The organism is Micromonospora trifolii, assembly GCF_022229005.1.
Classification (GTDB): domain Bacteria; phylum Actinomycetota; class Actinomycetes; order Mycobacteriales; family Micromonosporaceae; genus Micromonospora; species Micromonospora trifolii.
Window position 1 is genome coordinate 55,409 of record NZ_JAKKFD010000038.1, and the last position, 44,835, is coordinate 100,243.

The following is a 44,835-nucleotide window of genomic DNA, read 5'->3' on the forward strand; positions in this document are numbered from 1 at the left end:
CCGGAATGACCTCCGACACGATCGGCCGGGTGGAGACCGACGGCACCCACAGCAGCTTCCCGCTGCCGGTGAGCGGCGGATTCGCTTCGATGATCACCGCTGGTGCGGACCAGGCTCTCTGGTTCACCCTCAACCAGGCGAACGCGATCGGCCGGATCGACCTCGACGGGCGGGTGACGCTCCATCCGCTACCCACCGCGAAGGCAGGCCCGGTCGGCATCACAGTGGGCGTCGACGGCGTCATCTGGTTCGTGGAGATCGCCGCCGGTCAGCTCGGTCGGATCGACCCGGATGGCGAGATCGTCGAGTTCCCGCTGCCGGACCGGGCGGCCCGCCCGCACGCGATCGTGGCCGACCCGGACGGCGGCGCGTGGTTCACCGAGTGGGGTGCCAACCGGATCGGTCACCTCGACCCCACCGGGCGAATCGAGGGCCACGCCCTGTCCACCCCCAACGCGGAACCGCACGGCATCACCCGCACGCCCACCGGGCATCTGGGCGGCCCTGGAAATCGGCGCAGTAGCCCACCTAACCCCACCACCCACCTAGGCCGACCCTCTGACCCACGACGATCATGAAGTTATTGCCGCGACACGCCGTGGCGAGTGACAACAACTTCATGATCAACGGTGCCGGGGGCGGGGGTTAGTGGACTGCGGGGGTTGCGGTGAGGGTTGCGGTGTCGGTGTCCAGGGTGGCGGTTGTTCCTACCGGGACTGTGAGCTGGTCCGGGCCGTGGCCGATGGGGAGGCCGCCCAGGACCGGTACGCCCAGGTCGCCCAGGCGTTCGGTGAGCACGTCGACGATTGTGGTGTCCCAGCCGTCGCCGCAGTCGGTGAACTGCCCGACCGCCACCCCGGCCAGTCCGTCCAGCACGCCGGCGCGGCGCAGGTGGGTGAGCATCCGGTCGACCTTGTACGGGGGTTCCTGCACGTCCTCGATCAACAGCACCGCACCGGTCAGGTCGGGCAGGTCCGGGGTGCCGATCGACGCGGCGATCATGCACAGGTTGCCGCCGAGCAGGGTGCCGGTGGCGCGACCCGGGACGCGTACGCCGAAGGTCTCCTCGGTGGGGACCGCAGTGATCGACACCGGTTCGGTGGTCATCAGCGCCGCGTGCAGGGACTCGGCGGAGCGCAGCGGCGTCCGCTCGTCGCGCCAGGCCGCCCCCGGGCCGTGCACCCCGGCCAGGCGGGCGCCGCGCCACAGTGCGAACTGCAACGCGGTGATGTCCGAGAAGCCAGCCACCACCTTCGGGTCACGGCGGACGGCGGCCATGTCGATGGCGTCAACGATCCGTTGGGCGCCGTAGCCGCCCCGGGTGCAGATCACCCCGCGCACCTCACTGTCGGCGAAGGCGGCGTTCAGGTCGGCGGCGCGCAGGTCGTCGGTGCCGGCGAGGTAGCCGTGGCGGGCGTACGCGTTCGGCGCGAGCCTCGGGCGCAGGCCCCAGCCGGTGAGCAGTTCAATGCCCCGGGCCACCCGCTCCGGCGAGGTCGGCCCGGACGGCGACACCAGCAGCACCGTGTCACCCGGGCGCAGCACGGGCGGGCGTACGGCGGCGGTGTCCTCGCTGATCACAACCGCAGAGCCTAACGACCCGGACCATGGCCAGGCCGCCACCCAGCGGGCGGACCTGTGCCGGGGCGTGGTGCCGTGCGGCGTACCGGCTAGCCTCGACCTGTGGCAACCGCGCTGGTGATCGAGAACGACCCGACGGACGACGCGCGCCGGCTGGGTGAGTGGCTGACCGAGGCTGGGCTGGAGCTGTGGGTGGTGCGCCCGCACGCCGGCGACGAACTCCCCGCCGACCTGGAGGGGTACGCGGCGCTGGTGGTGCTCGGCGGCGACCAACAGGCGTACCCGTTGCCGGACGGTTCGCCCGGCGCACAGTGGTTTCCGGCGGTGGAGGGCCTGCTGCGCAAGGCGGTCCGGTACCGGGTGCCGACCCTGGCGGTCTGCCTGGGCGCGCAGCTGCTCGCCACCGCGCACGCCGGGTTGGTGGAGCGCAGCCCGTCCGGGCCGGAGATCGGCCCCGGCGTGGTCGGCCGGCGGGACGCCGCCGAGAACGACCCGTTGTTCCGGTACGTGCCGTTGATCCCGGACGTGCTCCAGTGGCACTCCGACGAGATCACCGAGCTGCCCCGGGGCGCGACCCTGCTGGCCGCCTCCACCCGCTATCCGCATCAGGCGTTCCGCCTCGGTGACCGGGCGTGGGGGTTGCAGTTCCACATCGAGTGCGACGCCGCGATGATCGCCGACTGGGCCACCGACTCGGCCCAACTCGCCGAGCTGGGCTACGACCCGGAGCTGGTGGTCGCTGCCTGCGCCTCGGTGCTGCCCGACGTCGAGGAGGTCTGGCAGCCGTTCGCCGCCCGGTTCGCCGCGCTGGCCCTCGGCGAGCTGGACGACAGCACGGTGCGGCGCGGCCTGCCGCTGCTCGGGCACTGATGAGCCGGCCGACCAGGGCACCGGGCCGGCTCGCCCGGTACGGCTTCGGCACCGCCGAAGGCGACGGCGGCGCGCGCGCCGCGGACCTGCTCGGCCCCGAAGGGCTGCGGCTGTGGCAGCCGGCCGAGCAGGAGCCGGCCGACGAGGCAGCAGCGGAGCTGCTCGCCGCGCTGTCCCGCGCCGCCGACCCGGACCTGGCGCTGCGCCAACTGCACCGCATCGTGGAGGCCGAGGGCCGCGCCACCGAAGGCGGCGCCGCATCGCCGCTGCTCGCGGACGTGCACGCCGACCCCGGGCTACGGCGACGACTGATCGCTGTGCTCGGCGCGTCGGCGGCGCTCGGCGATCACCTGGTGGCCCACCCCGAGCACTACCGGGCGCTGCGGACCGCCCCGGACGGGCTCGCCCCGATCGCCGAGGGGCGGCTGGAGCCGGCCGACGGCGGCAACGCGGTGGCGGCGCTGCGGACCGCGTACCGCCTGGCGTTGCTGCGGATCGCGGCGGCCGACCTGACCGGCGGTCGCGGCCTGGAGCAGACGATGGCCGCGCTCTCCGCACTGGCCGACGCGACGCTGTCCGCGGCGTACGAGATCGCGGTCGCGGAGCTGGCGGAGGGGACCGAGCGGCCCCGGCTCGCGGTGGTGGCGATGGGCAAGTGCGGCGGCGGCGAGCTGAACTACGTCTCCGACGTGGACGTCATCTTCGTGGCCGCCGAGGACGCCGACCTGTCCGCCGCGACACTGGTGGCGACCCGACTGATCTACATCTGCGGGCTGGTCGCCTGGCCGGTGGACGCCGCGCTTCGCCCCGAGGGCAGCCGCGGCCCGCTGGTGCGGACCCTCGCCAGCCACCTGGCCTACTACCGGCGGTGGGCGCGCACCTGGGAGTTCCAGGCGCTGCTCAAGGCCCGCCCGGCCGCCGGGGACCTGCCGCTGGCCCAGGAGTGGATCGACCAGCTCGCGCCGCTGGTCTGGCGGGCGGCCGAGCGGCCCGAGGCGGTCGAGGACGTTCGCGCCATGCGCCGCCGGATCATCGACCACATCCCGCCGAAGGAACTGGAGCGCGAGATCAAGCGCGGTCCCGGTGGGCTGCGCGACATCGAGTTCGCCGTCCAGTTGCTGCAACTCGTGCACGGTCGCGGCGACGAGACGCTGCGCCCGCCCGGCACCATCCCGGCGCTGCGCGCCCTCGTCGCCGGCGGCTACGTCGGTCGGGCCGACGGCGAGGCACTGTTGCGCGGCTACCGCTTCCTGCGCAGCGTCGAGCACCGGCTGCAACTCCAGGGTCTGCGTCGTACGCACACGGTGCCCGCCGAGCCGGGCGCGCTGCGCTGGCTCGCCGCCGCACTGGGTTTCACCGCCGCGCCGGGGCGCAGCGCCGTGGAGAGCTTCCGGGCCGAGTGGGTCACCCACGCCACCGAGGTACGCCGACTGCACGCCAAACTGCTCTACCGGCCGCTGCTGGAGTCGGTTTCCCGCGTCCCGGCCGACGGGTTGCGACTCACCCCGGAGGCGGCCCGGAACCGCCTGGAGATCCTCGGTTTCGCCGACCCGGCCGGGGCGTTGCGCCACCTCCAGGCGCTCACCGGCGGGGTGAGCCGCACGGCGGCCATCCAACGCACCCTGCTGCCGGTGCTGCTCAGCGAGTTCGCCGACGCGCCGGAACCGGACCGGGGGCTGCTCAACTACCGCAAGGTCTCCGACAAGCTGGGCAGCACGCCCTGGTATCTGCGGCTGCTGCGCGACGGCGGCCCGGTCGCCCGTCGGCTGGCCCGGGTGCTCGCCCTGTCCCGGTACGTCGCCGACCTGCTCGCCCGCGACCCGGAGGCGCTGCGGCTGCTGGCCGAGGAGAACGAACTGGCCCCGCGCCCGCCGGAGGTGCTGCGGGAGGGTTTCCTGGCGGCGGCGGCCCGGCACACCGACCCGGTCGAGGCCACCAGCGCGGTGCGCGCGCTGCGGCGTCGCGAGCTGGTCCGGGTGGCCTGCGCCGACGTGCTCTGCCGGGCCGGCGCGCTCGCGCCCAGCCCCACCCGGGCGGACGGCGCGAACCGTCCCGCCCGCGGGCTGTCCGACATCACCGCTGTCGGTACGGCGCTCGCCGACGTCACCGACGCCACACTGGCCGCCGCGCTGCGGGCCGCTCAGGCCAGCCAGCCGGCACCAGCGGGTCTGCGGTTCGCGGTGATCGGCATGGGCCGGCTCGGCGGGTACGAGTCGAACTACCTCTCCGACGCCGACGTGCTCTTCGTCTACGACCCGCCGCCGGGCACCAGCGAGAGCGCCGCCAGCGCCGCCGCGCACGCCGTCGCCGAGGAACTGCGCCGACTGCTCGGCGTACCCGCCCCCGACCCGCCGCTGGGCGTCGACGCCGACCTGCGACCGGAGGGCCGCCAGGGTCCGCTGGTACGCAGCCTCGCCGCGTACGCGCAGTACTACGCCCGCTGGTCACGGGTGTGGGAGGCGCAGGCTCTGCTGCGCGCCCGGTTCGTCTGCGGCGACGCCGAGCTGGGCGCCGAGTTCGAGGCGATGATCGAGCCGGTGCGCTACCCGGCCGACGGGCTGACCCGCGAGCAGGTCGTCGAGATTCGGCGGATCAAGGCCCGGGTGGAGACCGAACGGCTGCCCCGTGGCGCCGACCCGGCCACCCACACCAAGCTGGGTCGCGGTGGGCTCGCCGACGTGGAGTGGGCGGTGCAACTCGTCCAGCTCCGGCACGCCGGCGCGAATCCGGCGCTGCGCGGCACGCGTACCCTCGACGCCCTCGCGGCGGCCGAGCGGGCCGGCCTGATCGACACCACGGACGCCGCGGAGATGGCCGCCGGTTGGGCCCTGGCCGCGCAGGTCCGCAACGCGTTGATGCTGGTCCGCGGACGGGCCGGAGACCAACTGCCCCGGCACGGCGTGGAGTTGGCCGGGGTGGCCCGGCTGCTCGGCCGCGACGACCCGGGGGAGTTCCTCGACGAGTACCTGCGCACCGGCCGCCGCTCCCGCGCCGCGGCCGAACGGGTCCTCGATGCCTGACGCGTCGCCGGGTCCAACCGGGCTACGCATCGCGGGTGCGGCGACCGGAGCCGCTGTGGTGCTCGCCGTCGCGTTCCTCCTCGCGCCGCCGATGGGCACCGACCTCGCCGCCCAGGTGGCCCGTGCCGGGTTCACCGAGCGATACGGGGCCGCGCCGGTCGACTTCGGCTGGTACGGCGGCGTCAACCAGTACGGCTACAGCCTCTTCACCGCCCGGGTGGGCGCGCTGATCGGCGTGCGTCCGCTGGGCGCGGTCGCCGCCGTGGTCGGCGCCGCCGCGCTGGCTTGGCTGTTCACCCGCAACCGGGCCCGACGGCCGCTGCTGGCCGGCGTCCTCGGCGCTGTGGTGCTGATCGGCAACCTGGCGAGCGGTCGGATCACCTTCGCTGTCGGGTTGGCGTTCGGGCTGCTGGCGCTCTGCGCGGTCAGCGCGGAACGCCCACCGCGCTGGCTCCGGTTGACGCTCGCCGCCGGCTGCGCCGCCCTGGCCACGGCGGCCAGCCCGGTCGCCGGCCTGTTCACCGGGCTGGCCGGCGCGGCGCTGCTGCTGGGCGCCCTGCGAACCGGTGACGGGCCGGGCCGACCGCTACCCGGAGGCTGGCGCGCCGAGCGACCACTGGCCGAGGGGTTCGTCCTGGCCGTGGCGCCCGCCGTCACGCTCGCCCCGATGGCGTTCGTCTTCGGCAATGGCGGCACCCAGCCGTACTCGGCCGAGTCGATGCGCATCAACGTCGCGCTCGCGGTGCTGGTGGCTGTCGTGCTGCCGCGTCGCCGCCGGGTGCTGCGCGTCGGCGCGGTGCTCACCGTGCTGCTCCTGATCGGGGCGTACTACCTGCCCAGCCCGATCGGTTCCAACGCGCTACGACTGCCGATGCTGTTCGCCCTGCCAGTGCTGGCCGGGTACGCCGCGTTGCCGGGGCCGTGGCTGGCCGCGCTGCTCGCCGCGACAGTGTGGTGGCAGTCCCCGGTGATGACGAGCGACGTGACCCGGGCCGGCGCCCCGGAAAGCGCCGAAAGCTTCTACCAACCGCTCGTCGCCGAACTCGACCGGCGGCAGCCGGCCGGGCGGGTCGAGGTGGTGCCACTACGCGACCACTGGGAGTCCGCGTACCTGCCGCCGACAGTGCCACTGGCCCGGGGTTGGGAACGCCAGGTCGACAGCGACCGCAACGCGCTGTTCTACGACGGCAACCTGAGCGCGCAGACGTACGAGCAGTGGCTACGGCACGAGGCCGTGACCTACGTGGTGCTCGCCCCGGACGCACCCGCCGACCGGTGGGGCCGCGACGAGGCCGCGCTGATCCGGGCCGGCCTGCCGTACCTGCGGGAGGTCTGGCGAGACGCCACCTGGCAGATGTACGCAGTGGTCGATCCGACCCCGCTGGTCGGTGCCCCGGGTCAACTCGTCGCCGCCGACCGCGGCGCGGTCCGGCTGACCGCCACACCCGGGGACGTGCCGGTCCGGGTGCACTGGTCGCGCTGGCTCACGTTGAGCGGCCCGGACGGCTGCCTGCGACCGGGCGTGGACGGGTGGACCGAGGTGCGGGTCCGCGCCGCCGGCGACTACTCGATCTCCAGCGGGCTGGCACCGGCGCGCCACTGCTGAACCGTGCCTGCCGTCGGCCTCCCACCGACGGGCTGGCAGCATGTCCGGCGTGCCCTCCCACCTCGCGCGCTGGACCGGCCTGGCCGGCTCGATGCTGCTCGCGCTCTCCGCTTTCCTCGGCGGCGCGTTCCCCAGCGGCCCCCTGCGCAGCACCCCGGTCAGCATCTGGCAGGGACCCAACGGCCCGCTGATCCTCGCCGCCTGGCTGGTCGGCACCGGCCTGATGGCGTACGCCTGGTGGGCGTTGCGCGACGGGGGACCCTCGACGCGGTGGGCCCTGGTCACCGTCGGGCTCTGGCTGCTGCCGTTGCTGATCGCGCCACCCTTCGGCAGTCGGGACGTGTACGCGTACACCTGCCAGGGTGCCAGCTTCGTCGGCGGCATCAGCCCGTACGAGCAGGGCGTCTCCGCGCTGCCCTGCCCCTGGCTGGACACGGTCTCGGTCATCTGGCGCGACACCCCGGCGCCGTACGGGCCGCTGTTCGTGCTGATCGCGGGCGCCGTGGTGAAGGCCACCGGTTCGCTGACCGCCAGCATCGTGCTGTTCCGTGCGCTGTCGCTGGTCGGAGTGGCCCTCACCGCGTGGGCTCTGCCGGCGCTGGCGCGTCGGGCCGGTGTGCCGGCGAAGCGGGCGGTGTGGCTGGCGTTGGGTTCCCCCCTGGTAGCCGCGCACCTGATCGGTGGACCCCACAACGACGTGCTGATGCTCGCCGCGCTGGTCGGTGGGCTGGCCGTGGTGGCGGCGCACCCGGGCCGGCGCGGAATGCTGCTGGTCGGCGGGCTGCTCCTCGGAGTCGCGGTGGCGATCAAGGTGACCGCCGTGGTGGTGGTGCCGTTCGCCGCGCTGGCGGCCACCGCCGGGCCGTACCGGATCCGCACGCTGATCCGCGACGGCGGCTGGGTGGTCGGCGGCACTGTCGCCAGCGTGGTCGGCGTGACAGTCGCCGGTGGGCTGGACTTCGGCTGGGTCGGCGGGCTGTCCCAGGGTGGCGCCGCCATCGCCTGGACATCCCCGTCGACCGCGGTGGGGCAGACGGTCGGGTACGTCGCGGCGCTGTTCGGTGGTCACATCGACGCGCTGCCGGTCACCCGCGGGATCGCCGTGGTCCTCCTGGCCGTGCTGCTCGTCTGGCTCTGGTGGCGCGCTCGCACCCGCGACCCGCTGTACCACGCCGGCCTCGCGCTCGCCCTCACCGTCGCGCTCGCCCCCGTCGTGCACCCCTGGTACTGGACCTGGCCGCTGTTCGTGCTGGCGGCCACCGCCCAGCGCACCAGATGGTTCATAGTGGTCGCCCTGGTCGCGTCCTTCCTGGTGCTGCCCGACGGCACCGGGTTTCCCCGGTACACCAAGACGGTCGGGGCGCCACTGATGACGCTGTTGGTGATCGTGCTGGTCATCCGGTTGGTACGGTCGGCTCGGGCGGCCCGTCAGCCGGTCGCCGCCGATTGAGGGAAGGTGCGCCGGTGACCACTCCCGGCCCGCCCGTCTCGCCGCCGCCCGTCCCGCCGCCCTCCGTGACGTTGGCGGCCTCGCGTGCCCGGTATGTCGGCCTGGTCGGCGCGGTCCTGCTCGCCGTGGCCGGATACCTCGGCGGGGCGCTGCCCGACGCCCCGCTGGGCGTGACACCCGCGTCGATCTGGGAAGCCCCGGACGGCCCGGCGACGCTGACCTGCTGGCTGATCGGCACCGTGCTGCTGGTCGGGGCGTGGTGGTCACTGCGCGAGGGTGCGCCGTCGACCCGTTGGGCGTACGCCACCGCCGGGCTGTGGGCACTGCCGCTGCTGCTCGCGCCGCCGCTGGGCAGCCGGGACGTCTACTCGTACGCCTGCCAGGGTTGGACGTACGCGCACGGCGTCGACCCGTACACAGTGGGGGTGGCGGCGGCGGGCTGCCCCTGGCTGGACACTGTGGCGCCGATCTGGCGGGACACCCCGGCGCCGTACGGGCCGGTGTTCGTCCTGCTCGCGGCGCTCGCCGTCGGCCTCGGCGGTGGGCTCACCGGCACCATCGTGGCGTTGCGCGTGATCGCCGTGGCGGGGCTGCTGCTGGCCGCGCTCTGCCTGCCCGCTCTGGCGCGGGCGGCCGGGGTTCCGGCCCGGCGGGCCGCCTGGTTGGCGCTGGCCGGTCCGCTGGTCGGCGTCCACCTGGTGGCCGGCGCGCACAACGACGCCGTGATGCTGGGCCTGCTGCTGTGTGGCCTGCTGGTCGTGGTCCGTCGACCGGGCCGGCCGGCGGAGCTGCTGCTGGCCGGAGCACTGCTCGGACTGGCGGTCACGGTGAAGGCCACCGCCGTGGTGGTGGTGCCGTTCGCCGTGCTGGCCGGGATGCCCGGCCGCTACACGGTACGGGCGTTGCTGCGCCACTGTGCCTGGCTGGCCGGCGGGCTGCTCGCCGCGCTGCTGGTCACCTCGGCGGTGTCCGGCCTCGGCTTCGGCTGGGTGGGCGGGCTGACCCACAGTGGCGACTCGGAACAGTGGACGTCACCACCCACCGCCGTGGGCTTCGTGGTCGACTACGCCGGCGCGCTGGTCGGCCGGGACCCGCAGGCGGTGCCGTTGGTCCGGGCGGTCGCGCTGCTGCTGCTCGTCGGAGTGCTGGTGGTGCTCTGGTGGCGGGCCTGGCAGACCCTGCGCGGGTCCAACGACGCCCGGCGGGTAGCGCGGGCGGAGGTGGCGGAGGTCGACGGGGCGCGGGTCGACGGGGCGCGGGTGGAGGTGGCGCGGGTGGAGGTGGCGCGTTCCCGGGTGGCGCTGCACGGCGCGGCGTTGGCGCTGGTCGCCACCGTCGTCCTGTCCCCGGTCTTCCACCCCTGGTACGCGACCTGGCCCCTGGCGCTGCTCGCGCTCACCGCCGCCCGTACGACATGGTTCGTGCTGCCCGCCGCAGCGGCAGCGTTCCTCGCCCTGCCCGACGGCACCAACCTGGCCCGCGTCACCAAGGCCCCCGGTGCCCTGGCCATGACCGCCCTGCTCCTGACCGTGATGGTCCGCACCGCCCGCACCGCCCGCACCGCGCGCACCCTGCGCGCTCCCCGCGCCGCCCGCCGCCGTTGATCATGAGGTTGACGAGGGCAATCTGGACGGAACGCCCCGCCAACCTCATGATCGTCATAGTCGCGCGGTCAAGATCGCGCTCGAACGTGGATGTAGTGGTGTGCGACGCGGTCGAGGCCACTACATCCAGGATCGAGCACGATCTTGGGGAGGGAGGGCAGGCGGTGCGGTGCGGTGCAGGGCGGGACGGCGTGGGGCGGGGCAGGATGCGGCGGCGCCGGATGCCGAGGAGCGGGGGCCGGGGGCCGGATGGCCGGCGCCGGGGGGTTAAGCCCGTGCGCCGCAGGTGGGGCAGGGTTGGCCTGAGGGCTGGGGGCTGGAGGTTCGGCGGCTGCGCAACGCAACGGCCAGGAGCAGCGCGGCCGGACCGGCGAGCGCGACGGCGACAGCGGTCACGGCCAGTTCCGCGAAGGTGATGGCGCCGTACGCCGGGCCGAAGCTGTCTGCCAGGCCGGGCACCGCCAGGAAGCCGATGGGGGTGAGCAGTGTGACGAGCGCCCAACCGCCGCGGGTGTCCCCGCCCAGTGCCAGCCCGGTGGCCAGCAGAGCCCCGACGACCAGCAACAGTCCGCCGACGGTGGGCAGGAAGATCTCCAGGGTGGCGCCGTAGTAGGTGCCGACCGCATCCAAGCCCACCAGGAATTCCGTCGCCACCGCCGCCAACAGTGCGGACAGCGCCGGCGCGAGGCGGATCGCCCGGGAAGATCGGTCGGGCAGGGCGAGCCCCAGCAGACCCAGGACCACCTGCGGCAGCAGCACCATCAGCGGCGGTCGGGGTGCGCCGAGCGCCGCGGCCACCGGTGGCAGCGCCACCGTGAGCAGGAGCGCGAAGGTGATGGCCCACCGGGCGACCCGGCTCGGCGCGACAGCGATCACCGCCGCCGCCAGCAGCCATGCCGCCCACGCGACGACACCGAGCGAGACGAACGGGCCGACGTGGGGGACGCCCCACTCCACGGGCGGCGGATGCAGCTCTGCCGTACCCCAGACACCTGCCAGGGCGCTGGCGGTGACCAGGGCCAGCAGCGCCGCGAGGCGTACCCCCGGAATCAGGTCGGTGACGCCCGCGGCCCGCAGCCGCTGGCGGAGGCCGCCGAGCAGCAGGTCCGCGGCGTCGGCCGGCGCCGGCCAGCGTTGGGCAGGGGCGGCCAGGTCGAGGTAGGTACCGACGATTTCGGCGCCGCGGGTACGCCGGTATTCGGTGGGGTACGCGCGCAGCAGCCGGAGGTAGCGGCGTTCCAGATCGTTCATGCCAAGCCTCCGGCCGTGCGTGGGGTGGTCGGGAGGGCGGCGCGAGTCCGCTTGGACAGCCGGGCGGTGGCGGCTTCGACGTTGCGGCGCAGCCGCTCGGTCTCGGTGCTCAAGATGGTCTCGCCGCCGGGGGAGAGGCGGTAGTAGCGGCGCAGTCGGCCGTCCACCACCTCTTCCCGGTCGACCTCGACGAGGCCGGCGTCGACCAGCCGGTCGAGCGCCCCGTAGAGCGTTCCCGGGCGTAGCGACACGCGGTTGTCGGAGAGTGCGGCGACCTCACCGATCAGCCCGTAGCCGTGCATCGGCTGGGCGGCCAGCGCGGTGAGGATCAGGAACGTCGGTTCGCGGAGAGGTGTGTCCACGCGAGCAATATATCGGACGCGAAGGCATGCCGGGGGGCGCGCACAGCGAACCGGGCCGGCTCCGCGGTGAAGCGGAGCCGGCCCGGCCGGTGTTCCAGCGACTGCTCAGCAGTCGTCGTGCATCTGACTGCTCAGCAGTCGTAGTACATGGCGAACTCGTGCGGGGTCGGGCGCAGGCGCACCGGGTCGACCTCGTTGGCGCGCTTCCAGTCGACCCAGGTGGAGATCAGGTCGGGGGTGAAGACGCCGCCGTCGAGCAGGTAGTCGTGGTCGGCCTCCAGCGAGTCGAGCACGGCCGGCAGCGAGCCCGGCACCTGCTTGACGTCGCCCCACTCCTCCGGCGGGAGGTCGTAGAGGTCCTTGTCGATCGGCGTCGGCGGCTCCATCTTGCTCTTGATGCCGTCCAGGCCGGCCATCATCATGGCCGAGAAGGCCAGGTAGACGTTGGCCGACGGGTCCGGAACGCGGAACTCGACGCGCTTGGCCTTGGCGTTGCTGCCGGTCACCGGGATGCGGGTGCAGGCGGAGCGGTTGCGCTGCGAGTAGACCAGGTTGACCGGCGCCTCGTAGCCCGGCACCAGGCGACGGTACGAGTTGACCGTCGGGTTGGTGAAGGCCAGCAGCGACGGCGCGTGGTGCAGCAGGCCACCGATGTACCAGCGGGCCATGTCGGACAGGCCGGCGTAGCCGGTCTCGTCGTAGAACAGCGGCTCACCGTTGAGCCAGAGGCTCTGGTGGGTGTGCATGCCGGAGCCGTTGTCGCCGAAGAGCGGCTTGGGCATGAAGGTAGCGGTCTTGCCGTTGGCCCACGCCTCGTTCTTCACGATGTACTTGAAGAGCTGGAGCTGGTCGCCGGCGTGCAGCAGGGTGGAGAACCGGTAGTTGATCTCGGACTGGCCGGCGGTGCCCACCTCGTGGTGCGAGCGCTCCACGTTGAAGCCGGTGTCGACGAGGCGGCGCACGATCGAGTCACGCAGGTCGGCGTAGTGGTCGACCGGCGGGACGGGGAAGTAGCCGCCCTTGTACGCGGTCTTGTAGCCGAGGTTGCCGCCCGCCTCTTCGCGGCCGGTGTTCCAGGCGCCCTCGATCGAGTCGATGTAGTAGAACGACTGGTGCGCCGAGGTCTCGTGGCGGATCGAGTCGAAGATGTAGAACTCCGCCTCGGCACCGAAGTAGGCGGTGTCGGCGATGCCGCTCGCCGCCAGGTACGCCTCGGCCTTCTTCGCCACGTTGCGCGGGTCGCGGCTGTAGGCCTCGCGGGTGAACGGGTCGTGGATGAAGAAGTTGAGCGCGAGCGTCTTCTGCGCGCGGAACGGGTCGATGAACGCGGTGGCGACATCCGGGAGCAGGAGCATGTCCGACTCGTGGATCGCCTGGAAACCGCGGATCGACGAACCGTCGAACGCGAGGCCGTCGGTGAAGAGGTCGTCGTTGACGGACTCGACCGGCAGGTTGAAGTGCTGCATCACGCCGGGCAGGTCACAGAAACGAACGTCGACGAACTTCACGTCCTCGTTCTTGAGGTATCGCAGCAGTTCCTCGGGATTGGCGAACACACATCCTCCTGGCACGTCCACGGGGTGGCTAGGCTTCTGGCGACGCTAGGGCCAAGCGGTTGCCCGGCCATGTCTTGAGTGTTTCTGCCGTGTTACGTCCCTCGCGGAGCGTCAGCGACGCTCCTGTCCACGCACTCAGCCTGCGCGAACGCCGTACCGGCTGGGCCAGTGTAATGACATCTGATGCCTTTGGCCCGAATCGGCACGCAGTGGTGGCGACACCCGGCAGCGCCTCATCCGGGCGCGGATACCCTTGATCGCTGTGAGCAACCCGCAGGCCCCGGCAGCGCCGGCCACCGACCCCACCTTCGCCCCACCGAGCCTCGGCAAGCGGTTCGGTGCGCTGATCATCGACTGGGTGCTCTGCCTGCTGGTGTCCAACTTCTTCGCCGACCCGGTACGCGACGGCTGGGCGCCGGTGCTGGTGCTGGTCCTGGAGTACGGCATCTTCCTCGGCCTGTTCGCCCAGACGCCGGGCATGTACATCACCAAGATCCGCTGTGTGAACTGGAACGATGGCGGCCGGATCGGCGTGCTCCGGGGGCTGATCCGTGGCCTGCTGCTGGCCCTGGTCGTCCCCGCACTGATCATGGACGAGCACCGGCGCGGCCTGCACGACCGAATCGCCGGCTCGGTCATCGTCGACGCCCCCCGAGGCTGAGGCCGACCCCTCCCTAGGCCGGTCCGGGACCGCCCGAGCCCGCGGTCCGGGACCGCCCGAGCCCGCGGTCCGGGACCGCCCGAGCCGCAAGATCGCACTCGATCCAGGATGTAGTGGCATCCGCCGCGCACGAGGCCACTACATCCAGGATCGAGCACGATCATGGCGGGGTTGGCCCGAGGCGGGCGGCGCGGCGAGGTTGGCCCGAGGCGGGCGGCGCGGCGAGGTGGGCCCGAGGCGGGCGGCGCGTCGGGGGTGGGCACATGAGGGTGTACGCGAAGGAGCCGGACCCGTGTGGGTCCGGCTCCTTTACACGTACACCTGAGGGGGTCAGCGGCCCCGCGACTGGCGGAAGGCGCCTGGCGGCCGCATGTTCTTCGGGATCGCGCCCTTGGGCATCTGCGGCCGGGCGGTGAGCGCCTTGAGTCGCTTGTCCAGCGAGTTGACGTCCTTGCCGGAGAGGGCGCGGGGCAGGCGCAGCAGCGTCGTCCGGAGCTTGCGGATCGGCAGCTCGCCCTCCTCCTGCCCGATCACGTAGTCGTGCAGGGGAGCGGAGCCGATCACCTTGGACAGCCGCCGCTTCTCCTGGCCGAGCAGGCCGCGCACCCGCTGCGGGTTGCCCTCGGCCAGCAGGATCACGCCCGGGCGGCCGATCACCAGGTGGACCATGTCCATCTGGGTGGTCGAGCTGACCGCAGGGGTCACCCGCCAGTCGCCGCGCATGTTCTCCATGATCTGCGCCGCCGCGCCGGGTTGCCCCTCGGCGGCGTTCATCATCGCCTTGTTGGACCGCAGGTTGAGCACGATCAGCACCGCGAGCAGGATGAACAGGATGCCCAGCGGCAGCCAGATCCAGCCCCAGAGGATGACCGCGACCACGGTGAGCGCGAGCGGGAGCAGCACCGCTGCGGCGACCAACGGCGCGAACCACCGGTCCTGCTTGGCGGTGAACTGGAACACCATCCCGATCTGCTTCAGCCGCTGGCCGAACGAGACCTTCTCCTGGGGCTTTGCCATGCCGCAGAGTCTAGTGGTCGCCGCCGGCCCGGTTGATCCGCGTCCGGGTGCCGGGGCAGCTGAGTACCTTACGTCGCCGTACGCGCCCGGAGCGGCCGGGTAAGGAGGCTGCGGGCGGGGAAGATGAGGCGCCATGCCCATGCCCGGTTGGGGCCTTCGCGCGAAGAGTCGTCAGCAGAAGACGACGACGCCACGAAGGAGCCCGACATGTTCGGCAACGACGCAGATTTCCTGCTCACCCTGCACCGTACCCACGCCGCCGAGCTGCGCGCCGACGCGGCCGCGGACCGGCTCGCCCGGTCGCTGTCCCGTCCGGTCAGCCGCGGGTGGTTGGGCCGGCGCAGGCAGGCCGGTCGCACCGGCGACGCCCGCCGGTGACAGCGCCCAGCACGGCCGCCACGTCCAGCGGGCCCAGCCTGGCTGCCACGTCCGGCGTGCCCGGCACGGCCGCCACGTCCGGCGGGCCCGGCGTGGCTGCCACGTCCGCCGCGCCCGTTGGGCTGGCGGCCCGACCCGATCCGACCCCGCCGTCCGGCCGCCGGCCGATCGGCGGGGCCGGCGGGGCGGGCCGCCATGGCATGCTCGAACACGTGACAGTACGCGCCGCCAGCTCCGTCCTCGTCGGACGCCACAGCGAGACCGCAGCGCTGCGGGACGCGCTGGGCCGGGCGCGGGCCGGGGAGCCGACCACGGTGCTGGTCGGCGGCGAGGCGGGCGTCGGTAAGACCCGGCTGCTGGAGGAGTTCGCCGGCTGGGCCACCGACGGCGCGGCGCGGGTGCTCGTCGGCCAGTGCCTGGAGCTGGGCGAGGCGGGCCTGCCGTTCGCGCCGTTCGCCGCCGCGTTGCGCGCTGTGCTCCGCGCCGACGGCCCCGAGGTCTTCGCCGGCTACGAGGCGGAGTTCGCCCCGCTCCTGCCGGAGCTGGGCCGCGCCTCCGCGACGCTGGCCACCCCGCGTGCCGTCCCGCTCAGCGACGCCCCGCGCGGCTACCTGTTCGACCTGGTCGCCGAGCTGTTCCAGCGGCTGGCCGATGCCCGCCCACTGGTCCTGATCATCGAGGACCTGCACTGGGCCGACCGTTCCACCCGCGACCTCATCGGCTTCCTCGTCCGGGCGGCGAGGCCGGGTCGGCTGCTGCTGGTCTGCACCTACCGCACCGACGAGTTGCAGCGCGGGCACCCGTTACGCCCGTTCCTCGCCGAGCTGGATCGGGCGCGGGGCGTGGAGCGGGTCGAGCTGGGTCGCCTGGACCGCGACGGCACCGCCGCGATCCTCGCCGACCTGCTCGGCACCGAGCCGCTCGCCCGTGCCGTCGACGATGTCCACGACCGCACCCAGGGCAACCCCTTCTTCATCGAGGAGTTGGCCGTCGCCGGTGACCCGATCGGCTGCGCGGCGCTCCCCGAGACGCTGCGTGACCTGCTGCTGGCCCGGGTGGACCGGCTCCCCGAGCCGACCCAGCGGGTGTTGCGGATCGCCGCCGCCGGCGGCACCCGTTTCGCCCACGACCTGCTCGCCGAGGTCGCCGGGCTGCCCGAGGCCGAGCTGGAGGACGCGTTGCGCGCCGCCGTCGCCGCCCAGTTGGTGGTGGCCGACCGGGACGGTGACTACGAGTTCCGCCACGCGCTGGTCCGCGAGGCCGTGCACGACGAGTTGCTGCCCGGTGAACATGCCCGGCTGCACGCCCGCTTCGCCGCCGCCATCGAGGCCCAGCCGCACCTGGTGGCCGCCGGCCGGGCCCCGGCCGAGATCGCCCACCACTGGTACGCCGCGCACAACCACCCGAGGGCCCTCGTCGCCGCCCGAGCCGCCGCGTGCGCCGCTGCCGACCGGTACGCGTACGCCGAGCAGCGCCGACTGCTGGAGCGGGCGCTGGAGCTGTGGGAGTTGGTGCCGGACGCCGCCGACCTGCTCGGCATGGATCACCTGGCGTTGCTGGAGCAGACGCTGGCCGCGGCGGTCACGGCCGGCGATTTCAGCCGCGCCATCACGCTGACCCGGGCCGGCCTGGCCGAGGTGGACGCCGACGCCGCACCGCTGCGCGCTGCCCGCCTGCTCAACCAGCGGGGTCGGCTGATGGCCCTGCTCGGCAAGAGTGACGGTCGCCAGGAGCTGAATGAGGCGTACCGGCTGGCCGCCGGCGGCCCCCGTGACGTGGCGCGGGTTCGGCTGCTCGCCGACATCGCCGCGCACCTGGTCAAGATCGACCCCAAGCAGGCGGCCCGGGTGGCTGCCGAGGCTGCCGTGGACGGCGAGGCATTCGGCGAGGACCTGGCGCTGCTGCACACGCGGATCGCCCTGCTCTGCCATGGCCAGCGGGACCTGGAGCGGGGGTTGGCCGAGCTGAGCCAGGCCGAAGCCGTCGTCCGCGAGTCCGGGGACGCCACGGCCCTGGTGCTCGCCCGGGTGTACCAGTCGGACGTGCTCTGCGAGCTGGGCCGCTACGCCGAGTCGGCGCAGGCCGCCGAGGCCGGCGTGGCCGAGGCGCGACGGGTGGGGATCAGCCGCTCCACCGGGGCGTACCTGCTCTCCAACCGGGCCGAGGCGCTCATCGCGCTCGGTCGGTGGGACGAGGCCGAGGCGGTCTGCGCGGAGGCAGCCCGGATCGACCTGTCCGGTGTCACCGGGCTGCACTGGCTCCAGTTGGGCGCCGGGCTGCGGCTGGCCCGCGCCCATCCGGGCGCCGACGAACTGGTCGACCGGGCGCTCACCTTCCTCAACCGGCCGTACCTGTGGCCGAACCACCGCCTGCCCCTGCACGAGTTGGCGATCGAGGCGGCGCTGGCCGCGGACGACAAGGTCGAGGCGGTACGGGCGGCCCGCGTCGCGGTGGCCGACGAGAGCCTGCCGCAGCTTCCCCGGGAGGGGTGGCCGGTGCTTGGCGCCGCCGCGCGTACCGCGGCCCGGGTGGGTGACCGGGAGTTGGCAGCCGCGGTGGCGGCGCTCGCCACCGATTTGCCGGCGCGGCACCCGGCGGCCCGTGCGCACGCCGCCCAGGTCACCGCGCTGCTCGCGGTCGGCGACCAGGCGCTGCCGGCGTGGCGTGCGGCGGTCGACGCGTGGCGGGCCGACGGGCAGCCTTACCCGTTGGGCAGGGCCCTGCTGGCGCTGGCCGAGGCGACCGCCGCGGCCGGGGAACGCGACGAGACGGCGGCGGCGGTCACCGAGGCCACCGAGATCGGCCGGCGGCTGGACGCGACCCCGCTGGTCGAGGCGGCCGCCACCCTGGCGCGGCGGGTCGGCCTGCGTGGTGCCGGACGCGGGGCCGGCGCGGACCTGCTGACCGCTCGGGAGCGGGAGGTGCTGCGCCTGGTGGCCGAGGGGCACAGCAACAGCCGGATCGCCGAGCAGCTGTTCATCTCACCGAAGACGGCAAGCGTGCACGTCTCCCGGATCATCGCGAAGCTGGGTGTGACCAACCGGGTGGAGGCCGCCGCCCTGGCCCACCGCCTCGGCCTGCTCACCGAGGCCGCCGCGCCGCGCTGACGAGAGCACCGGGACGCCGCGCTGACGTGCACCGCCGAGGTCAGCGCGGCAGGTAGATGCGCCAGCCCTCGATGGTGACCAGGTCGAGGCTGCCCGGTGTCGATCGCTGCCGCTCGTCGAGCACCTCCGCCAGCGGCGAGCCGGCCGGCGCGACCCAGGCCGGTGCCGCAGCGCCGTCCACCTCCCGCCGGTACGCGGGGTAGCGGTCGAACCCGGGGCGCAGGGTGTCGTCGACGACGGCGCAGACCACCTGCTCCGCGCTGGCGAAGGTGAGCCGGTTGCAGGTCCAGTAGCCGGCGCGCACGTGCCGTACGCCGAGCTGACGCAGGGTGCTCACCAACTCGGTGTGCCGGGCCTCGGCGGCCCGGGTCGCCGGGACGGTCTGCGCTGCCCGCCAGGTGGCGTGGGCGGCGGTGCCCAGCGTGGCCGCGAGCAACACCACAGCTACCGACCGGGCCAGCGTCGACCCGACGCCGCGCCGGCCGGTCGCCGCCGGACGCAACCCGTGCCGGGCCGCCTCCCACACCGGCCAGAGCAACGCCGGAAGGGAGATGAGCAGGCAGGACAGGTAGCGGGAACTCTCCACCGGGGTGAGCCCGGCGGAACTGCTCACCGTGTACGCGCCGACTGTGGCCACCGCGGCCAGCACGAGCGCCAGCCGGGTCGCCGCCGCCACCCGGGGCGAGACAACATCGGGGCCGACAGCGGCAGATCCAGCCGGGTCCGGTTCGGAGGTGCGCAGGGCCCGCCAGGCGGTGCCGGCGGTGATGGCCAGCAGCAGCGGCAGGGCGAGCGCCCACCACAGTTGCCAGGTGGCGCACTGGCCGGGAGCGCAGAAGCCCATGCCCAGCGGCGGGCCGAGCACCAGGCCGCCGTGCAGCCGGTCCGGCCAGCCCGCTGTGGCGTTCGCACCGCCGGCCGCGAGCACGGCGTGCAGCGGGTTGTGCCCGGTCAGCAGGCTGTGCACCAGCAGTGGAGCCGCCCCCAGCACGGCCGCCGCCCCGAGCAGCGCCCCAGCGGCACCCCACAGCTCCCGGCGGCAGAACCCGACGAGAACCGCGCCGGTAGCCGCGACGTACGGCAGCACGAGCGGGTCGACCCAGATCATCAGCCCGGCCAGGAATCCCCACCCGGCCCAGCGCGCCAACCGCCGGCCGGGTCGCCCGGCGTCGGCCGTCGGCCCGTCGGATCGCCCGGCGTCGGCCCGTCGCCGCCCCGGCCGATCGGTGGCCAGATCCACGGCGAGCAGGGCCAGCGCCGCCCCGGCGGCGTTCATCTCGGGGTAGCCGCCGCCGGCGATCAGCTGGTTCTTGACGATCCGGTCGGAGCCGAGGGCCAGCAGTGCCACCATCAGCAGCCCGAACCACCGGTCCCCGGTCAGCCGCAGCGTCAACCGCCAGGCCAGCAGCAGGAACAGCGCGTACAGGGCCAGCGTGGGCAGGCGCAGCCCGAGCAGCGACGGCCCACCGGCGAGGGCGAACACCGGCGCGGCCAGGTACGCCTCCAGCGTGCCCATGTACTGCTGGCCGTAGAACCAGACCGGGAAGCCCTCGCCCCGGGCGATGTGCAGCGCGGCCAACCCCATGGTGGCCTCGTCGCTGTTGGTCGGCGGGGCGGCGTGCACCAGCAGCCAGAGCCGGTAACCCACCCCGGCGAGCACCGCCAACCCGGTGAGCCAACCGACCAGGCCGGGGCGTGCGCCGGGTCGCGGGCGGGGCGAGTCCGCGCCGCGCGGCTGCTCGCGTACGCCGACGGTCATCACAGGATCATGACACCCGGGCGCCGAACGGCCGCGCGGCGCTGCCGGCGACGTCAGCTGGCGGTGGCGACCGAGGCGGCGGCGCGGGCGTCGATGGCCTGCTTGTAGAGCCGACCGGCCCGGTACGACGAACGCACCAGCGGCCCGCTCATCACCCCGGCGAAGCCGATCTCCTCGGCCTCCTCGCGCAGCTCCACGAACTCCTCCGGCTTGACCCAGCGGGTCACCGGGTGGTGCCGGGGGGAGGGGCGCAGGTACTGGGTGATGGTGATCAGCTCGCAGCCGGCCTCGTGCAGGTCGCGCAGCGCCTGCGACACCTCGGCCCGCTCCTCGCCCATGCCCAGGATGAGGTTGCTCTTGGTGACCAGGCCGTCGGCGCGGGCCTGGCGGATCACGTCCAGCGAGCGGTCGTAGCGGAACGCCGGCCGGATGCGCTTGAAGATGCGCGGCACTGTCTCCACGTTGTGGGCCAGCACCTCGGGGCGGGAGCTGAAGACCTCGGCCAACTGCTCGGGGACGGCGTTGAAGTCCGGGATCAGCAGCTCGACGCCGCAGCCGGGCTGGAGGGCGTGGATCTGTCGCACGGTCTCGGCGTACAGCCAGGCGCCGCCGTCGGGCAGGTCGTCGCGGGCGACACCGGTGATGGTGGCGTACCGCAGCCCCATCGAGACCACCGACTCGGCGACCCGACGCGGCTCGTCGGCGTCGAACTCGGCCGGCTTGCCGGTGTCGATCTGGCAGAAGTCGCAGCGCCGGGTGCACTGGTCACCGCCGATGAGGAAGGTCGCCTCCCGGTCTTCCCAACACTCGTAGATGTTGGGGCAGCCGGCCTCCTGGCAGACGGTGTGCAGCCCTTCGCGCGAGACGAGCCCGCGCAGCTGGGTGTACTCCGGGCCCATCTTGGCCTTGACCTTGATCCATGGCGGTTTGCGCTCGATCGGCGTCTCGGCGTTGCGCGCCTCGATCCGCAGCAGGCGTCGCCCCTCGGGGGCCGCCGTTGCGGTGCGCGCTGCCTGGCCGGTCGTCGGCGCGGAGTGCTCGATCGTCACGAAAATGAGCCTACGCCGGACGGCGGGTGTCTATGTGCGTCAGGCGACCGGCGTCACGCCCCGAACGTTGTGACGCCGGACACCGGCCGGTCGGAAAAGGGCGTCACAGACGGGGGAATCGGGTGCTACGGTCCCCGGCAACAGCGACGACGGAGCCGAGTAGTGCCCCGACCCGCCAGTGCAGAGAGCCGCCGGTGCTGAGAGGCGGTCTGGCGCCGGGGCGCGAAGACCCTCCCGAGCTGCGGGAAGAACGGCCGCGGGTCATCCGCGCCCAGTAGAGCCCGCCCGGCTGGCCCCGGTCATCAGGCGACGAACGAGGCCCCCGCTTCGGCGGGGGTGAAGGTGTGGTGGCACCGCGAGGTTCCCGCTCGCCCACACCTCCCTGGGGCTGATGCGACGCTTTCGCCACCCCAGGGCGGCGACGGCGTGGCGATCGACCGAGGAGCAGCCCGCCATGCAACGAACCCTGTCCCAGCACCTGCCCGCCAGGATCGGCACGACAGTGCGGATCGCCGGCTGGGTGCACCGCCGCCGACTGCTCAAGTCGGTGGCCTTCCTGATCGTGCGCGACGCCACCGGCCTGGCCCAGGTGGTCGTCACCGACCCGGCCGTCCGCGCCGAGCTGGAGAAACTCACCGAGGAGACGGTCGTCGAGGTCACCGCGACGGCCACCGCGAACGGCACGGCGCCCGCCGGGGTCGAGCTGACCGACCCGACGGTACGTCCCCTCGGGTCGCCCGCCGTGCCGCCACCGTTCGACCTGTACCGGCCGGCACTCACCGCGAGCCTGCCCACCCAGCTGGACAACGCGCCCACCGCGCTGCGGCACCCCACCCGGTCGGCCGCGCTGCGGATCTCGGCGGCCGCGGTGGCCGGGTTCCGGGCCGCACTCGACGCCCAGGACTTCGTGGAGGTCCACACGCCGAAGGTGGTCAGCTCCAGCACCGAGAGCGGGGCGAACGTGTTCGCGCTGGACTGGTTCGGCCGACCCGCCTACCTGGCCCAGTCGCCGCAGTTCTACAAGCAGCTGATGGTCGGCGTCTTCGAACGCGTCTACGAGGTGGGGCCGGTCTTCCGGGCCGAACCGCACGACACCGTCCGGCACCTCGCCCAGTACACGTCGCTCGACGCGGAGCTGGGCTTCGTCACCGACCACCGGGACGTGATGCGCGTGCTGCGCGACACAGTGGCCGGGATGCTGGACGCGGTGAGCGGGCGGGCCGGCGACGCCCTGGCGACGCTCGACGTCACACCGCCGCAGGTGCCGGCGCAGATCCCGGCGGTGCACTTCACCGAGGCGCTGACGATCGCCGGCGCGCCCGCCGACGAGCCGGACCTCGCGCCCGCCCACGAACGGGCGCTGGGCGAGTGGGCAGTGCGCGAACACGGGTCGGACTTCCTCTTCGTCACCGGCTACCCGATGGCGAAGCGACCCTTCTACACCCACCCGGACCCGACGCGGCCCGCGTACTCGAACGGGTTTGACCTGCTCTTCCGTGGCCTGGAGCTGGTCACCGGCGGGCAGCGGCTGCACCGGCACGCCGACTACCTGGCGGCGTTGGCGGCCCGGGGTGAGCCGGTCGAGCCGTACGCCGGCTACCTGGACGCGTTCCGGCACGGCATGCCACCGCATGGTGGCTTCGCCATCGGCCTGGAACGGTTCGTGGCCCGGCTGGTCGGCGCGGCGAACGTCCGGGAGGTCACCGCGTTCCCGCGTGACCTGCACCGCCTGACGCCCTAGGAGGTGCGCCCCGCCGGCCCACTCGATCGGGGAGAGGGTCGGCGGGGGCTCAGGCGCGGCCGAGCAGGTCCCAGAGATTGCCGGCGATGTCGCGGAAGACGGCGACCCGGCCGTACGGCTCGGTGCGTGGCGGCCTGACGAACTCGACGTGCATCTCGACCATCCGGCGGTAGGTGGCGTCGAAGTCGTCGACCTGGAGGAAGAACCCGACGCGGCCGTGGGTCTGGTCGCCTACCGCGGACTCCTGCCGCTCACCGTCGGCCTGGGCCAGCAGCAGCCCGGTGCCGCCACCCGGCGGGCGGACCACCACCCAGCGCTTCGGCCGCCCGTCGTTGGTCAGCGACGGGGTGTCCTCGGCCAGCTCGAAGCCGAGGACGTCGGTGAAGAAGGCGATGGCCGGGTCGTACTCGCTGACGACGACGGTAACAAGATCGATCTGCACCGACCGAGGGTAGGCCGACCGTCGGTCACCGCGGCGCGCGGCCGGGTCTCAGATCGTGACGAGGGTGGAGAGTCGGCGCTCGACCACCGGCAGCACGTCGGCGACGCTGATCGGGCGGCCCAGCTCGGCGGTGAGCGAGGTGACGCCCGCGTCCCGGATGCCGCACGGCACGATCCGGTCGAAGTACGTCAGGTCGCAGTCGCAGTTGATCGAGAAGCCGTGCAGGGTGACGCCCCGGGCCACCCGGATGCCGATGGCCGCCACCTTGCGGGCCGGCCCCCGCTCGTCCTCGGGCACCCAGACCCCGCTGCGTCCCTCGACCCGGCCGGCGGTCAGCCCGAACTCGGCGCACACGTCGATGAGCAGCTCTTCGGTCCGACGCACGTAGGCGACCACGTCCACCGGGTCGGGCAGGCGCAGGATCGGGTAGCCGACGAGCTGCCCCGGCCCATGCCAGGTGATCTTGCCGCCGCGGTCCACGTCGACGACCGGAGTGCCGTCCATGGGTCGGTCCCACGGTTCGGTGCGCTTGCCCGCGGTGTAGACGCTCGGGTGCTCCAGCAGCAGCACTGTGTCGCCGCGCTCGCCAGCCACCACCGACTCGTGCAGGCGCCGCTGCTCGTCCCAGGCGGCCTGGTAGTCGAGCAGGCCGGCACGGACGGCCGTCAGGCCGGGGGTCGTCGTCGTCACGGCAACCAGCCTAGTCCCGCTAACGGCGATCATCCCTGGTGAGCCGCCTCACCGGGCGGGCCCGCCGAGACTCGCCCGACCTCAGTCGCTCGGTGCCGGGGCGGCCGAGCGACGGCGGCGCAGATGGCGGACGACGAGAGCGACCGCGAGCAGCGTCGGCACGCCCAGCGTCAGGTGGACCCAGAGCGGGGCGGCGAACGGCGACGGCCGGGGCTCCGACCCACCGAACGCGGCCCCGGTCAGCAGGTCGCCCGGCACCATCAGGTTGGTCGGGGCCCGGCGCAGCCGTCGAAGGCGAGCAGCGCGAGCCGCCGGCCGTCGGGAGGCCAGGCGGCCGGGCCGGCCAGCATCCGCCGGTCGCCCAGGTCGACCTGCCAACGAGGGCCGCCACCCGCCGGGTCGACGACCACCAGTCGTTGGCGCTCGGCGAGTTGGGCCGGCACGTCCGGCCAGCCGGTGACCGCCACCAGGTCGCCACCGGGTGACCAGGCCGCTGCGGTGTGCGCGGCGAAGGTGCCGATGTCGATGACCCGCTCGGTGCCCTGGTACGGGTCGACGACGAGCAGGTCGTCGGGCTTCTCCGGGTCGTTCAGCTGCTGGTCGTGGCCGTGGCGGGTGGCGCGCCGAGCGCGACGAGCCCCAGCGCGAACCCGGCCACGGCGGCACGCCGCAATCGCCCGCCGGTCAATTTCATCGGCCCATTAGACGCGATGGCGGCCGGTCGTGATGCCCCGGCTGGCCGCGTCGCTGTCTACCGATCGGCAGGGGGGATGCGCCAGAGCCAGACGTCGTCGACCCGTTGCGGCTCACCGAACAGGGCGGTGCCGGTACGCAGCAGCGCCCCCTCGTCGACCTCGAACTTCGCGCCGTGCACCTCGTCGGCGAGCACCACAGTCTCGATGCGCCAGTGCCGCAGGTCCGACTGGACCTCCCGGATCGTCCCGTCGGTGACGATGGGGACCAGCCCGGTGCGCCCGGCCTGGTCCATCAACGCGCTCAGCGTGCGCGGCACCGGGCCGATCCGGCCCCGCCCGTCCGGCCCGCCGGGGCCGAGGAAGAAGCCACCCGGGATGGCGAACTCGCCCTGCCGGTGCGACAACGCGTACGCCTGCCAGCGCTGGCCGTCCGGGTAGATGTCCACAGTCAGCGGCACCGGGGTCAGCACCCCGTCGGGTGAGACGTAGTCCCGCCACGTGCCGGAGGTGATGAAGCGCGGGATCGGCTCCCGCTCGTCGGTCAGCAGCGGGGTGGGCAGCAGCGGCACCAGGGCCACCGCGAAACCGAGCAGCCAGGCCAGCTCCGTGGAGCGGTGCCGGGGTGGTGCGGCGCGCAACTGGTCGACGACGTACGCCAGCAACAGCCCGACCACCGGCGCGACAACCAGCGCCAGCCGGGCCGGTAGCGCGGCGTTCACCACCGGCAGTTGTCCGACCAGGTCGAACGGCATGGGCAGATCGGTGCGTCGGCCGTCGACCTTGGCGACGGGCCCGAAGGAGAGCACCGTGAAGATCAGCGCGAGGGCGCCCAGCGCCCAGAGGGTGGCCCGGCGGTGCGGGTCGGCGCGCCGCCAGAGCACGACGAAACAGACCACTGTGAGCACCAGCAGCGGGATGCCGAAAAACGAGTTCTCCTCGGTCGGGTTCGGCGCCAGCGAGGTGCCCAGTCCGGCCTCGCCGGCCAGCGAGCGGCGCGGGAAGGCGGCGAACGCCGCGATGTCCTCGGAGTGGATGACCGGGTCGAAGCCGGTGCCGTGGAACCGTTGCGGCCCGGCGAAGTGCAACCACAGGGGGTACGACAGCAGCACCCCGGCGACCACTGCGGTCACCCCGAGCCCGCGAAGGAAGTTGGGCAGCGCGGCGCGGGCCTCCACCCGGTTGGCCGGGTGCAGCGCCCAGATGGCGACGAACACCCCCAGCGCCAGCGCGGTGAAGAAGAGCCCCTCGGCGGCGATCGAGAAGGCCACCGCGACCAGCACGCCGAGGATCAGCCCGTCGCGCAGCCAGTGCCCGGCGCGGCGCAGCGCGAACAGCCGCCAGATCAGCAGCGGCACCAGCCAACCGGCGGTCCAGTTCAGGTGCGCGTTGGCGTGCGACACCATGCCGGGGGAGTAGGCGATGAACAGGGCGCCGACCCCGGCGGCCAGCCGGCTGCGGACCAGGTGCCGGGAGAGCAGCCAGTACCAGACCAGGGCGGTGGCGAGCAGGTTCAGGGTGAGGATCACCAGGAACGTCGCCGGCGGCCCGATCAGGTACGTGAGCGGAGCGAAGACCACCGCGTACACAGTGATTGTCGTGTTCACCGCGAGGTTCACGCCGTCCGGGACGTTGATCAGGTAGGTGAAGAGCGGGTTGTCCCAGTGGGTGACCGCGTGCCCGCCGAAGGCCAGCAGCCATTCGAACAGCGCCTGGTCGCTGGAGTTGACGGTGATCGTGCGGACGTTCGGGTCCCGCCACAGCCCACTGGTCACCCAGACGGCGAGCGCGAGCGCCACCAGCACGACGATCAGGTCGGCCCGGCGGTCCCGGACGGCGCGCGGCGGTGACGCGGGTGCGGGCCCGGTGGCCAGCGACGGGGAGGACGGCACGCAGCGGACGTTACCAACCGGACCTGGACGGGCCGGTCAGACCTGCAAGGACGGGACCGTTGGGGACGGATTCGGCCCACCACGTCGACGGTTTGACGTACACAGCGTCCGTCGTGAATGTGTGAGTGTGCCCCATGTCATAGCGGCGACACATCGTCGTAACGTCACGGCAACTCGACCGTGACCCAGTTCACAGTCCGCCCCCTCAGGAGGCCGCCGTGCGCCGCTCCTCGTCCACCCTCACCCGGCTGCTCGGTGCGGTCGCCGGGCTCGCCCTCGCCGTAGCGGGCGCGGTCGCCGTCGCCGCACCAGCCCAGGCCGCCACGCTCACCCAGGTGACCGGGTTCGGCTCCAACCCCGGCAACCTCGCCATGTACGCCTACCGGCCGGACGGCCTGCCGGCCAACTCCCCGGCCGTCGTCCTGCTGCACGGCTGCACCCAGAACGCCTCCGGCTACTTCGCCAACTCCGGCTGGCAGAAGTACGCCGACCAGTGGAAGTTCGCCCTGATCGTCGCCCAGCAGCCCTCCGGCAACAACGCCAACTCCTGCTTCAACTTCTTCGAGGCGGGCGACACCACCCGGGGTCAGGGCGAGGCGCTGTCCATCAAGCAGATGGTCGACCACGCCAAGGCGAACTTCGCGGTGAACGGCTCCCGGGTCTACGTCAGCGGACTCTCCGCCGGTGGGGCGATGAGCGCTGTCATGCTGGCCACCTACCCGGACGTCTTCGCTGCCGGATCGATCATCGCGGGCATCCCGTACCGCTGCGCCACCAGCATGGTCAATGCGTTCAGCTGCATGAACCCGGGTGCGGACAAGACCCCGGCCGCCTGGGGCGACCTGGTCCGTGGCGCGTACTCCGGCTACACCGGCCCGCGCCCCCGGGTGGCCATCTGGCACGGCACCTCGGACACCACTGTCACCCCGCTCAACGGCACCGAGTCCCGCGACCAGTGGACCAACGTGCGGGGCGTGTCGCAGACCCCGACCAGCACCTCGTCGCTGCCCGCCAACACCAGCCTCGAGGTGTACGGCAACGACGACGTGCGGCTCTACCGGGTCTCCGGGATGGGCCATGGCACCCCGGTCGACCCGGGCTCGGCGGCCGAGCAGTGCGGCACCGCTGGCGCGTACTTCCTGGACACCATCTGCTCGACGTACCGTGACGCGCTCTTCTTCGGTCTGAACGGCGGCGGAACCAACCCGACCCCGACCCCGACGGCCACCCTCACCCCCACGCCGACCCCGACGGTCACCCCGACCACGCCGCCGACCTGCGTGACGGCCAGCAACTACGCGCATGTGGCGGCCGGTCGGGCGTACCAGTCCGGCGGCTACGCCTACGCCAACGGCTCCAACCAGCGCATGGGCCTGTACAACACCTTCTACACCAGCGCCCTCAAGCAGACCGCCCCCAACCACTGGGTAATCGGCTGCTGAGCGAGGGCTCCACCCCGCACCGACACCCGTGTTGATCAAGAGGTTTGCGTCAGATTCCGGCCTTCGGATGACGCAAACCTCTTGATCAACTGCGTTGGGGCGTCGGCGAGGTCCATGATCCACTCCTGTTCACGGAAGTCGGGGCATCCGGGACGCCGGGATGCCCCGACATCAAGGAAGCCGAGTCGATCATGCCGGCCCGCCACGTGGGCGGGAGCGCGACGCGGGTTAGGGGGTTGTCAGGGCCGCTTTCAGGGCGGCGGGGAGGGTGGGGTGCTGGTAGGGGTAGGCGGCTCTCGCCAGGACTCCGGGGAGGACCCGGGTGCTGGTGAGGGCCTCGTGGGCGAAGCCGCCGAGGACCACCTTGAGCGCCAGCGCGGGGATCGGGATGATCGCCGGGCGGTGCAGCTGCCGGGCCAGCTCGCGGGTGAACTCGACGTTCGTCACCGGGTTCGGCCCCACCACGTTCACCGGGCCGGCGACCTCGTCGTGGTCCAGCAGGAAGCGGGTCGCGTTCAGCCAGTCGGCCATCGAGATCCACGGCAGCCACTGCCGGCCGCTGCCCAGCCGGCCGGCGATGCCCAGCTTGAACGGCAGCAGCTGCGGCTTGAGCAGCCCGCCGTCGCGGTCCAGCGGCAGACCGGTACGCAGCCGGACCACGCGTACCCCGGCGTCCTCGGCGGGCCGGGTCGCGGCCTCCCACACCCGGCAGACGTCGGCCAGGAAGCCCTCGCCGGCCGGCGCGTCCTCCTCGACCGCCCGGTCGCCCGTGTTGCCGTACCAGCCGACCGCCGATGAGTTGAGCAGCACCCGGGGTCGGTCCGCGGCGGGCAGCCCGGCGATGGTGGTCGCCAGCGTGGTGGTGCTGTCCACCCGGCTGGTGCGGATCAACCGGCGGTAGTCGTCGTTCCAGCGTTTGTCGCCGACGCCCGCGCCGGCCAGGTTGACCACGGCGTCGGCCTCGGCGACCACGGCCGGGTCGAGCTGCCCGGCGGCCGGGTCCCACCGACGCTCCTGCGAGTCGCGCGGCGACCGACGGACCAGCCGGGTGATCTGGTGCCCGTCCGCCGCGAGCCGGTCGGCCAGCCGGGTGCCGAGGAAGCCGGACGCGCCGGCCAGAAGGATCCGCATACCCCCATCTTCGTTCACGACGGCGCCGGCGGATGCGCGGCGCGGCCAACGCGCCGGCTGCGGGACGTACCGGCGACGAAAAATTGCGCGGACCGCCGAGAAGCGCGGAAAACGCAGGTCAACGGCTGTTCCGGGTACGAAAAAGGGCTGCCGCGCGCATTCGGGGCCGGTCGCGTTTGCACAGGTCAGAGCGAACGTGAATGCGGTGTTCGCGATTGCTTTCCGGCATCGATCTGGCTGACCATGAGCCATCCGAGAGTGCCCCCGTTTGGCGGGGTCGACTCACCGTGCCCGCCGTCGGGCGACAGCCGAGGAGGAACCATGCCGATCCTGGTGACCGGAGCGACCGGAACCGTCGGAGGCAGCCTGGTCCGGCAACTGGTGGCCGCCGGCCACGACGTACGCGCACTGACCCGCGATCCCGCGTCGCCGGCGGCCGCCGCGCTGCCCAGCGGCGTGGAGGTGCTGGCGGGCGACTTCGCCAGGCCCGACACGCTGGCGCCGGCGCTGCGCGGCGTGACGCGCATGCACCTGGTCGCCATGGATGGGTACGGACCGCTGAGCACCGGGGCGGAGATCCTGGAACTGGCCCGGAAGGCCGGGGTCCGCCGGGTCACCCACCTCGGTCACAACGATCCGAGCCGAGCCGACGACGACCCGCTCGAGGCCCCGCACCGGCCGCTGCACCGGGCGATCGAGAACTCGGGTCTGGAGTGGACACACGTGTTTCCCGGCGAGTTCATGGCGAACACTCGGGACTGGGCCCCCGCCATCCGGGCCGAGGGGGTGGTCCGCGCGCCGTTCGGTGACTGGAACAGCGCCCTGGTCCACGAGGCGGACATCGCCGCGGTCATCCTGGCGGCGCTCACCGACGACGGCCATGCCGGTCAGGTCTACCAGCCGACCGGCCCGGAGCCGGTCCGGCGCCGGGACGCGGTCGAGATGATCGGTGCGGCGATCGGCCGCCCGGTGCGGTTCGACGAATTGACCCCCGAGCAGGCCCGGGAGTACTGGAAGGACGACTATCCGGCCGAGGTGATCGAGTGGTTCCTGGAGATGGGGCGGTATCTCGACGGCAACGCGTGGGTCGCCCCGGACGTCGAGCAGGTGACCGGCCGCCCCGGGCGCACGTTCCGGCAGTGGGCCGTCGAGCACGCTGACGACTTCCGCTGACGACGCCCGGGGCGTGGACCGGCCCGGCGGTCAGGCCGCGGGAGCCGAACGAAGGTCGGTGAGGAGGCGCTCCACCTCGGCGTAGGACTCGGGGCTCAGCGGTCCACGCTCCAGTGTGGCCAGGTTCTCGTCGGCTTGGGCGACAGTGCGTAGGCCGGGGATCGGCACGGTACGGGGGCTGCGCGCCAGCAGCCAGCCGAGCGCGCCCTGCGCCAGGGTGCGGCCGTCGGCGGTGAGCGCCTCGCGGACCTGGTCGACCCGGGCCGCCCAGCGTGGCGTCGGTCGGCCGTCGGTGAACCACTCCAGCCAATCCGGCGCCCGTCCGCGCACATCGTCGGCCCCGACCGCGCGGGTCGACCCGGTGAGCAGCCCCATCGCCAACGGCCCACGGTTGAGGCTGGCCAGGTCGTGCTTGTCGCAGACCGCCAGCACTGCCGCGTTGTCGCGCAGCACCGACTCGTCGTGCTGTATCGCCGTGCAGTGCGGGCCGGCAGCCGCGAACGCCTCTGCCGAGGACGGGTCGTCTGTGCTCCAGCCGTACGCGCGGATCTTGCCCTGGTCGACCAGGGCCTCCAGGGTGTCGACCAGATCGAGCGCGGCGGGCACCGGCAGTTCGTTGATGTGCAGTTGGTAGAGGTCGACGTAGTCGGTGCCGAGCCGGCGCAGCGACTCGTCCAGGCTGCGCACCGCGAAGGCAGGGCTGGCGTCGGTGCCGAGCGCCCGCCGGGTGCTCTCCTCGCTGACGTTGCCGAACTTGGTGGCGATCACCACGCTGTCCCGCCGCCCGGCCACTGCGCGACCGAGGATCCGCTCGCTGTGCCCGGCGCCGTAGTTGCTGGCGGTGTCGAACAGGGTCACCCCGAGGTCGAGTGCCCGGTGGATGGTGCGGATCGACTCGTCGTCGTCCACCTCACCCCAGCCGAACGGCTGCCCGTCGTCACCCCAGAGCGGGCCGCCGATGGCCCAGCACCCCATTCCGATAGCGCTCACCGTGATGCCGCTGCGTCCCAGCGTCCGTGTCGTCGTCATGGTCACCAGCCTCCAACCTGGAGCGCGCTCCAGGTCAAGCACTACCATCTCGCGACATGAGCGGTTACGCCCCCTCGGAGGCCGCCCGCCGCAGCGGCTTCAGTCTGGACACTCTGCGGTACTACGAGAAGATCGGCCTCCTCGCTGACGTGGAGCGGACGACAGGCGGGCAGCGGGTCTTCACCGACGACGACCTCGGCTGGCTGGTGCTGTTTCGCTGCCTGCGCGACACCGGGATGCCGATCGCGCAGATGCGCCGCTACGCGCAACTGGCCCGCGACGGCGAGCACACCACCGACGAGCGGCACGAGCTGCTGTGCCACCACGCGGCGCGGGTCGAGGAGCAGATGCGCCTGCTCCAGCGCCAGTACGACCACCTCCGGGAGAAGATCCGCTTCTACGAGCGGCTGCCCGGCACGACACCGGGGTCGGAACCCGACTGAAGGAAACCGGGCCTGGCCAGGCCGAGTAGTTCCTCGGTCGTACCGGTTCGACCGGTGAGCGCGTTCAGGGCCGTGACCAGCCGCTTCTCCTCGTAGCGGAAGTGCGACTCCAGCAGGGCGGCCAGCCCGCCCAGCTCGGCGCGCACCTGGGCGACCGGCACCGCCGCGTCGCCGCTCAGCAGTGCCTCGACCCGTTCCAGGATCCCCGCCACGACCTCGTGATCGGTGATCAGGTTGTCGATGACCGGGCGCAGCTCGGGGGCCTCCTCGGCCAGCAACCGGAACGCGCCAGCGTCCTCGCCGGTGTGGTGTCGGCCGAGCGCGGCGCAGAAGGTCAGACAGTGCGCCCGCAGGTCCCGGGACGGGGTGTCGAGGCTTGCCTGGAGCCGGGCCAGTTCCGCGCTGAGCCAGAGGTGGATTTCGATCATCTGATTGCCGACGGCGGCGAGCCGGCCGGCCGGTGAACCGGTTGGGTGCACGTTTCGTCCCATGCTGTCCCCGCGCCTCCATGCCCACGGCGGCCTTCGGGCCGGGTGCACTGCGACGCTGCGCCGAAGTCTAGGGCCGGCCGGTCACGCCCCAAAACCCGCGGTCACGGAGTGGTCGGTTCGTCGGTCTCCCGGACGTCGTGCCAGCGCGCGCGCCAGGCGGCCTCGTGGGCCTCGTGGGTGGTCCGCTCCTGGAAGACGGCGGCCCGCAGGGCGTGCCGGGACTGCGCCATCACCGTCACCTCCACGGCCACCAGCGCCACGCAGATCACTGTCGCGAGGGTGAGCGCCCCCAGCGCCGGCAGGTGCTGACCGACCGGAAGGGCCGCCGTGAGCACCACTATGACGCCGACGCGGGTCCAGCTGACGGTGTGCAGGGTGCGTAGCTGGAAGAGCAGGTTGACGGCGAAATAGCAGATCAACCCGCCGAAGAGCATCGGCACCGCCGGCCCCTCGACCTTCTCGGTGATCCCGCCGGCCGGGTCGGTGATCTTGTGCAGGACCTCCTCGTTGCCGATCGAGAAGAGGATCACCCCGGCGATCATCGGCAGGTAGAGATAGGCGTACGCGTCGCGGGCCATCGCCACCCGGGGGGCGCCCTCCGCCGCGTGCAGGGCGATCCGGGCGGCCGGCCCGATGAAGTCGAAGTGCGCCCACCAGAGGGCGGCGGTGACCACGATGCCGAGCGCGGCGGCGGCCACCGCCGGCCAGGTGACCGGCTTGCCGAGCAGGTTGCCGCCCACGCCCGTCGAGATGATCGACTCGCCCAGCGCGATGATCAGGATGAGGTCGTAGCGCTCCGTCCAGTGCTCGGCGCTGGTCACCCCCCAACCCCAGGTCCCGACGATGAAGCCGGTGGCGTACTGCACCACCACCACCGTGATCCACAGCCCGTCGCGGACCAGGGCCGCCCGGTCGGGGTCGGTGATCTGCGGCGGGATGAGCGCGGCGGCCAGCAGCAGCACGATGCTCACCGCCAGCTCCGGGGCGAACCGCCGCAGTTGTCGCCGCTCCTGCGGGCTGTCCCGCACCACGTGCTGATACAGGATCATGTGTACGGCCCGGACCACGACGTAGCTGATGGCCACCAGCATCGGGCCGGCGGCGCTTCCCTTCGGGTCGTTGAAGGCCTGCGGCAGCGCCAGCGCGAACGCGAACAGGGCGACCATCGCGATCACCATGAGCACCGGGACGTAGCCCTCGCCGAGCCGGACCCGGGTGGCGACCAGGCTGTGCACCACCCAGATCCACCAGAGCACGGCGAGCACCAGGGCAGCGTGCAGCAGCTGCCGACCGGAGATGTTCGCGGCGGTGGCCCGGGTGATGATGAAGAACGAGAAGACGAAGACCAGGTCGAAGAAGACCTCGAACTTGTCCACCCGGGCGCCCGGGGCGATCGGGACGGCCGGTCCCAGCTGTCCACCCCGCCGGTAACCGCCCACGATCCCACTCTGGCAGCGTCCGGGCTGGTCGGAGGCCCGAACGGCGATGGCGACGGGTCCGGCGTTACCTCTGGCCCGGCTCGGGGAAACACCGGGGCCACGGCCTCCCGCAGCGGGCCGGTCGATCCGCCCACCCCGGACAAGGATGGACAATGACGACCAACAACCCGATCACCACTTCGTTCACCCCTCACTCCACGGCCATGGACGTGATCCAGGGCGTGGACCTCGTCGGGCGGCGGGCGATCGTCACCGGCGGGTCCTCCGGGATCGGCGTGGAGACGGCCCGCGCCCTGGCCAGCGCCGGCGCGGAGGTCACCCTGGCCGTCCGCAACCCGGACGCGGGTCAGCAGGCCGCCAACGACATCACCGGCACCACCGGCAACGACAACGTCCTGGTCGCCCCGCTCGACCTCGCCGACCAGGGTTCGGTCGCCGACTTCGTGGCCAACTGGGACGGCCCGGTGCACATCCTGGTCAACAACGCCGGCATCATGGCTGCACCCCTGTCCCGCACCCCGCAGGGCTGGGAGATGCAGTTCGCCACCAACCACCTGGGGCACTTCGCGCTCGCCACCGGGCTGCGCCCGGCACTCGCCGCCGGCGACGGAGCCAGGATCGTCTCGGTCAGCTCCACCGCCCACCTGCGCTCACCGGTGGTCTTCGAGGACATCCAGTACGACAACCGGGAGTACGAGCCGTGGCAGGCGTACGGGCAGTCCAAGACGGCCAACGTGCTGTTCGCCGTTGAGGCCACCCGGCGCTGGGCCGACGACGGCATCCTCACCAACTCGCTGATGCCCGGCGCGATCCGGACCAACCTCCAGCGTTACGTCAGCGAGGAGGAACTGAACCGGCTGCGCGCCGGTAACGCGGCGACCTGGAAGACCGTCGAGCAGGGTGCCGCCACCTCGGTGCTGGTCGCCGCCTCACCGCTGCTCGACGGGGTCGGCGGGCGCTACTTCGAGGACTGTCAGGAGGCCGCCCCCAACGAGCCCGGTGGGCGGACCGGAGTCGCGGCGTACGCGCTGGACCCGGAGGCCGCCGAGCGGCTCTGGCAGGTCTCGACCGCCCTGCTCAAGGGCTGAGGACCACAGACGAGAGGGCGCCCCGGTCGGTGACCGGGGCGCCCTCTCGGCGTTGCGGGTGGATCAGGCCAGGCCCAGCTCCGACTCGAAGTTGCCGGCCTCCAGCCGCTCCTTGACAGCGGTCAGGAAGCGGGCCGCGTCGGCGCCGTCGATCAGCCGGTGGTCGTAGGACATGGCCAGGTAGACCATCGACCGGATCGCGACGACCTCGCCCAGCTCCGGGTCGTTGACCACGACCGGCCGCTTGACCACGGCACCCGTGCCGAGCATCGCCGACTGCGGCGACGGCACGATCGGGGTGTCGAAGAGAGCGCCCCGGCTGCCCGTGTTGGTCAGGGTGAAGGTCGCCCCGGCCATCTCGTCCGGGGTGATCTTGTTGGCCCGGGTGCGCTCGGCCAGGTCGGCGATCCGCTTGGCGATGCCGCCCATGTTGAGCTCACCGGCGTTGTGGATGACCGGCACGAGCAGGCCGCGCTCGGTGTCCACGGCGATGCCCAGGTGCTCGGCTGCCGGGTAGGTGATCGTGCCGCCGTCCAGGTCCATGCTGGCCTGGATGATCGGGTGGGTCTGGAGCGCCTCGATGGCGGCGAGCGCGAAGAACGGCAGGAAGGACAGCTTCACGCCGTGCTTGGCCTGGAACGACTCCTTCGCCCGCGTCCGCAACTTGGCGACGCGGGTGACGTCCACCTCGACCACCGTGGTGAGCTGGGCCGTCTCGTGCAGCGACTGCTGCATCCGCTTGGCGATGGTCGCCCGGATGCGCGGCAGCTTCTCGGTGGTGCCCCGCTTGCTGCTCGGCTGCGGCTTCTCGGCCGGCTTGGCAGCAGCCGCCGACGGTGCGGCCGACGGCGCCGGTGCGGCGGCGGGAGCGGCCTTGGCGGCCTTCGCCTTCTCGGCGGCCTCCAGCACGTCCTGCTTGCGGATCCGACCGCCCACGCCGGTGCCGTTGAGCGAGGCCAGGTCGACGCCGTGCTCACTGGCCAGCTTGCGCACCAGCGGGGTCACGTACCCGGCGGCGTCCTCGCCGGCACCCGGTGCCGGGGCGGACGGGCGCGGCGGCGTCGAGGTCGACGCGGCCGGCTGCGCGGCCTGCTCGGTCTTCGCCGGCTGCGCCGAGCTCTCGGTCTCCGCGGCGGGCTCGCTGTACGAGGCGCCCTGCGTCGGCTCCTCGACCTTCGGCTCCGGCTTCGGCTCGGCCTTCGGCGCCGGCTTGGCCTCCGCCTTCGGCTCGGGCTGCGCCTGGGCCCCGCCGGCAGCACCGATGATCGCGAGGTCGGCGCCGACCGCTGCGGTCTCGTCCTCGGCGACCTTGATCTCCAGCACCGTGCCGGCGACCGGCGACGGGATCTCGGTGTCCACCTTGTCGGTGGACACCTCCAGCAGCGGCTCGTCGACCTCGATGGTCTCGCCGACCTGCTTCAGCCAGCGGGTGACAGTACCCTCGGTGACGCTCTCGCCCAGGGCGGGCATCTTCACCGCGGTGCCCTCGCCCGACGAGGCGGCGGCCGGAGCCGGCGCCTCGGCCGGGGCCTCGTCCTGGGCCACCTCGTCGGCGGTGCCCTCGGCGGCGGCCGTCGGCTCGGCGGCCGGCTCGACCGACTCGGCCGGGGCCTGCTCCTGCGGGGCGGCCTCGCCACCGCCGGTCGACTCGCCCTCACCGGCGATGACGGCCAGCTCGCTGCCGACCTCGGCGGTCTCGTCCTCTCCGACCACGATCCGGCTCAGCACGCCCGCAGCGGGCGACGGGATCTCGGTGTCGACCTTGTCGGTCGAGACCTCGAGCAGGGGCTCGTCAACCTCGACCGTGTCGCCCTCCTGCTTGAGCCAGCGAGTGACGGTGCCCTCGGTGACGCTCTCGCCGAGCCGGGGCATGGTGACCGATACCGGCATTTTCTGAGACTCCTTCATTCCCCTGGTGGGATCTTCGCCCGTCGCCGGACGCCGCGGTTTGGATGATCAGGCGTGCGCGTGCAGCGGCTTGCCGGCAAGGGCCAGGTGCGCCTCGCCCAGGGCCTCGTTCTGGGTCGGGTGGGCGTGCACGAGCTGGGCGACCTCGGCCGGGTACGCCTCCCAGTTGTAGATGAGCTGCGCCTCGCCGATCAGCTCACCCACCCGGGCGCCGATCATGTGCACGCCGACCACCGGGCCGTCCTCGACCCGGACCAGCTTCACGAAGCCGGTGGTCTTGAGGATCTGGCTCTTGCCGTTGCCGCCCAGGTTGTAGTTGTACGTCTTGACCTTGTCGGCGCCGTACTGCTCCTTGGCCTTCGCCTCGGTGAGACCCACCGACGCCAGCTCCGGGTCGCAGTAGGTGACGCGCGGGATGCCGACCTCGTCGATCACGGCGGGGGTCTGCCCGGCGATCTCCTCGGCCACGAAGATGCCCTGCTGGAAGCCCCGGTGCGCGAGCTGGAGGCCGGGCACGATGTCGCCGACCGCGTAGACGTTCGGCACGTTGGTGCGCAGCCGCTCGTCGGTCAGCACGAAGCCGCGGTCCATCTTGACGCCCTGCTCCTCGTACCCGAGGTTGGCGGTGTTCGGGCCGCGACCGACGGCGACGAGCAGCAGCTCCGCCTCGACGGTCTCGCCGCCCTGGATGGTCAGCTTGACGCCGCTCTCGGTCTTCTCGACCTTCTCGAACGGCTTGCCGACCTTGAAGTTGATCTTCCGCTTGCGGAACGCCCGCTCCAGCGCCTTCGACGACTCCTCGTCCTCGGCGGCGACCAGCCGGGGCAGCGCCTCGACGATCGTCACGTCCACGCCGAAGGACTTCCACACACTGGCGAACTCGACGCCGATCACGCCGCCACCGAGCACGATCACCGACGACGGCACCCGGTCCATCGTGAGGGCGTGGTCGCTGGTGATGATCCGCTCACCGTCGACGTCCAGGCCGGGCAGGCTCTTCGCGTACGAGCCGGAGGCCAGGACGATGTTGCGGCCGGTGTAGCGCTTGCCCGCCACCTCGACCACGTTCTTGCCGACCAGCTTGCCGGCGCCCTCGACGACTGTGATGTTCTTCGAGCCGCCCACCAGGCCCTGCAGGCCCTTGTAGAGGCGGGAGATCACGCCATCCTTGTACGAGTTGACCCCGGCCATGTCGATGCCGATCAACTCGGCCTTCACACCGAACTGCTCAGACTCGCGAGCCTGGTCGGCGATCTCGGCCGCGTGCAGCAGCGCCTTCGTCGGGATGCAGCCGTTGTGCAGGCAGGTGCCCCCGAGCTTGCCCTTCTCGACCAGCGCGACCTTCAGGCCCAGCTGGGCGGCGCGCAGCGCGGTCGCGTAGCCGCCGCTGCCACCTCCGAGAATGACAATGTCGAAGGTCGCTTCGTTCGGCTCGCTCACGTCCAACTCCCAGGTCGCGTCGCTGCATCGGGGGTCACGGGGATGTAACACGGACACACCCCACCTCGGTCATCTTGTCACCACTGGGCACAGGGTGCGTACTGAGGTGCCCAACGACACGTCATCGACACGTACCCTTGGCACCGTTGTCGATGACGCACGGTGGGGGAGAGATCCGGTGGGGTTGTTCCGGCGCCGCAAACAGGCGACTGTGCCGAGCCATGACCGTGCCGCCGATCGTGGCGACCTGGACCATCTGGAGAACTTCATCCGGAGTCGGCGCGGCGTCGAGGCGTACATCGAACCAAGGACGACAGTGACGGAGACCACCGTCATCCTGATCGCCGACGACGGGGAGTGGACCCGCCGGCGCATCGACGGCCCGGACGGAGCCCGGCGCTTCGCGTACCGGATGGGCATCCCGGTGTACGACGTCCGGCTGATGGGCTACCCGCAGCGGATGCGCGACTTCAACGAGCGCCGCAAACGGCGCCCCGAGCGTCACTGACCTACGCGAAGGGGCCCCCTTGAGCAGGGGGCCCCTTCGCGTGTCCCGTCAGCCGTTGGTGGCGACGTCCTCGACGAGCTGCACCAGCGTGCGGACCGGTACACCGGTGCCACCCTTGGTCCAGTAGCCGACCGGCTCACCCGAGTGGTAGCCCGGCCCGGCGATGTCGATGTGCGCCCACGCCACGTCGTCGGTCACGAACTCGCGAAGGAACACGCCGCCCTGCAGCATGTGACCGGCCCGGTCCATCCCGGCGTTGACCTGCGAGATGTCCGCCACATCCGACTCCATGCCCTTACGGACGTCGTCGGGCAGCGGCATCGGCCAGGCCGGCTCGCCGACGGCGTCGCCGACCACCTTCACCCGGTCGCACAGCTCCGGGGTGCCCATCACGCCGGCCATCCGCTTGCCCAGCGCGATCACCTGGCCGCCGGTCAGGGTGGAGGTCTCGAACAGGTAGTCGGTGCCGTCCGCGCAGGCGCGGGCGATGGCGTCGCCCAGGATCATCCGACCCTCGGCGTCGGTGTTGAGCACCTCGACCCGCTTGCCGTTGAACATGGTGATCACGTCACCCGGCCGGTAGCTGGTGCCCGACGGCATGTTCTCCGCCATCGGCAGGTACGCGCTGACCGCCACCGTCGGCTTCAGCGCGGCGATCGCCAGCATGGCCGCGCCCACAGCGGCGGCGCCCGCCATGTCGGACTTCATCTCCCACATGCCCTGCGCCGGCTTGATCGAGATGCCGCCGGTGTCGAAGGTGATGCCCTTGCCGACCAGCGCGACCCGCTTGCCGTTGCCGCCGCCCTGCGGGGTGTAGGTCAGCTTCACCAGCCGCGGCGGGGCCTCCGAGCCCTGCCCGACCGCGACGATGCCGCCGTACCCGCCTGCGGCCAGCGCCGCCTCGTCGAGCACCTCGACGCCGAGGCCCGCCTCGCGCGCCGCGCTGGCGACCGCGTCGGCGAACGACGGCGGACGCAGCTCGTTCGGCGCGGTGTTCACCCAGTCCCGGCTGAGCCGGACCGCGCCCGCCACCGCCTGCGCCCGGGCGATCTCCGCCTGGGCGCCCGCGTCGCCGGCGTCCGGCACCGCGATGAGCACCTCGGCCACCGGCTCCCGCCGGGTCGGCTGGGGCCGGGTCTTGTAACCGGCGAACCGGTACCCACCCAGCAGCGCGCCCTCGGCGACCGCGCGCAGCTCCGCCGACGCGTCCGCGTCGTCCGGCAGCGGCAGCGCCAGCGCGACAGTGGGTGCGCCCGCCAGGGCCCGGATCGCCGCACCGGCGGCCCGGCGCAGCGTCTCCGGAGCCGGGGCGGCACCCGACGGCTCCGGGCCGAGCCCGACCGCGGTGACCAGCGGGGCGGTCACGGTGCCCAGCGTGGCCAGCTTGATGACCTCACCCGGCCCGCCGGTCGCGCCGAGCAGCGCGAGAGTCTCGGTCAGCTTGCCGTCGAACGCGGCCGCGATGCTCTCCGCGCCGCTGGCGAGCAGCAGGGTGCCGGCGAGGCCGCTGGTGGCGCCCTGCTCTCCGGTCTGGCTGTGCACGCCGATCACGATCGCGTCGACGGCGAGCTCGGCCGGGTCGGTGTCGACCAGGCTCAGGTTGGTGGTGCGGGGTGAAGTCACTGAAGCTACTCCGGGCGGGCCGGGCCGGTCGCGGCGTCGCGTACCGGCGGTGAAGGTCTCCGGCGGAACCTACCCGCCGGACGTCATGGCTGTCCCGCCGACAGCGCCAGCGGGCTCCCGCCGATGCTAACCAGCGACGTTGCCCCCGGTAAGTTGCCACCCATGACCGACGTGACCTCCGACGCCGCCGCGACCCGGCTGCGCCGTTCCCCGCTGCACGAGCGGCACACCGCCGCCGGAGCCAAGTTCGCCCCCTTCGGGGGCTGGGAGATGCCGCTGGAGTACGCCGGCGGTGGAGTGCTCAAGGAGCACACCGCGGTGCGGACGGCGGTCGGGGTATTCGACGTGTCACACCTGGGCAAGGCCCGGGTGAGCGGCCCCGGCGCGGCCGACTTCGTCAACTCCTGCCTCAGCAACGACCTCGGCCGGATCGGCCCGGGTCGGGCGCAGTACACGCTCTGCTGCGACGACGCCACCGGCGGTGTGGTGGACGACATCATCGCCTACCTCTACGCCGACGACCACGTCTTCCTCATCCCGAACGCGGCGAACACCGCCGAGGTGGTGCGCCGGTTGCGCGCCGCCGCGCCCGCGCAGGTGACCGTCACCGACGAGCACGAGGCGTACGCGGTGCTGGCCGTGCAGGGCCCCCGCTCGGCCGAGTTGCTGGCCGCCCTGGACCTGCCCACCGAACACGGCTACATGAGCTTCTCCGCCGCGAGCCTGGCCGGGGTGGAGCTGACCGTCTGCCGTACCGGCTACACGGGTGAGCTGGGCTACGAGCTGGTGGTGCCGGCGGAGCACGCGGTCGCCGTCTGGGATGCGCTCTTCGCCGCCGGCGCGGCGTTCGAGCTGCGCGCCTGTGGGCTGGCCGCCCGGGACACGCTGCGCACCGAGATGGGGTACCCGCTGCACGGGCAGGACCTCTCCCTGGACATCAGCCCGGTGCAGGCCCGCTCCGGCTGGGCGGTCGGCTGGGACAAGCCGGCCTTCTGGGGCCGCGACGCGCTGCTCGCCGAGAAGGCCGCCGGCCCCCGGCGTACGCTGCGCGGCCTGGTGGCCGTCGACCGTGCCATCCCCCGCCCCGGCATGACCCTGCACGTGGGCGACACCCAGGTCGGCACCGTGACCAGCGGCACCTTCTCCCCGACCCGCAAACAGGGCATAGCGCTGGCCCTGCTGAACACCAACGCCAACCTGGTCGAGGGCGACGAGGTCGAGATCGACATCCGAGGCCGCCGAGCCCCCCTGAAGCTGACGAAGCCCCCCTTCGTAACCCCCTCAGTGAAGTAACCCCCGGGTCCCCTTGCCCCGGTGATCAAGAGGTTTGCGTCATGTTCGGATGAGATTCTGACGCAAACCTCTTGATCAACTGGGGTTCGGGGTTGGGGGTTCGCCGGAGTCCAGGACTGCTTGGGTCCAGCCACCTTCTATGACGCCTGTCGCGTCCAGGACGGCCCAGTCGACTACCTCGGTCGCCTCCACCACGACTGGGGCGCCGATGCGGACGCTCGGGTCGGTGTTGGCGTCGCTGGCGCTCACGCCGACGATGCGTTCCGGGGTCTCCCACGAGGTGACGCCCGCCCAGACATACTCCGGGCCGTCGTCTCCGGGCAGGCCGTACTTCACCACCAGTTGCGACTCGGTGGGGAGAAGGCCGGCGACGAACCGGGCCCGCGCGTCACCGAGCGCGGCCCGGGCGGTGGCGACCGCGCGGCTCATCGCGTCACCGGAGCGGGCGTAGCGCACGTCCGGCTGGATCCCGGAGAACAGGGTCGCGCAGGCGGCGGCGTAGTAGCGCCCGTCCGGGCCGGGGTGCCCGGCCGGCGGGCGCAGGCTGAGGAACGAGTCGGCCTCCGGGTCGGTGGCCGGGTCCAGTTCGAGGCGGAGCAGCACCGGGGCGGTGGCGCCGTGCTGCTCCGGGTTGCCGTACGCCACAGCGATGTCGTGGCCGGTGACCGTGGCGAGCACCGGCAGCTGCACGAACGCCGGCACCTCCTCGCCGGTGAGCCCGTCGGTCCAGTCCCGCAGCAGTCGGCGGGCCGCACCGGTCATCACCGCACCCCAGGCGCGGGTGAGGTGGTCGGGCACCCCCTGGGTCTGCAACTCCAGCAGACCGAAGCGGCGAAGCCCCTTCGTGGTGAACCAGAGGCCCTCGGTGTCCGAGGAGTACGGCACCAGCACCCAGTCGACAAGTCGGATGCGGCCCTGCTCGTCGGGGAGGGAGCGCAGCGCTGTCGCCGGGTCGAGGAACTGGAGGCCGAAGACGTCCACCACGTCGCTGTCGACGGACTCCGCCACGGCTGCCGCTACCGCCCGGGCGGCCCACTCGTGCGCGGGGGGCCAGCCGGGCCGGTACTCGGCCTGCACGACCACCAGGTGCGTCGCCGCCGCCAGCCGGTCCAGCTGCTCCTTGGTGGCGCCGAACGCGGTGAGCAGGTCCGGTGGCAGCTCGGGGAACTCGGCGATCGGCCGGGTGTCGACGCTCATCAGCGGGCTGTCGAGCATCTGCCGGGCCAGCCCGTGCACCGGCTCCGCCAGCCGGCCGGTCAGGGCCGCCACCGCTGTCTTCGCACTGACCTTCGGTAGCCCCGCCATCGGCACCAGGTAGGTCGCGCTGAGCGACTCCGGCACCGGAACGGGCAGGAAGTCGTCCGTGATGAGCATTGTGGGATCCCCCGGTGGCCGCGCCGGTGTTGTCGAGCCGAACGCTACCCGGCCCGCCGGGCCCGGTTCAGCCGGACAGCACCAGACCCAGGTAGACCAGCGTGGTGACCACCTCGACGGTCGCGCCCAGGACGTCGCCGGTGATCCCGCCGAGCCGGCGTACCACGTGGTTGAGCAGCCCTAGCGCGACGGCGACAGCGGTGACGACGGCCAGCGGCCCCTGCCATGGGCGGCCCGGCACCGCGGGCACCGCCAGCAGCACGACGGCGACAGCGCCGACGGCCAGTGCCACCGGGCCGACAGTGCCGGCGACCAGCGCGCCCAGCCCGTCGGGCCGGGCCGCCGGCACTCCCCGCCGGCAGGCCACCGTGACACCGAGGCGCCCGGCCGCGGTCGCCGCGACCACCGCCGCGAGGCACGCCGGCCAGGACCGGCCGGCGAGGTCGGCGAGCGCCGCCGCCTGCACCAGGAGTACGACCACCAGGGCGACCACCCCGAACGGGCCGACGTCCGGCTTCTTCATGATCTCCAGGGCGGCCGCGCCCCGCCGGTACGAGCCGAGCGCGTCCACGGTGTCGGCCAGCCCGTCCAGGTGCAGCCCCCGGGTGAGCAGCGCGGCGACGCCGACTGTCACGCCGGCCGCCACCAGCGGCGGGGCGAGCGCGCCGGTCAGCAGCAGCACACCGGTCAGCAGGGCGCCGAGCAGCGCGCCGACCACCGGGGCGAGGGCCATCGCCGTGCCGGCGACCGGGCGGTCGATGCGCCCGGCCCGCACCGGCAGCGTGGTGAACGTGGTGACCGCCAGCCGGGCTCCCGCGAGCAGCCGTGGCTCAGCCGGCACGCCAGCCCGACGCCGGCTGCTCGTCCGCCCCGGTGCTGGCCGGGCCCGGCCCGGCCGGCTCCGGCTCGGCGAAGTCGGGCTCGGTCGAGTCGGGCTCGGTCGAGTCGGGCTCGGTGAGATCCGGGTCGGCGTAGCTCGGGTCGGTGGACTCCGGCTCGTCGGCGGGCGGGTCGGTGTCGTCAGTGCCGCCCAGCGACGGGTGCACCGGCAGCGCGGCGGACAGCGCCAGCACCGAGCGCAGCAGCGGCAGCGCGACCAGCGCGTTCGCGCCCTCGCCGAGATCCAGCCGCAGGTCGAGCAGCGGGGTGAGGCCCAGCACGTCGGCGGCGAGCCGCACGGCCGGGTGCCCGCCGTGGTCGGCCAGCAGACACCAGTGCCGGGCCTGCCCGGCCAGGTCACGGCTCACCATGCCGGCGGCCAACCCGACCGGCCCGTCGAGCAGCACCGGCACCCGGCGGGCGGTGGCGCCGAGCAGCACGCCGGTGGCCACCGCCACGTCGCCGCCGCCCAGCTCGGCCAGGATCTCCTTGGCGCCGCGCGACGAGCGTCGGGTGCGGTGCAGCGCGTCGCGAACCGCCGCGCAGCGGATCATCCACGCGGCGTCGTCGATCTCGCCGGACTCGGTGATCACCCGGCCCAGCACGGCGGGTGGCTCCGCGCCCGCGGTCGCCGCGAGCACCGCCGCGGCCGCCGCCTCGGTGCCGGCGCCGCACGCGCCGAGCACCAGCAGTTGTACGCCGGCGTCGGCGGCCTGCTCGGCCAACCGCCAGCCGTAGCGCAGCGCGGAATCCACCTGCTCCGGCGCGAGGGCCGGCTGGTCCTCGATCGGGGCGGAGGCCGGCGCGTCCACCACCTGGAGGCTGGCGCCGCCCTCGGCGGCCAGC

38 protein-coding genes (1 of these 38 running past the window's edge) are annotated in these 44,835 nt (G+C 73.0%); 16 read left to right on the plus strand and 22 right to left on the minus strand.

Annotation, left to right across the window (positions count from 1 at the left end; genetic code table 11):
* Positions 1-578, plus strand: partial view of a Vgb family protein gene (locus NIE79_RS23100; protein WP_238680546.1) — the 3' portion only. Its footprint begins 340 nt before the window's first position; only the last 578 of its 918 coding nucleotides appear in the window; its start codon lies off the left edge, out of view; the stop codon is at positions 576-578.
* Positions 579-645: 67 nt separating this feature from the next.
* On the opposite strand, the gene NIE79_RS23105 is transcribed toward NIE79_RS23100, so the two are convergent.
* The gene (locus NIE79_RS23105; protein WP_238680547.1) at positions 646-1,581 is read right to left on the minus strand and encodes a S66 peptidase family protein; all 936 of its coding nucleotides are present in this window, start codon (positions 1,579-1,581) and stop codon (positions 646-648) included.
* A 102-nt stretch (positions 1,582-1,683) separates the two neighbouring features.
* On the opposite strand from NIE79_RS23105, the gene NIE79_RS23110 reads away from it, so the two are divergent.
* From NIE79_RS23110 to mptB (NIE79_RS23130), 5 genes are all read left to right on the plus strand, one after another.
* Positions 1,684-2,451, plus strand: coding sequence for a type 1 glutamine amidotransferase (locus tag NIE79_RS23110; RefSeq protein ID WP_238680548.1), 768 nt, complete (start codon positions 1,684-1,686; stop codon positions 2,449-2,451).
* The gene (locus tag NIE79_RS23115; protein WP_238680549.1) at positions 2,451-5,471 is read left to right on the plus strand and encodes a bifunctional [glutamine synthetase] adenylyltransferase/[glutamine synthetase]-adenylyl-L-tyrosine phosphorylase; all 3,021 of its coding nucleotides are present in this window, start codon (positions 2,451-2,453) and stop codon (positions 5,469-5,471) included. Before NIE79_RS23110 ends, NIE79_RS23115 begins: the two co-directional genes overlap by 1 nt.
* Positions 5,464-7,077 (plus strand): hypothetical protein, encoded by a 1,614-nt coding sequence (locus NIE79_RS23120; RefSeq protein ID WP_238680550.1) that lies wholly within the window; start codon positions 5,464-5,466, stop codon positions 7,075-7,077. The genes NIE79_RS23115 and NIE79_RS23120 overlap by 8 nt, the downstream gene beginning before the upstream one ends.
* A 49-nt stretch (positions 7,078-7,126) precedes the next feature.
* Complete coding sequence (gene mptB / locus NIE79_RS23125) at positions 7,127-8,527, plus strand: polyprenol phosphomannose-dependent alpha 1,6 mannosyltransferase MptB (protein ID WP_238680551.1); 1,401 nt, start codon at positions 7,127-7,129, stop codon at positions 8,525-8,527.
* A 71-nt stretch (positions 8,528-8,598) separates the two neighbouring features.
* Complete coding sequence (mptB, locus tag NIE79_RS23130; protein ID WP_238680581.1) at positions 8,599-10,131, plus strand: polyprenol phosphomannose-dependent alpha 1,6 mannosyltransferase MptB; 1,533 nt, start codon at positions 8,599-8,601, stop codon at positions 10,129-10,131.
* Positions 10,132-10,398: 267 nt separating this feature from the next.
* On the opposite strand, the gene NIE79_RS23135 is transcribed toward mptB (NIE79_RS23130), so the two are convergent.
* The 3 genes from NIE79_RS23135 to glnA form a co-directional block, all read right to left on the minus strand.
* A complete protein-coding gene (locus NIE79_RS23135) occupies positions 10,399-11,382 on the minus strand; it encodes a hypothetical protein (RefSeq protein WP_238680552.1) in 984 nt (327 codons plus the stop codon).
* Complete coding sequence (locus tag NIE79_RS23140) at positions 11,379-11,744, minus strand: PadR family transcriptional regulator (RefSeq protein WP_238680553.1); 366 nt, start codon at positions 11,742-11,744, stop codon at positions 11,379-11,381. The genes NIE79_RS23135 and NIE79_RS23140 overlap by 4 nt, the downstream gene beginning before the upstream one ends.
* 131 nt (positions 11,745-11,875) lie before the next feature.
* On the minus strand, positions 11,876-13,300 hold the full coding sequence (glnA, locus tag NIE79_RS23145) for a type I glutamate--ammonia ligase (RefSeq protein WP_124822537.1): 1,425 nt from the start codon (positions 13,298-13,300) through the stop codon (positions 11,876-11,878).
* Positions 13,301-13,562: 262 nt separating this feature from the next.
* Between glnA and NIE79_RS23150 the strand changes: the two genes are divergently transcribed.
* Positions 13,563-13,961, plus strand: coding sequence for an RDD family protein (locus NIE79_RS23150; RefSeq protein ID WP_308193212.1), 399 nt, complete (start codon positions 13,563-13,565; stop codon positions 13,959-13,961).
* A gap of 330 nt (positions 13,962-14,291) precedes the next feature.
* Here NIE79_RS23150 and NIE79_RS23155 read toward each other — a convergent pair whose 3' ends face one another.
* On the minus strand, positions 14,292-14,978 hold the full coding sequence (locus tag NIE79_RS23155) for a DUF4191 domain-containing protein (protein WP_145779624.1): 687 nt from the start codon (positions 14,976-14,978) through the stop codon (positions 14,292-14,294).
* A 207-nt stretch (positions 14,979-15,185) separates the two neighbouring features.
* Here NIE79_RS23155 and NIE79_RS23160 point away from each other — a divergent pair, with 207 nt between their 5' ends.
* The gene (locus NIE79_RS23160; protein WP_167362519.1) at positions 15,186-15,356 is read left to right on the plus strand and encodes a hypothetical protein; all 171 of its coding nucleotides are present in this window, start codon (positions 15,186-15,188) and stop codon (positions 15,354-15,356) included.
* A gap of 212 nt (positions 15,357-15,568) precedes the next feature.
* Positions 15,569-18,463: a helix-turn-helix transcriptional regulator gene (locus tag NIE79_RS23165; protein WP_238680554.1), complete on the plus strand. Its 2,895-nt coding sequence runs from the start codon at positions 15,569-15,571 to the stop codon at positions 18,461-18,463.
* 40 nt (positions 18,464-18,503) lie between these two features.
* On the opposite strand, the gene NIE79_RS23170 is transcribed toward NIE79_RS23165, so the two are convergent.
* Entirely contained in the window at positions 18,504-20,222 is a 1,719-nt protein-coding gene (locus NIE79_RS23170) for a hypothetical protein (RefSeq protein ID WP_238680555.1), read from the minus strand.
* A gap of 53 nt (positions 20,223-20,275) precedes the next feature.
* Positions 20,276-21,271, minus strand: a complete 996-nt coding sequence (gene lipA / locus NIE79_RS23175; protein WP_091407425.1) for a lipoyl synthase — start codon at positions 21,269-21,271, stop codon at positions 20,276-20,278.
* Between the two features lie 454 nt (positions 21,272-21,725).
* Between lipA and aspS the strand changes: the two genes are divergently transcribed.
* The gene (gene aspS / locus NIE79_RS23180; protein ID WP_238680556.1) at positions 21,726-23,012 is read left to right on the plus strand and encodes an aspartate--tRNA(Asn) ligase; all 1,287 of its coding nucleotides are present in this window, start codon (positions 21,726-21,728) and stop codon (positions 23,010-23,012) included.
* A 49-nt stretch (positions 23,013-23,061) separates the two neighbouring features.
* Here aspS and NIE79_RS23185 read toward each other — a convergent pair whose 3' ends face one another.
* From NIE79_RS23185 to NIE79_RS23205, 5 genes are all read right to left on the minus strand, one after another.
* On the minus strand, positions 23,062-23,454 hold the full coding sequence (locus tag NIE79_RS23185; RefSeq protein WP_238680557.1) for a VOC family protein: 393 nt from the start codon (positions 23,452-23,454) through the stop codon (positions 23,062-23,064).
* Positions 23,455-23,502: 48 nt separating this feature from the next.
* Complete coding sequence (gene lipB, locus NIE79_RS23190; RefSeq protein WP_238680558.1) at positions 23,503-24,144, minus strand: lipoyl(octanoyl) transferase LipB; 642 nt, start codon at positions 24,142-24,144, stop codon at positions 23,503-23,505.
* An 81-nt stretch (positions 24,145-24,225) separates the two neighbouring features.
* Positions 24,226-24,402: a hypothetical protein gene (locus NIE79_RS23195; protein ID WP_238680559.1), complete on the minus strand. Its 177-nt coding sequence runs from the start codon at positions 24,400-24,402 to the stop codon at positions 24,226-24,228.
* Between the two features lie 2 nt (positions 24,403-24,404).
* Positions 24,405-24,611 carry a hypothetical protein gene (locus tag NIE79_RS23200; RefSeq protein WP_238680560.1) on the minus strand — a complete coding sequence of 69 codons (207 nt, stop codon included), beginning with the start codon at positions 24,609-24,611 and terminating at the stop codon, positions 24,405-24,407.
* 284 nt (positions 24,612-24,895) lie between these two features.
* Entirely contained in the window at positions 24,896-26,728 is a 1,833-nt protein-coding gene (locus NIE79_RS23205; RefSeq protein ID WP_238680561.1) for a DUF6311 domain-containing protein, read from the minus strand.
* Positions 26,729-26,946: 218 nt separating this feature from the next.
* Between NIE79_RS23205 and NIE79_RS23210 the strand changes: the two genes are divergently transcribed.
* On the plus strand, positions 26,947-28,170 hold the full coding sequence (locus NIE79_RS23210) for an extracellular catalytic domain type 1 short-chain-length polyhydroxyalkanoate depolymerase (RefSeq protein WP_238680562.1): 1,224 nt from the start codon (positions 26,947-26,949) through the stop codon (positions 28,168-28,170).
* 228 nt (positions 28,171-28,398) lie between these two features.
* Here the strand turns inward: NIE79_RS23210 and NIE79_RS23215 are convergent, their stop codons facing one another.
* Positions 28,399-29,301: a TIGR01777 family oxidoreductase gene (locus tag NIE79_RS23215; RefSeq protein ID WP_238680563.1), complete on the minus strand. Its 903-nt coding sequence runs from the start codon at positions 29,299-29,301 to the stop codon at positions 28,399-28,401.
* A gap of 321 nt (positions 29,302-29,622) precedes the next feature.
* Here NIE79_RS23215 and NIE79_RS23220 point away from each other — a divergent pair, with 321 nt between their 5' ends.
* Positions 29,623-30,474 (plus strand): NmrA family NAD(P)-binding protein, encoded by an 852-nt coding sequence (locus NIE79_RS23220; RefSeq protein WP_238680564.1) that lies wholly within the window; start codon positions 29,623-29,625, stop codon positions 30,472-30,474.
* A gap of 30 nt (positions 30,475-30,504) precedes the next feature.
* Here the strand turns inward: NIE79_RS23220 and NIE79_RS23225 are convergent, their stop codons facing one another.
* Positions 30,505-31,503: an aldo/keto reductase gene (locus NIE79_RS23225; RefSeq protein WP_238680565.1), complete on the minus strand. Its 999-nt coding sequence runs from the start codon at positions 31,501-31,503 to the stop codon at positions 30,505-30,507.
* A gap of 56 nt (positions 31,504-31,559) precedes the next feature.
* Here NIE79_RS23225 and NIE79_RS23230 point away from each other — a divergent pair, with 56 nt between their 5' ends.
* Positions 31,560-31,946 carry a MerR family transcriptional regulator gene (locus NIE79_RS23230; protein WP_238680566.1) on the plus strand — a complete coding sequence of 129 codons (387 nt, stop codon included), beginning with the start codon at positions 31,560-31,562 and terminating at the stop codon, positions 31,944-31,946.
* Here NIE79_RS23230 and NIE79_RS23235 read toward each other — a convergent pair.
* Positions 31,901-32,437, minus strand: coding sequence for a hemerythrin domain-containing protein (locus NIE79_RS23235; protein WP_238680567.1), 537 nt, complete (start codon positions 32,435-32,437; stop codon positions 31,901-31,903). The two genes, NIE79_RS23230 and NIE79_RS23235, sit on opposite strands and share 46 nt — an antisense overlap.
* A 101-nt stretch (positions 32,438-32,538) precedes the next feature.
* Entirely contained in the window at positions 32,539-33,876 is a 1,338-nt protein-coding gene (locus NIE79_RS23240; RefSeq protein WP_238680568.1) for a low temperature requirement protein A, read from the minus strand.
* Positions 33,877-34,028: 152 nt separating this feature from the next.
* Between NIE79_RS23240 and NIE79_RS23245 the strand changes: the two genes are divergently transcribed.
* On the plus strand, positions 34,029-34,964 hold the full coding sequence (locus tag NIE79_RS23245; protein ID WP_238680569.1) for an SDR family NAD(P)-dependent oxidoreductase: 936 nt from the start codon (positions 34,029-34,031) through the stop codon (positions 34,962-34,964).
* 63 nt (positions 34,965-35,027) lie between these two features.
* Here the strand turns inward: NIE79_RS23245 and sucB are convergent, their stop codons facing one another.
* Together sucB and lpdA are read right to left on the minus strand one after the other, a co-directional pair.
* Entirely contained in the window at positions 35,028-36,854 is a 1,827-nt protein-coding gene (gene sucB / locus NIE79_RS23250) for a 2-oxoglutarate dehydrogenase, E2 component, dihydrolipoamide succinyltransferase (RefSeq protein ID WP_238680570.1), read from the minus strand.
* 66 nt (positions 36,855-36,920) lie between these two features.
* Entirely contained in the window at positions 36,921-38,312 is a 1,392-nt protein-coding gene (gene lpdA / locus NIE79_RS23255; protein ID WP_238680571.1) for a dihydrolipoyl dehydrogenase, read from the minus strand.
* A 178-nt stretch (positions 38,313-38,490) separates the two neighbouring features.
* Here lpdA and NIE79_RS23260 point away from each other — a divergent pair, with 178 nt between their 5' ends.
* A complete protein-coding gene (locus NIE79_RS23260; protein WP_238680572.1) occupies positions 38,491-38,820 on the plus strand; it encodes a hypothetical protein in 330 nt (109 codons plus the stop codon).
* A 48-nt stretch (positions 38,821-38,868) separates the two neighbouring features.
* Here NIE79_RS23260 and NIE79_RS23265 read toward each other — a convergent pair whose 3' ends face one another.
* Positions 38,869-40,443, minus strand: a complete 1,575-nt coding sequence (locus NIE79_RS23265; RefSeq protein ID WP_238680573.1) for a leucyl aminopeptidase — start codon at positions 40,441-40,443, stop codon at positions 38,869-38,871.
* 162 nt (positions 40,444-40,605) lie between these two features.
* Here NIE79_RS23265 and gcvT point away from each other — a divergent pair, with 162 nt between their 5' ends.
* Positions 40,606-41,736 (plus strand): glycine cleavage system aminomethyltransferase GcvT, encoded by a 1,131-nt coding sequence (gene gcvT / locus NIE79_RS23270; protein WP_238680574.1) that lies wholly within the window; start codon positions 40,606-40,608, stop codon positions 41,734-41,736.
* 75 nt (positions 41,737-41,811) lie between these two features.
* On the opposite strand, the gene NIE79_RS23275 is transcribed toward gcvT, so the two are convergent.
* The 3 genes from NIE79_RS23275 to NIE79_RS23285 all read right to left on the minus strand — a co-directional run.
* Positions 41,812-43,110, minus strand: a complete 1,299-nt coding sequence (locus tag NIE79_RS23275; protein ID WP_238680575.1) for a DUF2314 domain-containing protein — start codon at positions 43,108-43,110, stop codon at positions 41,812-41,814.
* A gap of 67 nt (positions 43,111-43,177) precedes the next feature.
* Positions 43,178-43,951, minus strand: coding sequence for an adenosylcobinamide-GDP ribazoletransferase (gene cobS / locus NIE79_RS23280; protein WP_238680576.1), 774 nt, complete (start codon positions 43,949-43,951; stop codon positions 43,178-43,180).
* Positions 43,941-44,835, minus strand: an 895-nt coding sequence (locus NIE79_RS23285; protein ID WP_238680577.1) for a nicotinate-nucleotide--dimethylbenzimidazole phosphoribosyltransferase, incomplete at its 5' end; no start/stop codon positions are given. The genes cobS and NIE79_RS23285, both read right to left, overlap by 11 nt.

What these genes read in the sequence shown, in the direction of transcription:
- NIE79_RS23115 (WP_238680549.1), top strand. Translation starts at nt 2,451, where the DNA reads ATGAGCCGGCCGACCAGGGCACCGGGCCGGCTCGCCCGGTACGGCTTC.
- NIE79_RS23120 (WP_238680550.1), top strand. Translation starts at nt 5,464, where the DNA reads ATGCCTGACGCGTCGCCGGGTCCAACCGGGCTACGCATCGCGGGTGCG.
- NIE79_RS23135 (WP_238680552.1), bottom strand. Translation starts at nt 11,382, where the DNA reads ATGAACGATCTGGAACGCCGCTACCTCCGGCTGCTGCGCGCGTACCCC.
- NIE79_RS23155 (WP_145779624.1), bottom strand. Translation starts at nt 14,978, where the DNA reads ATGGCAAAGCCCCAGGAGAAGGTCTCGTTCGGCCAGCGGCTGAAGCAG.
- NIE79_RS23160 (WP_167362519.1), top strand. Translation starts at nt 15,186, where the DNA reads ATGTTCGGCAACGACGCAGATTTCCTGCTCACCCTGCACCGTACCCAC.
- NIE79_RS23170 (WP_238680555.1), bottom strand. Translation starts at nt 20,222, where the DNA reads ATGACCGTCGGCGTACGCGAGCAGCCGCGCGGCGCGGACTCGCCCCGC.
- aspS (WP_238680556.1), top strand. Translation starts at nt 21,726, where the DNA reads ATGCAACGAACCCTGTCCCAGCACCTGCCCGCCAGGATCGGCACGACA.
- NIE79_RS23215 (WP_238680563.1), bottom strand. Translation starts at nt 29,301, where the DNA reads ATGCGGATCCTTCTGGCCGGCGCGTCCGGCTTCCTCGGCACCCGGCTG.
- NIE79_RS23220 (WP_238680564.1), top strand. Translation starts at nt 29,623, where the DNA reads ATGCCGATCCTGGTGACCGGAGCGACCGGAACCGTCGGAGGCAGCCTG.
- NIE79_RS23225 (WP_238680565.1), bottom strand. Translation starts at nt 31,503, where the DNA reads ATGACGACGACACGGACGCTGGGACGCAGCGGCATCACGGTGAGCGCT.
- NIE79_RS23230 (WP_238680566.1), top strand. Translation starts at nt 31,560, where the DNA reads ATGAGCGGTTACGCCCCCTCGGAGGCCGCCCGCCGCAGCGGCTTCAGT.
- NIE79_RS23235 (WP_238680567.1), bottom strand. Translation starts at nt 32,437, where the DNA reads ATGGGACGAAACGTGCACCCAACCGGTTCACCGGCCGGCCGGCTCGCC.
- NIE79_RS23245 (WP_238680569.1), top strand. Translation starts at nt 34,029, where the DNA reads ATGACGACCAACAACCCGATCACCACTTCGTTCACCCCTCACTCCACG.
- sucB (WP_238680570.1), bottom strand. Translation starts at nt 36,854, where the DNA reads ATGCCGGTATCGGTCACCATGCCCCGGCTCGGCGAGAGCGTCACCGAG.
- gcvT (WP_238680574.1), top strand. Translation starts at nt 40,606, where the DNA reads ATGACCGACGTGACCTCCGACGCCGCCGCGACCCGGCTGCGCCGTTCC.
- NIE79_RS23275 (WP_238680575.1), bottom strand. Translation starts at nt 43,110, where the DNA reads ATGCTCATCACGGACGACTTCCTGCCCGTTCCGGTGCCGGAGTCGCTC.